The following is a 57328-nucleotide window of genomic DNA, read 5'->3' as shown; positions in this document are numbered from 1 at the left end:
ACCGGCCGTGACGGCTTCTGTCCGCCTTGGGTCCGCGACGGCGCGGTGGCGGCCGCGGCCGTGATGGCGCGGAGCACGGACTTCTGGGGGTCGACGCTCGGTGTCGGCGGGAACTTGGCCGCCAGACCCTTCAACAGCCGGATGTAGGCGGCTCGTTGGGGCGGACGGGGCTCCGCACGGCCCGCTTCCCACGCACTCACGGTCTCCCTGCGGACCCCCAGCGCGTGGGCCACGCTCTCCTGGCTGAGACTGCCGGCCTCGCGCAGCCGTTTGCGCTCGGCGGGCTCGGGCAGCCCGCCCGCCGGCGAAGCCTCTTTCAGCAGGGCGTCGACAGCGGAGAGCAACGCTTTCCCCTGATCCTCGGACACGCTGGTCACCTCCCGTTTTCGTTCCTGGGAGCGTACCGAACCGCACGCTGAAACGTGCATTGAAGCGCGCATGGAATCCCTCAGTTGGAACGCACATGTTCCGCACGTGGAACGCTCGCCATCGCTTTTCCGGGAGGCAGTCGATGCTGAAGCTGCGTGGATGCCGCTGACCTGGGGATCTGCTGGTCGGATTCGGTGATCGCTACCGTCCCGGCCCCTGAACTGACATCGGACGGTTCTGTCAGACAGGGATAGTTTTCCGGGCCGCAGATTGTCGCCTTCTGCAGAAGAGCTCTCATCGTGCTCAACGTTAACGTGAGCGTTGCGCGCACGTTCCTCACGGGTCGCGCACGCTCCCCGTCTGCGGGAATCGCCTGCCCTTCGGAACGGAACATGCCATGCCTTCGCACGCGCTGACCGAAGCCGCTGCCGCTGCCGCGCCCATGTATCTCACGGCCGCTGTCACGGCCTGCCTCGGGCTCCTCGCTCTGGCGGTCAAGCTCGTCCTGCGCAAGCTCAAGCAGCGCCGCCAGGACCTCGCCGGTCCGCTGCAGGCGCTGACCGCCCTGTTCGCACTGCTCAAAGTTCTGGACACCAGGCCCACGACCGCCAAGGACCTGGAACTCATCCAGGAGCACGTCGACGTCCTCGAGGGCGCGGTACTCAGGCGGAAGAGGCTCGGCAAGATCCTCGACGAGGTCGTCCGCCTCGCCGGTGCGTACCGGGCCATCGAGTTACCGGAGGTAGGCCATCGCCTCCCGGCCGGTCTGAGTGCCAGCGCCCTGTACGAGCGCTCGCGCAGGCAGGGCACCGTCGCGCGGGAGCTCCAGGCCGCCGTCGTCGCCGCGACGGAACGGATCGGGCGCATGCACCGCCGCTGATCATTTGCCGGCTCATGCCCGTGACCACTGCTCGCTCACGCCCGTGCCGTACGCGCCTCACGCACCAGCCGCATGTACCTGTCCCAGTCCCAGTGCCGCCCCGGGTCCGTGTGGTCCGTGCCCGGGACCTCCACGTGGCCGATGATGTGCTCGCGGTCGACGGGTATGTCGTAGCGCGCGCAGATCCGGGCCGTGAGCCGGGCCGAGGCCTCGTACATCTCGTCAGTGAAGTCCTGCGGGCGGTCCACGAAACCCGCGTGCTCGATGCCGACACTGCGCTCGTTGTAGGAGCGGTTGCCCGCGTGGTACGCCACGTCCAGCTCGCGGATCATCTGGGCGATGTGCCCGTCCTTGCGGACGATGTAGTGCGAGGCCGCCTTGTGTGCCGGGTCCTGGAAGGCCTTCACCGCGCTGTCGAAGCTGCCCTGGGTGACATGGACGACCACCATGTCTATGCCGTAGTCGTCCGGCCGGTCCGCGCGGCGCCAGTTCGCGTCCGACGCGGCCACCCAGCGCGCGCCCGCGTAGTCGACCTCGCCCTCCTTGCGCGGCTTCTCGACGCCCGGCACGCGCCACCACAGCCGGCCCAGCTCGTCCCGGGCCAGCACCGCGGAACCCGCGGCGGCCGCCACCCCGCCGACGATCAGGGCCCGCCGCCCGATGCGCCGGTCCGTGTCCTTGGATGCTCGTCTCGCCCCCATGTGATCGCCAACGGATACCCGGCGGTCTTGGTTCCCGCGCCCCCGTACCCTGGAAGGGTTATGACTGACACCCCGCAGCGCTCCCGTCCCCTCCGCGTCCTGGCCGCCATGTCCGGCGGAGTCGACTCCGCCGTCGCCGCCGCCCGCGCGGCCGAGGCGGGCCACGACGTGACCGGCGTCCACCTCGCGCTCTCCGCCAACCCTCAATCCTTCCGGACGGGCGCGCGGGGCTGCTGCACCATCGAGGACTCGCGCGACGCCCGCCGCGCCGCGGACGTCATCGGCATCCCCTTCTACGTGTGGGACCTCGCCGACCGCTTCCGTGAGGACGTCGTCGAGGACTTCGTCGCCGAGTACGAGGCCGGCCGCACCCCCAACCCCTGCCTGCGCTGCAACGAGAAGATCAAGTTCGCGGCGCTGCTGGACAAGGCGCTGGCGCTCGGCTTCGACGCGGTCTGCACGGGCCACTACGCGCAGGTCGTGACCCTGCCCGACGGCACCCGCGAGCTGCACCGCGCCTCCGACATGGCCAAGGACCAGTCGTACGTCCTCGGCGTCCTGGACGAGAAGCAGCTCGCCCACGCGATGTTCCCGCTCGGTGACACGGTCACCACCAAGGACGAGATCCGCGCGGAGGCCGAGCGCAGGGGCCTGGCGGTGGCCAAGAAGCCCGACTCGCACGACATCTGCTTCATCGCCGACGGCGACACCCAGGGTTTTCTGGCGGGCCGGCTCGGCAGGTCCGAGGGCGACATCGTCGACGAGTCCGGCAACCGGCTCGGCACGCACGAAGGCGCGTACGGCTTCACCATCGGTCAGCGCAAGGGCCTGCGCATCGGCACCCCGGCGCCCGACGGCAAGCCGCGCTACGTCCTCGACATCTCCCCGGTCACCAACACGGTCACGGTCGGCCCGGCCGACGCGCTCGACGTCAGCGCCCTGACCGCGATCAAGCCGCGCTGGTGCGGCGTCGCCCCCACCGGCCCGGGCACCTACACGGCCCAGCTCCGCGCCCACGGCGGCGAGACCGAGGTCACCGCCGAGCTGGTCGACGGCCACCTGGAGGTGTCGTTCGCGGAGCCGGTCCGCGGCGTCGCCCCCGGCCAGGCGATCGTCCTGTACGACGACACACGCGTGGTGGGGTCGGCGACGATCGCGTCGACGACTCGCGCTACGGCGGGCGTGGCCTGACCCTGCGGGCGTCCGGGGGCGGGCAGGCTCCACGCGCGCGTGCCCCCGTCCCTCTCGGCCCCGCGTGAAGAATTCAGCTCAGCCCCGCGTGAAGAAATCCACCAGCACCGGCGCCATCACGTTCGGCTCCACCATGTGCGTCTGCCCCTGGAGCGTCCGGTACGACCCGTCGGGGACGGAGTCCGCGATCGCCCGGGCCGCCTCGCGGAGCCAGGCAGGGCTCGCGTCGCCCGCGACCGCCAGGACCGGGACGCCGACCGAGCCCAGCCGGGCGCGCGGCACCCGGCCGTCGCGCATGACGGCGTCGTCGTAGGCGAGGCTCGGGGCGATCGACTCCATGGCGGCCCACATGGGGGACTGGCGGGCGCCCTGGATCACGCCCTCACCGAGGCCGGTCAGTCGCAGAAACAGCTCGACCGCGTCCCCGCGCCGCCCCTCACCGAGTGCCTCCGTCAGACGCTCGGTGTACTCCGCGCGTTCCCTGGCGCCCTCCTCGGACATCGCGAACGGCGTCTCGTAGACCGCGACGCGCCGCACCGGCAGGCCGCTCGCCGCCGCCTCCAGCGCCAGTGCCCCGCCCGACGAGATGCCGTACAGGAACGCCTCGCCGCCCACCGCCTCGATCACCGCCGCCAGGTCCTCGACCTCGCGCTCCACGGCGTACGGCGCCGTGTCCCCACTGGCACCGCGGCCCCGGCGGTCGTACACGACGGCCTGGAAACGCTCCGAGAGCGACACGGCGAGCGGCGCCAGGGTGCCGCCCGTCGACATCGCGCCGCTCACCAGGACGACCGCGGGGCCCCGGCCGGTGCTCTCGTAGGCGATGCGGGTGCCGTCACGCGAAAGGATCTTCTTGTCCATGCCAATGCAGACTGCCGCACGGCACGGTGTTCATCGATGAGGCGGGCCGCGCGTCAGCCGATCACATCACTTCCACCTCGTAGAAGCACAGGTGGTCCTTGATCTCCGCGACGTCCGGCTTGGGCTCCGGATACGCCCAGACGAGGTCCGCGGCGTCCGGCAGCGACCAGTAGGACGCGGTGCCCTTGAACGGGCAGTACGTGCGCGTGCCGGACGGCGTCAGCAGGTCGAGGCGTACGTCCTCGGCCGGGATGTAGTAGCGATCGGGACAGCCCGTCTCGCGCAGGACGAGCGGCCGGTCGCTCTCCGCCAGGACCTGCCCGGCGTACACCACGCGCACGGGCCGGTCACTCTTCTTGATGGTGATGCGATGCCCGGTGGTCACGAACGCCCTCCTCGGGGTAGCGGACTCCTCGGATACAGCGCACGTCGAAGCGGAGTTCTTCCCTCGCCGCAGGAGGCCACCCATGCAAGCCACGGAACCGGCCAGAAACCGCAGCGCCCTGGCCCACCAGGTCCGGTACGCCCTGCGCCACCCGGAGCGCGTGCCCGCGCACGCCCGGCGCGCGGCGCGGGACGCCTGGCTGCGGCTGCGGTACCGCGACGACCACATCGCGTACTACCGCGCCGTGATGGCCTCCGACGCGGCGCGCAGCGCGGAGGCGGCGGTGGGACACAACCCCTCGCGTGAGGCGTGGGTGCGGATCGGACGCATGCAGTTCGACTACATGGTGGGGCACGGCCTCCAGCCGCACCACCGCATGCTGGAGATCGGCTGCGGCAACCTGCGCGCCGGGCGGCTGTTCATCGACTACCTCGACGCCGGGCACTACTACGGCATCGACATCTCGCCACACATCCTGCTCGCCGCCCAGGACACCCTCGCGGCCGAGAAACTCCAGCCCAAACTGCCCTATCTGGCGCTCGCCGACGACCTCACCTTCGCTTTCCTGCCCGACGGGCACTTCGACGTCGTGCACGCGCACAGCGTCTTCTCGCACTCGCCGCTGCACGTCATCGAGGAGTGCTTCGCCCATGTCGGCCGGATCCTCGCCCCCGGCGGGTTCTTCGACTTCACGTTCGACCGCACCGAGGGCGAGGAGCACCAGGTGCTGCACGAGGACTTCTACTACCGGACGGCGACGCTGACCGAACTCGCCGCCAAGTACGGCCTGGACGCACGCTTCATGGACGACTGGGAACAACTCCCGCACCGGCAGTCCAAAATGCGCGTCGCCACGACGGTGGACCGGGCCCGTACGGTGGTCCCATGAACATCTGTGTCTTCCTCTCCGCCGCCGACCTCGACGAGCGCTACACCCGTCCCGCGCGGGAGTTCGCCAAGCTGCTGGGCAAGGGCGGCCACACCCTGGTGTGGGGCGGCTCCGACGTCGGCCTCATGAAGGTGGTCGCCGACGGCGTGCAGGAGGCGGGCGGCCGGCTCGTCGGCGTCTCCGTGCAGTTCCTGGCCGCCAAGGCCCGCCCCGGCGTCGACGAGATGGTCGTCGCCCGTGACCTCGCCGAGCGCAAGAAGCTGCTCCTGGAGAAGGCCGACGCCGTGGTGATCATGGTCGGCGGCACCGGCACGCTCGACGAGGCGACGGAGATCCTGGAACTGAAGAAGCACGGCCACACGGACAAGCCCGTGGTCCTGCTCAACACCGAGGGCTTCTACGACGGCCTGAAGGTGCAGTTCCGCCGTATGGAGGACGAGGGCTTCCTGCCCCGCCCGCTCACCGACCTGGTGTTCTTCGCGGAGGAGCCGGTGGGGGCGCTGGCGTACCTGGAGGAGAGCCGGGGCATCGAGTGACCGCGCGCTGATGCGAGCATGGCGGGCATGGCTACTCATGTGATCACCGGAGCCGGCTCCGGCATCGGCGCCGCCGTGGCCCGCCGTCTGCACGCGCGCGGGGACGACCTCGTGCTGCACGCGCGCGACGCGGGCCGCGCGAAGGAGCTGGCGGCCGAGTTCCCCGGAGCGAAGACCCTGGTCGGCGACCTGGCCGACCCCGACAAGCTCTCCTGGGCCTTCTCCCACCAGTCGCTGCCCGACCGCGTGGACTCGCTGCTGCACATCGCCGGGGTCGTCGACCTCGGCCCGGTCGGCGAGCTCACCCCGAAGACCTGGCGCCACCAGCTCAACGTCAACCTCGTCGCCCCGGCGGAGCTGACCCGCCACTTCCTGCCCCAGCTGCGCGCCGCCCGGGGGCACGTGGTCTTCGTCAACTCCGGCGCCGGGCTCAACGCCCACGCCGGCTGGTCCGCGTACGCCGCCTCCAAGCACGGTCTGAAGGCCCTCGCCGATTCCCTCCGCCACGAGGAGCACGCGGGCGGCGTCCGCGTCACCTCGGTCTATCCCGGCCGCACGGCCAGCCCCATGCAGGCCAAGGTCCACCAGCAGGAGGGCAAGGAGTACGACGCGTCGAAGTGGATCGACCCCGAGTCGGTCGCCACGACGATCGTCATGGCCCTGGACCTGCCGAGGGACGCCGAGGTCAACGACCTGACGGTACGTCCGGGGAACTGACCGGCCGGGCCGCTGCGTAGGCTGCTCCGGTGAGCGAAAACAGCCAGTTCAGGTTCGGTGCCGCCACAGGCGTCGGCTCCATGCCCGGGGGCGATGCCCGGGAAGCCGTCAGAACCGTCACCGGAACCTTCGAGGACTTCCCCTTCCTGCCCGAACTGCCCGCCCGCGGCCCCGGCGCGGACATGATCGGGCGGACCGCCGGCCTGCTCGTCGAGCTGTACGCGCGCGTGGAGCCCAGCGGCTGGCGGCTCGGCGACCGCCCGGGGCGGGACACCAGACGGGCCCGCTCCTGGCTCGGCGAGGACCTCGACGCGCTGGAGGAATTCACGCAGGAGTACGCGGGGCCGCTGAAGGTCCAGGCCGTGGGGCCCTGGACCCTCGCCGCCAACCTGGAGCTGCGGAACGGCGAGGCAGCCCTCTCCGACCCCGGCGCCTGCCGAGACCTCGCCGCCTCCCTCGCCGAGGGGCTCCGGCTGCACCTCGCCGAGGTCCGGCGGCGGGTCCCCGGCGCGCAGCTCGTCCTCCAGCTCGACGAGCCGTCCCTCACCGCCGTCCTGCGCGGCCAGGTGAAGACCGCCAGCGGCTACCGCACCCACCGGGCCGCCGACCGGCAGATCGTCGAGCAGACGCTGCGCGACCTCGTCGGGGTGCACACCGACGGGCCCGTCGTCGTCCATTCCTGCGCCCCCGACGTCCCGTTCGCCCTGCTGCGCCGGGTGGGTGCGGCGGCCCTCTCCTTCGACTTCTCCCTGCTCACCGAGCGTGACGACGAGGTGATCGGGGAGGCGGTGGAGGGCGGTACCCGGCTCTTCACCGGTGTCGTCCCGTCCGCGGAGGGCCCATTGTCAGACCCTGCCGGTAGCGTCATGAGTGTCAGGACGCTGTGGCGCAGGCTGGGGCTGTCACCGGGGCTTCTCGCGGAGGCGGTCACGGTCACACCGGCGTGCGGACTCGCGGGGGCCTCCCCGGGGTACGCGCGCACGGCTCTAGCCCACTGCGCCCGGGCGGCGAGATCCCTCGCGGACAACCCAGAGTAACGGGAGGACGACACGGTGGCCGGCGACAAGCAAGCGGAGACGACGACGGTGCCCGCCGAGGCACGGGAGAAGCACGCGCGCCTCGCGGAGCAGATCGAAGAGCACCGCTTCCGCTACTACGTGAAGGACGCTCCCGTCGTCAGCGACGCGGAGTTCGACCAGTTGCTTCGTTCCCTGGAGGCGCTGGAGGAGGAGTTCCCGGAGCTGCGCACGCCGGACTCGCCGACCCAGAAGGTCGCCGGCTCGTACGAGACGGAGTTCACGGCGGTCGAGCACCGCCAGCGCATGCTCTCCCTCGACAACACGTTCAACGACGAGGAGATGGCCGCCTGGTCGGAGCGCATCGCCAGGGAACTGGGCGAGCAGGACTACCACTTCCTGTGCGAGCTGAAGGTCGACGGCCTCGCCGTGAACCTCACCTACGAGCACGGCCGTCTCACCCGCGCCGCGACCCGCGGCGACGGCCGCACCGGCGAGGACATCACACCGAACGTCCGGACGATCGCGGAGATCCCCGAGCGCCTCAAGGGCGACTCCGTCCCCGACCTCGTGGAGATCCGCGGCGAGGTCTACTTCCCGATGGAGAAGTTCCAGGGGCTCAACGCCCGTCTGGTCGAGGCCGGTGACAAGCCCTTCGCCAACCCGCGCAACGCGGCGGCCGGTTCACTGCGCCAGAAGGACCCGCGCGTCACGGCCACCCGCCCCCTGCACATGGTCGTCCACGGCATCGGCGCTCTGGAGGGCTTCACCGGCCTGACCCGCCTATCCCAGGCCTACGACCTGCTGAAGACCTGGGGCCTGCCCACCTCCCGGCACAACAAGGTGGTCGACGGCCTCGACGGCGTACGGGAGTTCATCGCGTACTTCGGCGAGAACCGCCACTCCGTGGAGCACGAGATCGACGGCGTGGTCGTCAAGCTCGACGAGATCCCGCTCCAGGGCCGCCTCGGCTCCACCTCGCGCGCCCCGCGCTGGGCGATCGCGTACAAGTACGCGCCGGAGGAGGTCAACACCAAGCTCGTCGACATCCGCGTGGGCGTGGGCCGCACGGGCCGGGTCACGCCGTACGCCCAGGTCGAGCCGGTCACGGTCGCGGGCTCCGAGGTCGAGTTCGCCACGCTGCACAACCAGGACGTGGTCAAGGCCAAGGGCGTCCTCATCGGTGACACGGTGGTGCTGCGCAAGGCCGGTGACGTCATCCCGGAGATCCTCGGACCGGTCGCCGACCTGCGCGACGGCAGCGAGCGCGAGTTCGTGATGCCGAGCGAGTGCCCCGAGTGCGGTACGGCACTGCGGCCGATGAAGGAGGGCGACGTCGACCTGCGCTGCCCGAACGCCCGCACCTGCCCGGCCCAGTTGCGCGAGCGCCTGTTCTACCTCGCGGGCCGCAAGGCGCTGGACATCGAGCACTTCGGCTACGTCGCCGCCGCCGCCCTCACCAAGCCGCTGGAGCCCGAGGACCCGCCGCTGGTGGACGAGGGCGACCTGTTCGACCTCACCATCGACCAGCTGCTGCCCATCAAGGCGTACGTCCTCGACCCGGACAGTGGTCTGCCCAAGCGCGACCCGAAGACCGGCGAGGAGAAGGTCGCCACGATCTTCGCCAACCAGGAGGGCCAGCCCCGCAAGAACGCCCTCGCCATGCTGGAGAACATCGCGGCGGCCAAGCAGCGCCCCCTCGCCCGCATCCTCACCGGTCTGTCGATCCGTCACGTCGGCCCCGTCGCGGCCGAGGCGCTGGCCCGCGAGTTCCGCTCGATCGAGCGCATCGACCAGGCCACGGAGGAGGAACTGAAGAACACCGACGGGGTCGGCCCGATCGTCGCCGCCGCCGTCAAGGAGTGGTTCGCCGAGGACTGGCACCGCGAGATCATCCGAAAGTGGAAGGCCGCCGGCGTCCGCATGGAGGAGGAGAGCACCGGCGAGGACGAAGGGCCGCGCCCGCTCGAAGGGCTCACGGTCGTCGTCACGGGCACGCTCGAACACTTCACGCGGGACGGCGCCAAGGAGGCGTTGCAGAGCCGCGGAGCGAAGGTGACCGGCTCGGTTTCGAAGAAGACTTCATTCGTCGTTGTGGGTGACAGCCCGGGATCGAAATACGACAAGGCGATGCAGCTGAAGGTCCCGGTCCTGAACGAGGAGGGTTTCGGAGTCCTGCTCGAACAAGGGCCGGACGCCGCGGCCGAAGTCGCCCTTTCGGCTGAGGAGTAGCGGTTGAAGGCCACCCGTTCGGCGCATACCAGATGCATACGGGTGGCTGGGGCGCATTCGGGCAACCGTCGGCGACCGCTGCCCGTGGAAGCCTTCTGCGGCCTACTGTTGAGATGTGCGCCTGCCGTGCCCAGCTGCGGTCGGGGCATCTTCGTGCTCGCGGAGCACGGGGAAGGGTTTTCCAACGCGGGCCGCCCAAGGGTTGTCGGGCACCGGGCCGCGGGGCGTGGGCACCGCCGGCTGTGAGAGGGACGGGAATGGAACCGACCGAGAGCGCCGCGCCGGGCTCACGGCTGCGCCTGCGCCGCATGGCGGTCGTATGGCGTGCAGTCCGTGGGACGGGGCGTCCGGGCGTGGAAGTGCGCCCCGTCGGACAGTACACCGCGGACGGGCGCACCTCCGGGGGGCGCGCCGCGGCGGACGGCCGCGGCGCCGCACAGCCGGTCACCGAGCACACGTCCGGCCTGACCGGCGCGGACGCGGAACGGCACCTGTCCTGGCCCGCGCTTCCCGCGGCGGTCGTCGCGGCGGCCGGATTCGTCCTGGGTGCCGGGTTCTACCGCGCCTTCACCGGCGGCCACGCGCTCTTCCCCTCCGGCACGGCCGGCTGGGCGCTGGCCGTGCTGACCGGCATCATCGTCGGCCACCTCGTCATGCTCGGCCGCTCCCGCTGGTGGGGCGGCACCGGCTCGGGCGCCGCCCTCACGCTCGCCGTGCTGCTGCTGTACGGCTGGCTGCCGGCCGGCATGGTCAGCCTCACGGTCGTCGTGCTGGTCGGCATAGCCCGCCGCAACCGCTGGCGCCAGGGCATCCTGCACGGGGCGGTCGACCTCCTCGGCATCGGCGCCGGCGCCCTGGTGCTGGGCGTCTTCGGATCCGTACCGTCCGTCGAGTCCCCCTCGGATCCGGACAGCTGGACGCTCTACACCGCGCCCGAGGTGGTCATGGTCGCCGTCTCCTACCTGGCGGTCACCCGCGTCCTGCTCTGGTACCTGCACGCCCCGCGCCCCGGCCTGCCCACCGTCGCCCGCACCGCCCTGGTCAGACAGGGCCTGGTCGCGGTCGCGCTGCTGGGGATCGCGCCGCTGGTCTGCGTCGTGGCCGTGGCCAAGCCGATCCTGCTGCCGCTGTTCTCCATCCCCCTCATCGCCCTGGACTCCACGCTCTGGATAGCCCGGGCCAGGGCCGAGGAGCAGCTGCGCGACCCGCTGACCGGGCTGCCCAACCGTCAGTGGCTGCTGGAGCGCATCTGGACCGCGCTGGACGACGCCGAGCGGATCGACGCGCGCGCCGCCCTGATGCTGATCGACCTCGACCGCTTCCGGTCGGTCAACGACACGCTCGGTCATCTGGCCGGTGACCGGCTGCTCCTCCAGATCGCCGACCGGCTGCGGGTGGCGCTGCCGCGCGGGGCGGAGGCCGCGCGGCTCGGCGGGGACGAGTTCGCCGTCTTACTGCCGGTCGCCGACTCCACGACGTCCGCGACCCGAATCGCCCGCAACCTGGTCTCCGCGCTCAGCTCCCCGCTCGACCTCGACGGCCTCACCCTCGTCCTGGAGGCCAGCGCCGGGGTCGCCGTCTTCCCCGACCACGCCCTGGACGCCGAAGGTCTGCTGCGGCGGGCGGACGTGGCGATGTACCAGGCGAAGCGGGACCGTACGGGCGTGGAGGTCTACGAGTCCAAGCGCGACTCGAACACCCCGGACCGGCTCGGTCTGCTGGGAGACCTCCGAAGGGCGCTGGACGCCCACGAGGTCGAGCTGCACTACCAGCCCAAGGTCCGCTTCGACGGACAGGTCGCGGGTCTGGAGGCCCTGGTCCGCTGGGTGCACCCCGAGCGGGGCAAGGTGCCGCCGGACGAGTTCATAGCGATCGCCGAGTCCTCCGGCCTGATGCCCCATCTCACCGAGTACGTCCTGGAGACCGCGCTCGCCCAGGTCGCACGGTGGCGGGCCCAGGGACTGTTCGTCCCGGTCGCGGTCAACGTGTCCCCGCGTGACGTCCACACCCCCGGCTTCGCCGGCTCGGTCGCCGCCCGGCTGGCCCGGCACGGAGTCCCGGCGGGAGCGCTCCAACTGGAGATAACGGAACACGTCCTGCTGGAGGATCCGGGGCGTGCAGCCGACACGCTCAACGCGCTGACCGGGCACGGCGTGAAGATGTCCCTGGACGACTTCGGCACGGGCTACTCGTCGCTGGTGCACCTGCGCCGGCTCCCGGTCAGCGAACTGAAGATCGACCGCTCGTTCGTCGCCCGGCTCGCCGTCGACACCGAGGACGCGGAGATCGTGCGCTGCACGGTCGACCTCGCGCACTCCCTCGGCCTGCTCGTCGTCGCCGAGGGCGTCGAGGACGACGAGACCTGGGAGCGCCTGCGGGACCTCGGCTGCGACGCCGTACAGGGATGGCTCGTAGCGGCGGCGATGCCTCCGGAGGAGACCACGGCGTGGCTGCGGGCGCGGGGTCCCCGGGGGTGGCAGCGGCCGCGCGCTGCGCTGCCCGCGGCGACGGCCGACGAGTAGGCCCCCGCTGTTGCGCTCGCCCGTGGCGCACTCCCCGGGGTGAGCGCTCAGTCCGTGCCCTGCGGCACGAAGCGGCCGATGAACAGCGCCAGCCGTCGCTCGTGCGCCTCCTCGGGCAGCCGGCCGCTGCGCATCAGGGTCACCAGCCCGTGCAGCCCGGCCCAGTACGTCTCCGTCAGCGCTCCCATGTCCTCGCCCTCGGCCGCGATCGGCCGGACGGCCTGCATCAGCTCGCCGAAGGCGTCCTGGAGAGCCGCCGGCGCCTCGGGGGTGGCGAAGGGCAGGTCCACGGCGAGCGTGAAGATCACGTCGTAGAGCGCGGGCCGCCGCCGGGCGAAGGCGGTGTACGCCGCGCCCACCGCCGCCAGTGCCTCGCGGGTGCTCCCGGTCGCCGTGCGCGCCGCCCGGAGCTCGTCGGCCAGGTCCGCGCAGCCCTGCACCGCCACCGCCGCCATGATCGCGCCCTTGCCCTTGAAGTGGCTGTAGAGGACCGGCTGGCTGTACTCGATCTCATCGGCGAGCCGACGGGTGGTGACCGCGTCCCAGCCCTCCGCCTCCGCCAGTTCCCGTGCGGCCGTCACGATCAGTCGCTCGCGTTCGGCTCGTTCGCGCTCCCGGCGCGTCTGGATCGTCATGCGAGAAATTCTAGCACCGCTAGCATTCCTGTCGATGCTCTGCTAGCTTCGCTCTCATCGCTAGCACCGCTAGAAACGAGGAGAAGACGTGACCGTCGCCGCATACACCCTGGCTGTCGTGCTCAACCTGTTCTGCCTGTTCCTCGGCTACCGGTTCCTGTTCCAGCCCGCCCCCTCCGCTGCCGGTTACGGCGTCCCGGCAGATCCCGGCGGCGACGCCGGCGCCTACCTGACGATCAAGGGCCTGCGAGACGGAACCTTCGGGCTGGTCGGGCTGGCACTGCTCGCCTTCGCGGGGGCCCGGGCCGAGGCCTGGTTCATGCTCGGCGTGGCACTCGTGCCGCTCGGCGACATGCTGATCGTGCTGCGCCACGGCGGTACGAAGGCGGTGGCCTTCGGGATCCACTTCGCCACCGCGGTCGTCGTCCTGATCACTGCCGGACTGCTCTTCGCGGTCTGAGCGCGCTCCCTGAGCCTCCGGGGCGGCAAACCGTTTCACGGGCACGGCCCCCCGCCCCATAGGATTAGGCCACACCACATTCACTCACCCCAGAGGATCGCTGCATGCCTGGCATCACGCGCGAGGAGGTCGCCCACCTCGCCCGGCTGGCGCGTCTGGAGCTGAAGCCCGAAGAGCTTGACCACTTCGCGGGACAGCTGGACGACATCATCGGCGCGGTGGCCCGCGTCAGCGAGGTCGCCGACCAAGACGTACCGCCGACCTCGCACCCGCTCCCGCTGACGAACGTCATGCGCCCGGACGAGGTCCGTCCCTCGCTCACCCCCGAGCAGACGCTCTCCGGAGCCCCGGCCCAGGAGCAGCAGCGTTTCAAGGTGCCGCAGATCCTGGGGGAGGAGTAACCCGCCATGACGGACAGCCCCATCATCAAGCTCACGGCTGCCGAGACCGCCGCGAAGATCGCCTCCGGCGAGCTCACGGCCGTCGAGGTCACCGAGGCCCATCTGGCCCGGATCGAGGCCGTCGACGAGAAGGTGCACGCCTTCCTGCACGTGGACCGCGAGGGCGCGCTCGCCCAGGCCCGCGCCGTCGACGAGAAGCGGGCCAAGGGGGAGAAGCTCGGTCCGCTGGCCGGCGTTCCCCTGGCGCTCAAGGACATCTTCACCACCGAGGGGATCCCGACCACCGTCGGTTCGAAGATCCTCGAGGGCTGGATCCCGCCGTACGACGCGACCGTCACCAAGCGGCTCAAGGCCGCCGACGTGGTCATCCTCGGCAAGACCAACATGGATGAGTTCGCCATGGGGTCCTCCACCGAGAACAGCGCCTACGGGCCGACCGGCAACCCCTGGGACCTGACCAAGATCCCCGGCGGCTCCGGCGGCGGTTCGTCCGCCGCGCTCGCCTCCTTCCAGGCGCCCCTCGCCATCGGTACCGACACCGGCGGCTCCATCCGCCAGCCCGCCGCCGTCACCGGCACGGTCGGCGTGAAGCCGACGTACGGCGGGGTGTCCCGCTACGGCATGGTCGCCTTCTCCTCCTCCCTCGACCAGGGCGGCCCCTGCGCCCGCACGGTCCTGGACGCGGCCCTGCTGCACGAGGTGATCGCCGGCCACGACCCGATGGACTCCACCTCGATCGACGCCCCGGTCCCGCCGGTCGTCGAGGCCGCCCGCAACGGCAGCGTCGAGGGCATGCGCGTCGGCGTCGTCAAGCAGTTCCGCGGCGAGGGCTACCAGGCCGGCGTCATCCAGCGGTTCGACGAGTCCGTCGCGCTGCTGAAGGAACTGGGCGCCGAGATCGTCGAGCTGGACTGCCCGTCCTTCGACCTGGCGCTGTCGGCGTACTACCTGATCGCGCCGTCCGAGTGCTCCTCCAACCTCGCCCGCTTCGACGGCCTGCGCTACGGGCTGCGGACCGGCGACGACGGCACGCACTCCGCCGAGGAGGTCACCTCCCTGACCCGCGAGGCCGGCTTCGGCCCCGAGGTCAAGCGCCGCATCATGCTCGGCACGTATGCCCTGTCGAGCGGCTACTACGACGCCTACTACGGCAGCGCCCAGAAGGTCCGCACGCTCATCAAGCAGGACTTCGACAAGGCGTTCGAGCAGGTCGACGTCATCGTCTCGCCGACGACCCCGACCACCGCCTTCCCGATCGGCGAGCGCGCCGACGACCCGATGGCGATGTACCTCGCCGACCTGTGCACCATCCCGACCAACCTGGCGGGCAACGCGGCCATGTCGCTGCCGTGCGGCCTCGCCCCGGAGGACAACCTCCCGGTCGGCCTGCAGATCATCGCCCCCGTCATGAAGGACGACCGCCTTTACAAGGTGGGCGCCGCCGTCGAGGCCGCCTTCGTGGAAAAGTGGGGCCACACGCTGATCGAGGAGGCTCCGTCGCTGTGAGCGCACTGTCCAAGGCCAAGGGCTTCAAGAAGTCCAAGTCCGGTCTGTACGTGTCGATGGCCACGTCGGCCTTCGGCGCCGTCGGTGTCTACAAGCAGATCAAGAAGGCCCGCGGAGACAACGACACGCTGCGGCTGCTCGACGCCGTCGTGACCGGTGCCGCGGTCGTCACCAACCTGGCCATTCTGTATCGCGAGCTGAAGCAGCTGGGCGATGACGACGTTCTGCTGGGCTGAGAGGGAAGTTTCACCGTGACCATCACGACCGACCTGGTGTCGTACGAGGAAGCACTCGCGTCGTACGACCCCGTCATGGGCCTCGAGGTCCATGTCGAACTCGGCACCAAGACCAAGATGTTCTGCGGCTGTTCGACCGCCCTCGGCCAGGACGCCAACGCGCAGACCTGCCCCGTCTGCCTCGGCCTGCCCGGCGCGCTCCCGGTCGTCAACGCGACCGGCGTCGAGTCCGCGATCAAGATCGGCCTCGCGCTGAACTGCGAGATCGCCGAGTGGTGCCGCTTCGCCCGGAAGAACTACTTCTATCCGGACATGCCGAAGAACTTCCAGACCTCCCAGTACGACGAGCCGATCGCCTTCAACGGCTACCTCGACGTGCAACTGGAGGACGGCGAGACCTTCCGCGTGGAGATCGAGCGCGCCCACATGGAGGAGGACACCGGCAAGTCCACGCACGTGGGCGGTGCGACGGGCCGTATCCACGGCGCCTCGCACTCGCTCCTGGACTACAACCGCGCCGGCATCCCGCTCATCGAGATCGTCACCAAGCCGATCGTCGGCGCGGGCGACCGTGCCCCCGAGGTGGCGAAGGCGTACGTCCGTGAGCTGCGCGAGGTCATCAGGGCGCTCGGCGTCTCCGAGGCCCGTATGGAGATGGGCCAGATGCGCTGCGACGTGAACCTGTCGCTGCGCCCGAACGGCACCGAGAAGTTCGGCACGCGTTCCGAGACGAAGAACGTCAACTCGCTGCGGTCCGTGGAGCGCGCGGCCCGCTTCGAGATCCAGCGGCACGCGGCCGTGCTGAGCAGTGGCGGGACGATCGTCCAGGAGACCCGGCACTTCCACGAGGACACGGGGTCGACGACCTCGGGCCGCGTGAAGGAGGAGGCCGAGGACTACCGGTACTTCCCGGAGCCCGACCTCGTCCCGGTGGCCCCGTCCCGCGAGTGGGTCGAGGAGATCCGGGCCGCGCTGCCCGAGCTGCCGCTGGTCCGCCGCAGCCGGCTCCGTGAGGAGTGGGGTGTCTCGGCCACCGACATGCAGGCGATCCTCAACGCCGGTGCGCTGGAGCCCATCGTCGCGACCATCGAGGCCGGGGCCGACGCCGCCTCCGCCCGCAAGTGGTGGATGGGCGAGCTGGCCCGCAGCGCCAACGAGTCGGGCAAGGCGCTGGACGAGCTGGCGATCACGCCGCAGCAGGTGGCCCGGGTCACCGAGCTGGTCGCGAAGGGCGACCTGAACGACAAGCTGGCCCGTCAGGTCATCGAAGGCGTCCTCGCGGGCGAAGGCACCCCGGACGAGGTCGTCGACAAGCGCGGTCTGAAGGTCGTCTCCGACGAGGGCGCGCTGGGCACGGCCGTCGACGAGGCCATCGCCGACAACCCGGCCATCGCGGACAAGATCCGCGGCGGCAAGGTGGCGGCGGCCGGCGCCCTGGTCGGGGCGGTCATGAAGGCGACCCGGGGGCAGGCCGACGCGGCTCGCGTCAAGGAGCTGATCCTTCAGAAGCTGGGCGTCAGCGAGGGCTGACCTCAGCGGACCCCACAGGGGGGATGCACCGATCCGGTGCATCCCCCCTGTGCGTTTGTCCTGCGTCGTACTGCGCTCGTACCTACAGGCGACGGCCGACGACCCGGACGAAGCCCAGCGTGCCGCCCTGGTCGTGGCGCAGCATCTCGGCGCACCGGCCGGCCATCCGGATGTGGAACTCGTCCGTGTGCTCCTCGGCCACGACCTCGCACCACCGCAGCCAGTCGCGCCAGCCGTCTTCCAGCCAGTCGGCCGTCTCGACCTCCACGGCCCCGCTGCGGGTCCAGTGGCGCCGCCACCAGGCGGCCGTGTGGAAGCACCAGAAATCCGGCTCCCAGTACGGCTTGAGGTGCTCCGGCGGCTCGACGCCGTCGATCTCCTCGCGCAGCGCCGGTACGACGACCCCGATCCGCCCGCCCGGCTTCAACAGCCGGGTCAGCGCGGGAAGGTACAGGTCGTCGGTGCCGAAGTACTGGTACGCGTCGACGGAGACGATCGCGTCGAAGCCGCCCTCGCCGAACGGCAGGTCGTGCGCCTCGGCGAACACGGGCAGGACGCGGTCCGCGACGCCGGCCTCGGCGATACGGGCCGCGTTCTCGTCGGGCTTGACCCACAGGTCGGCGGCGGTGACCTGGGCGTCGTACTCCTTGGCGAGGAAGATCGACGTCATGGCGCGGCCGCAGCCCAGGTCGAGCACGCGGGAGCCGGGGCTCAGGGTGTCGAGCCCCAGAGCCGGGGCCAGCCACTCCAGCAGCCACAGCGCGTGCGGGCCCATCTGGTTCTCGATGGTCCAGCGGGCGTCGTAGCGGTTGCTGCGCGGGTAGCGGGGGTGGCTGACGCGGTCAGTGAGGGGGTCGTTCGGGGTCCGGGAAGTGATGTCCGACATCGGTGAACGGGCTCCTTGAGTCCTTGAGGAAGAAGGGGGATGCGTCGGAGCTCGGTCGGACCGTCAAACAATGCACCTGCTTCGGCCGGGCGGCGGGGTGCCGCGGGCGTACCTCGGACCAGCGGACGCTAACAGCAGGCCCGTCGGCCCCGCACCCGGTTTTCCCGCCCGACGCGCTACCGTCTCGGCCATGAGTGGACGCGCTGATTCCGACACCGGTCCTGAGATAACGGACCCGGGGGCAGCCGCCGCGCAGGACACCGAGCCGGATGCCGTGCCGGACGAGCCGGACGACGAGCCGTACGAGCGGGACGACGAGCCGTACGACGCCGACGATCCGGAGGAGGGCGCGCGGCGGGCCCGCTGGACGGCCGCCGGCACCGGCGCCGTCCTGGCCTTCGCGGGGCTCGCCGCGGCACTGCTCCGCCTCACCCGCTCCGCACCGGCACTCGTCCCGGCGGCGTACGCCTCCGGAGCGGCCGTCTGCGCGGGCGCCGCCGTGCTGGGCTCCCGGGGACGCACCCGGCGGGCGCTGTGGCTGCTGATCGCGGGCGTGATGGTGATGGCGCTGGGGGACCAGTTCGACTGAGGGCGACAGAGTTCATCCGACTGTCCTGTGAGCTGTCTTTCGCCGTTGTGAATAAGCCCACGAACCCGACAAATGATCTCGTGCGCCTGTAAGAGTGGCTTTGCATTGCTCATGCGTTCTTTGCGGGCTGTTCAGTTCATGGACGACTACTCCCGGCCAAAGATCCACAAAAGTCACTCTGGGAGCACGATTCGTGGCAGCCCTCGCACGCTGGTGTGTCCAACGCCGTCTGGTCACCGTTCTGCTGTGGCTCGCCGCCTTCGCGGGGGTCGCCGCGGGCGCCGCCGTCGCCGGCTCCGCGTACTCGAACGACTACCAGGTCCCCGGCACCGAATCGGGCCGCGCCACCCAGCTGCTGCACGAGGGCTTCCCGCGGCTCGGCGGCGACAGCGACACCGTCGTCTGGCACACCACGTCCGGCAGCGTCCGCGCCGCCGACGTCGAGCAGACGATGGCCCGCGCCCTGGAACGCGTCGAGAACCTGCCCGGCGTGGCCTCCGTGAGCAGCCCCTACGGCGGGCCGGGCGCGGGACGCGTCAGCGCGGACGGCCGTACGGCGTACGCCACCGTCACCTTCGACGACCAGGCGCAGGACGTCAGCCGGTCCGAGGCGCAGGCCGTCGTCGACACCGCGAAGAGCGCGGAGACCGACGGGCTCCAGGTGGAGCTGGGCGGCAGCGCCGTCGCGCTCACCGAGTCCTCCGGCGGGCACGTCGCCGAGGTCGTCGGGGTGGTCGTCGCCGCGGTCGTGCTGTTCCTCGCCTTCGGCTCGCTGGCCGCCTCACTGCTGCCCATCGCCACCGCCCTGGTCGGCGTCGGCACCGCCTACGCCGGGATCGTGCTCCTCGGGCACGTGATGACCGTCGCCGACTTCGCCCCCATGCTCGGCATGCTGATCGGGCTCGGCGTCGGCATCGACTACGCGCTGTTCATCGTGACGAGACACCGGCGCGGGCTGAAACGCGGGCTGTCCGTCACCGAGGCGGCCACCAACGCCGTCGCGACCACGGGACGGGCGGTCGTCTTCGCGGGTGCCACCGTTTGCATCGCCCTGCTGGGCATGCTGATCCTGCGGCTGAGCTTCCTCAACGGCGTCGCCATCGCCGCCAGCCTGACCGTGATCCTCACCGTCGCGGCCTCCGTGACGCTGCTGCCCGCCCTGCTGTCCCTCATCGGCATGCGGGCGCTCAGCCGCCGCGAGCGCCGCCGCCTGGCGGAGCACGGGCCCGAACCCGAGCTGCCCACGGGCTTCGCCGCCCGCTGGTCGGCGTTCGTGGAGCGCCACCCCAAGGTGCTCGGTGCGGTAGCGCTGGTGGTCATGGCCGTCCTCGCGCTGCCCACGTTCTCCCTGCACCTGGGCACCTCCGACCAGGGCAACGACCCGAAGACGTCCACCACCCGCCAGGCCTACGACCTCCTCGCCGACGGCTTCGGCCCCGGCGTGAACGGCCCGCTCACCCTCGTCACGAAGGTCGACGGAGCCGACGACAAGCTCGCCCTGGACAACCTCGACGGAACGCTCCGGGCCACCGAGGGCGTCGCGTCGGTGACGCCGGTGACGTTCGACTCCGGCGGCCACACCGCGTACCTGACCGTCGTACCGGAGTCCTCGCCGCAGTCGAAGCAGACCAGCGACCTCGTCGACCGGCTGCGCGAGAAGGTGCTGCCCCGCGCCGAGGCGGGCACCTCGCTCGACACGCAGGTCGGCGGCATGACGGCCGGCTACGACGACTTCGCCGACGTCATCGTCTCCAAGCTGCCCGTCTTCATCGGGGTCGTGATCGGCCTGGGCTGTCTGCTGCTCCTGCTCGCCTTCCGTTCGATCGGCATACCGCTGAAGGCCGCCGCGATGAACGTCGCCGCCGTGGCCTCTGCCTTCGGGGTGGTCGTCGCGATGTTCCAGTGGGGCTGGGGCAGCGAACTGCTCGGCCTCGGCAGCGCGGGGCCCATCGAGCCCTTCCTGCCCGTGATCATGGTGTCGGTGCTCTTCGGCCTGTCCATGGACTACCAGGTCTTCCTGGTGAGCCGGATGTACGAGGAGTGGCTGGAGACCGGCGACAACCGGCGTGCCGTCCGGGTCGGCCTCGCCGAGACCAGCCGGGTGATCAACTCGGCGGCGGTCATCATGATCTCCGTCTTCCTCGCCTTCGTCCTCAGCGGCGACCGCGTGATCGCCATGTTCGGCATCGCCCTGGCCGCCGCCGTCGCCCTGGACGCCTTCGTCCTGCGGACGCTCCTCGTCCCCGCCCTGATGCACCTGCTCGGCGGCGCCAACTGGTGGCTGCCCCGCTGGCTCGACAAGGGCCTGCCGCGGATCAGCATCGAACCGCCCGAGGCCCGGGCCGCCCATGAGAGGCTGGCCGGCGCGACGGACGCCGAGGTGGCGGACGTCCTGGCGGAGGAGGAGCGGCAGCGGGATGTACGCGATATCCCTGGGTGACGACGGCGCTGAACTGCGGCCCCTGGAGCCCTGGCACGCGGAGGAGTTCTTCGCGCACCTGGAGCGGGGCAGGGAGTTCATCGGGCAGTTCATCAACTTCGGGTCGCAGGAGACGGACGTGGAGTCCGCGCGGGTCATGCTCCAGCGGTACGCCGACATGCGCGCCGCCGACACCCGCTCACTGCACGGCCTGTGGCTGAACGGCAAGCTCGTGGGCGGCGTGCTGTTCCTGAACTTCGACGCCGCGAGCGGCAACTGCGAGGTCGGCTGCTGGCTGGAGCCCGCCGGGACCGGGCGTGGTCTGGTCACCCGGGCGATGCGCGTCCTCATCGACTGGGCGGTCGAGGAGCGCGGCATTCACCGGATCGAGTGGGTCGCCGCCTCGGGCAACCGGCCGAGCCTGAACGTGGCCCGACGCCTCGGCATGACCCGCGACGGTGTGCGGCGCGAGGCGCACCCCTATGGTGGCGTACGGCACGATCTCGAAGTCTGGTCGGTGCTGGCCCCCGAGTGGCGCGCCGCACGCGCGCGTGCCGCTCACAACGATCATTAAGAGACTTCTCAGACAGCGACCCTACGGTGCGAGACATGGCAACGAACGCAGTGGACGAGACCGAGGCCACCGAGGCCACGACCGACGAGAAGGCGGTGGACACCACCAAGTCCGACGAGGTGACCAAGACCGAGGTCCCGGCCGAGGCCGCCGAGACCAAGGAGGAGGGACCCTCCGGCGTCGGCCAGGGCGCTGCCGCCGTGGTCTCCGCCGCGCTGGGCGTCGTCTCGCTCACCGGCAGCTGGCTCGGCACGGTGGCTGCCGCACGCCAGAACCTCATCGGTCAGCTGGAGACCGCGCAGAACGCGGACGTGGCCAAGCAGATCCAGGCGGTCTACGGCGACGCCTGGCAGACCACCGCCCTGTGGGGCGGCCTGTTCGCGCTGATCGCGCTGGTCGTCGGCGTCGTGACGCTCGCCCGGCCGGCGTTCGGCACGCCCGGCAGGATCCAGGCCCCCTGGATCAAGTCGGTTGCCTGGGCGGGTGTCGCGCTCGGCGTGATCGGCCTGTTCCTGGCCGTCCTCAAGTACACCGGCATCCTGCTCGGACTGCCGTCAGCGGGCTGAGTCACCGCAGGTCCTGAGGGGTCTTAGGGCATCCGTGAGTACCTTACGGAGGCCCTGAGGCCCCTCAGCCGCGTCTAAGGCTCCGACCGCCACCGAAGATGCGGAACTCTCCCGATGTGGCCGCCCCGCCTGGGAGACGAAGGTGGAGGCATCGCAGAAAGCGAAGCCCTCTCACCGACCTCTCACCAAGGACACGCCATGTACGAGTACGAGTTCCAGCAGCTGCGCGCCGCCGACCTCATCCGCCGCGCCGACCACGAGCGCCAGGTCCGCGAGGCCGCCCGGGCCCACCGCGCCGCCCGTCGCAAAGCCGCCGAAAGCTCCGCCGAGCACGAGAGCCATAGCCGCTTCCGCAGGCCCCGGTCCGCCCGGACCGCGTGAACAAGGGGGCGGGGCCGGCCGGCGCCGTGATCGTCCGGACGGAAGCGGCTGCTGACGCGGTGGCCGTCCGTGCGCAAGCGGCCGTCGGTCCCGTGGCCCGCGGTGGCAAAACCGGTGCCGCGCTGCCGGACCCGCATGCGATGCTCGGGTCCGTGGAGACCAGGTCCGTCAGCCCCGTGTTCGTCGGCCGTGCCGAGGAGTTGGGCACGCTTCTCGACGCACTCGCACGCGCCCGCGGGGGAGAGCCGCAGGCGCTGCTCATCGGCGGGGAGGCCGGAGTCGGCAAGACCCGCCTGGTGGAGGAGTTCGCCGCCGCCGCCCGCCGCCGGGGGGCGGTGGTCGCACTGGGCGGCTGCGTGGAGATCGGCGCCGACGAACTGCCCTTCGCGGCGTTCTCCACCGCGCTGCGCGCCCTGCGCTCCGAACTTCCCGGCGAGCTGGCCGCCGCGGCCGCCGGACAGGAGGAGGAACTGGCCCGGCTGCTGCCCGAGCTGGGCGAGTCGGGTACCGGGCGGCACGACGAGGACGGCATGGCCCGCCTCTTCGAACTCACCGCGCGCCTGCTGGAGCGCGTCACCGCCGAGCACACCGTCGTCCTCGCCCTGGAGGACCTGCACTGGGCCGACGCCTCCACCCGGCACCTGCTCTCCTACCTCTTCCGCACCCTGCGCACCGGCCGCCTCGTGGTCCTCGCCACCTACCGCTCCGACGACATCCACCGCCGCCACCCGCTCAGGCCCTTGCTCGCCGAACTCGACCGGCTCCGCACCATCCGTCGCCTCGAACTCGCCCGCTTCAACCGCGAGGAGGTGTGCCGCCAGGTCGCCGGCATCCTCGCCCAGGACCCCGACCCGGACGAGGTCGACGCGATCTTCGAACGCTCCGACGGCAATGCCTTCTTCGTCGAGGAACTCGCCGTCGCCGCCCACGAGGGCTGCCGCACGGGACTGACCCACACCCTGCGCGACCTGCTGCTCGTCCGGGTGGAAGGGCTGCCGGAGACCGCCCAGCAGGTCGCCCGGATCGTCGCCGAGGGCGGCTCCACCGTCGAGTACCGGCTGCTGGCCGCCGTCGCCCGGCTCGCCGAGGACGACCTCATCGAGGCGCTGCGGGCCGCCGTGAACGCCAGCATCCTCACCCCCGCGCCCGGCGGCGACGGCTACCGCTTCCGCCACTCCCTGGTCCGCGAGGCGGTCAGCGACGACCTGCTTCCCGGCGAGCGCTCCCGCCTCAACCGCCGCTACGCCGAAGCCCTGGAGACCGACCCGACCCTCGTCCCGGCAGACCAGCGCGCGACCCGCCTGGCCAGCTACTGGTATCACGCCCACGATCCGGCCAAGGCCCTGCCCGCCGTCCTCGAAGCCTCCGTCGAGGCCCGCCGCCGGCACGCCTACGCCGAACAACTGCGGCTGCTGGAGAGGGCGATGGAGCTGTGGGACGCCGCCCCCGACGCCGTACGCCGGACCCTGCGCCCCGTCGACTACGCCGAGGCCTACCCGCCCTGCGGCTGCGACCCCGCCACCACCGCGCTGCGCCACCTCGACCTGCTCGCCGAGGCGGCCGTGGCCGGACGGCTGTGCGGGGAGCGTGAACGCGCCCTGAAGATCACCAAGCGGGCCCTGCGCCTGCTGGAAGACGAGGACGATCCGGCCCCGAGCTCTCAACCGCGTTCGGGCGGGGGAGACCCCCATCGCGCCGCCTGGTTCTGGATCCAGCGCTCCCGGCTGGTGCAGCGGCTCGCCCGGGGCGACGGCTGGAAGGAGATCGCCACCGCACGGGAGCTGGTCCGCGGCCTGCCGCCCTCCGAGGTGCACGCCGAGGTGCTGGCCACGGTCGCCCACTGGTCGATGCTCCGCGAGCCCGGCCCGGAGGCCCTGACGGCCGCCGAGCGGGCCGTCGAGTACGCGCGCATGGTGGGCGCCGACGACATCGAGTCCAACGCCCGGCTCACCCTCGGCGGGCTGATGGTCGAGGCCGGGCAGATCGAGGCCGGGCTGGCCCACATGTACGAGGTCAGGGACGCAGTGGTGGCCCGGAGCCTCGCGGCGGTCGTGGGCCGCAGCCATGTGAACCTGCCCTCCACCCTGGAAGGCATCGGGCGCTCGGAGGAGGCCGTGGGCATCCTGCGCGAGGGACTGCGGCTCACCGGCAGGATGGGGCTCACGGAGCCCGAGGGCTGGGTCTGGGGCAACCTCGCCGAGTCGCTCATCTCCCTGGGCCGCTGGGACGAGGCCGCCGAGGCGGCCGTCAGCGCCCAGCGGCACGGGCGGACGGCCGCGCCGTACGGGTCCGGCGCCAACAGCCTGGCGTTCCTCGCACTCGCCCGCGGCCGGGTGCCCGAGGCCGCCCGCCACCTCGCCGAGGCCCGCGCTTCCTACGGCCCGCACGACCCCATGCCGCAGCACGACCTCCCGATCTCCTGCCTCACCATCGCGGTCGCCGTCGCCGAGGGCCGCCTCCCCGACGCCCGCGCGGAACTGGCCCGCTCCCTGGAGTCCGGTTTCCCGCCCGGCACCCAGCGCTACGCCTGGCCGCTGCTGCTCGAAGCCGCCACGGCCGAGGCCGACGCCCGGGCGCTGCCGACCGCGCGGGACGGCCGCGCGCAGGTCCTGGAGAGGATCTTCGAAGCCGTCAAACGCCTCACCACGAACGCCCCCGTCTGGCTCGCGCACGAGAAGTGGGTCCGCGCCGAGCTCCACCGCGCCGAGAGCCGGAGCACCCCGGACACCTGGTCGGAGGTGGTCACCGCCTTCGAACCCCTGGAGCGGCCCTACGACCTCGCCCGCGTCCGGTACCGCCTGGCCGAGTCGCTGCTGACGGGCGGCGGCGAGGCCGACGAGCGCGACCGTGCCACGCAACTGCTCCGCCTCGTCCATGCCGTCGCCCGCCACCTCGGGGCCCGGCCGCTCGCCGGCGCCGCCACCGCGCTCGCCCAGCGCGCCCGCCTGCCGCTCACACCGGCCACGGAACCGGCCCCCGCCCCCACGGACCCCGCCGAGGCCCTCGGCCTCACCAGCAGGGAACGGGACGTGCTGCGCCTGGTCGCCGCCGGCCGCACCAACCGCCGGATAGCCGAGGAACTGTTCATCTCCCCGAAGACCGCGAGCGTCCACGTCTCCAACATCCTGGCGAAGCTCGGCGTCTCCGGGCGAGGCGAGGCGGCGGCGGTGGCTCACCGGCTGGGGCTGTTCCCGGCCGAATCCGTCCTGCCCGGCTCGACGGGCTGAGACATACGCTGTAAGGGACGTCGCGGATGTCGCGGCGGAGGGAGGCGCTCCGTTGTTCAACATGTTCGAGGAATTGTTCTCACCCGGCCGCAAACACACCCGTGACGAGCAGAACCGCCTGGAGCTGACGCGGCAGGACACCGGGGACGGCGATCCCGGACGCGGGCCGATAGACCTGTCGTCCGGGAAGGTCGTCGTACGCCCGTCGCGGGAGCCGGAGGCCGAAGACCCCGAGGAGTGAGCCCGGGCTACTTCACCCGCAGTTCCAGGATCCGGTCGTCCCCGTCCTCGGGACTGCCCCGGCCGTCCGTGTTGCTGGTCACGAGCCACAGCCGGTCGCCGCCCGCCGGGACCACCGTGCGCAGCCGGCCGTACTCGCTCTCCAGGAACGCCTGCGGTTCGGCCGACGCCTTCGTGCCGTCCAGCGGGATGCGCCACAGCCGCTTGCCGCGCAGGCCCGCCATCCAGATCGAACCCTCGGCGTAGGCGATGCCGCTGGGCGAGGCCTCGGCCGTGGTCCACTGGTCGATCGGGTTGTGGAACCCGGAGTCGTCGGACCTGCCCTCGGCCTCCGGCCAGCCGTAGTTGTCGCCCGGCTTGATCGCGTTGAGCTCGTCCCAGGTGTCCTGGCCGAACTCCGAGGCGAACAGGCGTTGCTTGCCGTCCCAGGCGAGGCCCTGCACATTGCGGTGGCCGTACGAGTACACCGGCGAGTTCGGGAACGGGTTGCCCGGCGCCGGCTCGCCCTCCGGGGTCAGCCGAAGGATCTTGCCGCCGACGGAGTCCTTGTCCTGGGACAGGCCCGTGTCACCGCTCTCGCCCGTGCCGACGTACAGCATCTTGTCCGGGCCGAACTCGATCCGGCCGCCGTTGTGGACGAAGCCCTTGGGGATGCCCCTGAAGACCGTGTCGGGAGCGCCGAGCTGTTCGCCGGAGGGCTTCTTCTCGTCGTACAGCATGCGGACGATGCGGTTGTCGGAGGCCGAGGTGAAGTACGCGTAGACCATGTGGTCCGAGGCGTAGTCGGGGGACAGGGCGATGCCGAGCAGGCCGCCCTCGCCGGCGGCCGATACGCCCGGAACCTCGCCCAGCTCGGTCTTCTTTCCGGTCTTCTCGTCGACCCGGGCGATCGTGCCGTCGTCCCGGGAGGAGACGAGCAGGCCGCCGCCGGGCAGCGGGGCGAGGCCCCAGGGCGAGTCCAGGCCCTCGGCGACAGTACGCACCACCTTCACCGAACCCTCGGCGGGCGGTGCCTCCTCGGCCTGCCCCGCCGGTGCGGACGACCCCGGCGCCGTACGGCTCGGGGAAGCGCTCCCGTCCGTGCCGGCTGCTCCTCCGCCGTCGGAGGAGCAGCCGGCCGTCAGCAGGAGCGCGGCGGCGGCCAACACGGTCGGCACGGCTCGACGTTGCACGATCATGGTCCCTTCGAGCGGCGGCGGGTTCTTCCTGTCATACACCTCCGGCGCCTGTGAAGTTCCCGATCACCAAAGCCGAACCGCGAACGCGGCACCCTCAAGGCTTCTGCCCGTATCCCTCCGCACCACGGGGGCACCTCCCCGCCCCACCTCCTCCGCGGACCGCCGCCGGCCGACGGTGCGAGCTTCCGGAAGCCGGGACGCCCGCCGCGTGTGACCGCGGCCCGGCCCCGGATCAGTCCCACGACCCCAGTGCGGGCGGTAGTTCCGCCACCTCTCGCAGGTCCTCGGTCGTCAGACGCAGCGTCGCCGCCGCCGCGTTCTCCGTGACCCAGCGCTCCTGCTTCGTGCCGGGGACCGGGACCACGTGCCGGCCCTGGGCCAGGACCCAGGCGAGGGCGACCTGCGCGGGGGTGACGTGCTCGCCGTGGCGGCGGGCCACCCGGCGCAGGCCCGCGACGATCGGCTGGTTCGCGGCCATCATCTCGGCCGTGAAGCGAGGGTGCCGGGCCCGGACGTCGTCCGCCTCGAAGCCCGCGCCGGGCCGCAGCCTGCCGGTCAGGAACCCGTTGCCGAGCGGCATCGCGGCCAGGAAGCCGACGCCCCGCGTCTCGCACCACGGCAGCAGCGTCTCCAGCGCCTCCGGCGACCACACCGACAGCTCCGCCTCCACCGTGCTCACGGGGAACACCTGCTGCATCCGTTCCAGCTGCCGGATCGTCGCGTCGTGCAGCCGGGCCCCGGAGCGGCGGCCGGCCCGCGCCCCCACCGCGCACAGGCCCAACGCCCTCACCTTTCCGGCCTGCACGAGTTCCGCCATCGCGCCCCACGTCTCCTCGACGGGGACTTCCGGGTCGGCCCGGTGCAGCTGGTAGAGGTCTATGACGTCCGTCTGGAGGCGCCGCAGCGACGCGTCACAGGCCCGCTTCACATACCCCGGGCGGCCGTTGGCGACGATGTGCTGGTCGCCCACGAGCAGTCCGACCTTCGTCGAGACGAACGCGTCGGACCGCCGCTCCTTCAACGCCCGCCCCACCAGCAGTTCGTTGGTGAAGGGGCCGTACATGTCGGCCGTGTCCAGCAGGGACGCGCCCAGGTCGAGCGCCCGGTGCACCGCCCTGAGCGACTCGTCGCCACGCTGCCGCGACGCGCTGTACGCCCAGCTCATCGGCATGCACCCGAGTCCGACGGCCCCCACCGCGAGCGCCGCCGCGCCGATCGTCCTGCGCTCCACCTGGTCGTGACCCTCCCTGTTCCGGCCACCCCAACCTAACCTCTGCCGTCACACCCTCCTGACATAGCCTCCAGAGCATGACTGCTGACGTGTGGCTGCCCATCCCGCCGGACGAGATCGAGGGACTCCCCGAGGGCCCCGCCTACCGCTTCTGGAACGGTGAGGAGGACTTCCCCGCGGACCCGGCGGACTGCGCCTTCTACGTCGTCCCCTACATGAAGCCCAGCCCGCTGTGCGTGCGTCCCATGCCGGGGATGAGCCACCTACAGGTCGTGCAGACGCTCTCCGCCGGCATCGACCACGTGGAGCCGGGCCTGCGGCAGCTGCGTCCGGGCGTGCGGCTGTGCAACGCGCGCGGGGTGCACGAGGCCAGCACCGCGGAGCTCACCCTGACGCTGATCCTGGCCTCGCTGCGCGGGGTCCCGGACTTCGTCCGCGCGCAGGACCGGGGGGAGTGGCTCGCCGGGTTCCGGCCCGCGCTCGCCGACAAGAACGTCCTCATCGTCGGGTACGGGTCGATCGGCGAGGCCATCGAGGACCGGCTCGTTCCGTTCGAGGTGGCGCGGGTGGCGCGCGTCGCGCGCTCCGAGCGCACTACGGCGCGCGGGCCGGTGCATCCGCTCACCGAACTTCCCGCGCTGCTCCCGGAAGCGGACGTCGTCATCCTGTCCACGCCGCTCACAGGAACCACCCGTGGCCTGGCCGGGGCCGACTTCCTGTCCCGGATGAAGGACGGCGCGCTCCTCGTCAACGTCGCCCGCGGCCCCGTCGTCGACACCAAGGCGCTGCTCGCCGAACTGGAGAGCGGCCGCATCACCGCCGCCCTCGACGTCACCGATCCCGAGCCCCTGCCGCGCGAACATCCCCTGTGGCGTGCGCCGGGGGTACTCATCAGCCCGCACGTCGGCGGACCCACCTCCGCGTTCCTGCCGCGCGCCAAGCGGCTCCTGGCGGACCAGTTGAACCGTTATGTGAACCGGGAGCCGCTGCGCAACGTGATCCTTACGACGGGTGCACCAACCGGCTGATCCGAACTTCGGGTACCGTCCGCAATCCCTCGGGCGCGGTGGGTACTCATATATCTGTTGATCGTCACGGAGCGTAGAGAACCTATGTCCCTGAGTGACGATACTGGTGTATCGTCCCGACAGGGGCTGCGCCGGGGACAGTTCGGCGCCGGGGACGGACATCTTCAGGACTGTGAGGGGGGCGACAGGCGATGCACGGCCTATGGACGAGCGATCCGACGGGGCGGGGCTGCCGGCGGCGACCCTGGCGGACGGCCGCGAGCAGACGCGGTCACCACGCCGATCACGTCGGGCAGCACACCCATCACAGCGACCACCACACCGACCACAGCCATCACCGCAGGCCCGGCAGCCGCAGAAGGCAGGCCCAGCCGGCGCACGGGGGTCCAGGGGACCCGGGAGCGGCACGGACCGGGAGGGTCCGGTGAGCGCGCCGCCGACCCCCACACCCACGCTCGACGGAGCGCTGCGGGCGCAGGCTCCGTCCCCCGGGGCGCTGCTGCCCCGCACGCCGGCTCCCGGCCCCTGGCCGGGCCCGGCCCTCCAACTCGTCCTCGCCCTGGTATGCGCGGGATACGCCGTCGGTTCCGCGTTCGGCTGGGGTTCGTACCAAGTGGCCCTGATCATGGGTGACTTCGGGTTGAGTGCCGCGGCGGCCACCGCCGCGATGTCCTGCTTCCTCTACGCCCGCAGCCGCCACACCCGCTTTCGACCCGCCTGGCTGCTCTTCGGCCTCTCCTCGGTCATGGCTTCCCTGGGAAACCTGGTCTGGGGGTGGTACGAGGTCGTCCTCGGACAGCCCGTGCCCAGTCCCAGCTACGCCGACCTGTTCTTCCTCTGCTTCGCGCCGCCCGCGATCGTCGGGCTGCTCGTGCTCGCCAAGCGCCCGGTCACCAAGGCCGGCTGGGTCTGCCTCGGTCTTGACGCCTGGCTGATCGGCGGCTCGCTGCTCACCCTGGCCTGGAGCCTCGCCCTCGCTCAGGCCGCGAAGTCCGAAGGGCCGAGCGTGGCGCACACCGCGCTGTCGCTTGCCTATCCGCTGCTCGACATCGCGCTGGTCAGCATGGTGCTCGCGCTGCACTTCAGGCGGTCCGCGGTGAACCGCTCCGCGGTCAACACCGCCATCGGCGCCCTCGCGCTGACCGTGATGTGCGACGCCCTGTTCACCTCACCGCTGATGCACCACGACTACCGCTCCGGCCAGCTGCTCGACGCGGGCTGGTTCGCCGGTTCGCTGCTCCTGGCCTACGCCCCGTGGGCCGGGTCCCGCACGGACACCGACCGGCTCGGCCCGGACCGGCAGAGCACGGCAGGGCACACGCGCGTGGTGCGCGAGCACGTGCCCGGCCAGCGCGGCGGCCCGCACCACCATCCGCCCCTGCCCGGGGGCGAGCTCGGCCGGTACCCGGCCTCCCGGCCCATCGCCGGCTCTCTCGCCGCCCTCACGCCGTACCTCGCGGCGGCCGTCTGCACCCTGGGGATCCTCTACAACGTCCTCAACGGCCGCAGCGTCGACCGCGTCGTCCTGCTCACCGGTGGCACGGTCGTGCTCGCGCTCGTGGTGCGCCAGGGCATCATGCTGCTCGACAACATCACCCTCACCCAGGAACTGGCGCAGAAGGAGAACCACTTCCGCTCCCTGGTGCAGGGCTCCAGCGACGTCATCATGATCGCCGCACCCAGCGGCGTCCTGAGGTATGTCTCCCCGGCCGCCGCCGGTGTGTACGGGCGCCCGGCGGAGGAGCTGGTGGGTACGGAACTGGCCGGTCTCATCCACCCGGAGGATCTGGGCTGCGTCGTGCACGAGGTGCGGCGTTTCCTCGCCGCCAACCCGGTCGAGGAACCCACTACGCGCATCGAGTGCCGTTTCCGCTCGGGTGACGGAGGCTGGCTGAATGTCGAGTCGACCGTCAACCGCCATCACGGCGGCCTCATCTTCAACAGCAGGGACGTGACCGAAAGGGTCCGGCTCCAGGCCCAGCTGCAGCACAACGCCGAGCACGACCCGCTCACGGACCTGCCCAACCGCGCCCTGTTCACCAAGCGCGTCCAGCACGCCCTGTCGGGCCGCCGCGCCTCCGACCGGGGCGTGGCCCTGCGGAACACGGCCGTGCTGTTCATCGACCTCGACGGCTTCAAGGCCGTCAACGACACGATCGGGCACCAGGCCGGGGACGAGCTGCTCGTCCAGGCCGGCCGCCGGCTCCAGGACTCGGTCCGGCAGGGCGACACCGCCTCCCGGCTGGGCGGAGACGAGTTCGCGGCCCTGATCGTCGGAGACAACACCCGCGACCGCGAGGCCAGGCAGCGGCACATACTGGAGCTCGCCGACCGGCTCAGGACGACGCTGTCCCAGCCGTACGTCATCGACGGCAACGATGTCCGTGTCAACGCCTCCATCGGCGTGGCCTTCGCGGAAGCGGGCCTCGGCGCGGGAGAGCTGCTGCGCAACGCCGACCTGGCGATGTACCGGGCCAAGGCCGGCGGCAAGGGCCGCGTCGAGCTGTACAAGCCGCAGATGCAGCAGGACGTCGTACGGAAGGCGGGGCTCGCCACGCGACTGCGGGCCGCGCTGCACGACGGCGAGTTCGCCCTGCTGCACCAGCCGGTGGTGTGCCTGGAGGACGGCCGGATCACTTCGGTGTCCGCGCAGGCGCGCTGGCGCTCCTCCCAGGGGGTGCTGTTCACCCCCGCGGAGTTCCTGCGCGTGGCCGAGGACAGCGACAAGACCGCCGAGCTGGGCCGGTGGATGATCGAGGAGGCCGTCGAGCAGGCCGCCGAGCGGCACGCGACCGGGCTGTCCGCGCCGGTCGTGGTCCGGATGAGCGCCCGCCGGCTGCTGGACCGGTCGATGCCGCTCGGCACCATCGAGGCACTGCTCACACGGCACGGGCTGCCGTCCGGGTCGCTGATCATCGAGCTGTCCGACGCCGACCCCAAGGCCGGCCTGGACGAGCTGGAGCGGCGGCTGGGCGCCCTCAGGCGGGTCGGTGTCCGGATCGCGCTCGACGGGTTCGGCAGTGGCTACGGGGCGATCACGGCCCTCAGGCGGCTGCCCCTCGACGTCCTCAAGCTCGACCGCAGTCTGGTCGAGGGCGTCGTCGAGTCCGCCCGCCTGCACAAGATCACCAGTGGGCTGCTGCGCATCGCCACCGATCTCGGCTTGAAGTCCGTGGCCGACGGGGTGGACCTGCCCGAGCAGGTCGTCGCCCTGCGCGCGATGGGCTGCACCCACGGACAGGGCATGGCGTTCTCCGGGCCGCTCGACGAGTACCGGCTGCGCCGGGCGCTCGCTTCCGGCCACTATCCGCTGCCGCACGGACCGGCCGAACCGGCGTTCGCGGGCGGTGCCCCGCGGGTGTACAGCTCGGGTGTGTCCGCCGTCATCGGGGGCGGTACGGCCCTCCGCTCACATAATGAGACTCCCGTCCCACCCACTTGACAGTGAGTGCGTGCCGGGGAGAGGGTCTGTGCCATGCGCACCCGAATTCTCGTACTTGGAAAGCGCGTCGGCTGACGCTGAGCCTCGACCGCTCAGCGACCCCACCCGGCGCGCTCCCCTCGCTTGCCTTATGGCACGAGGGGTTTTTTGTTGCACGGGCGCCTTCCGTGCAGCAGCCGAAAACCGCACAAACTTCGCAAAAAACCCTCAGCATCTGAGAAGAGAATGCCGATGACCGAGCAGGCCACCGGGGCCCACCACCCGCAGCCCCGGCCCCGATCCGGAGGACACCACTCCGCCCCCGAGCAGGTGACGGGCGCGCAGTCCCTCATCCGCTCTCTCGAGGAGGTCGGCGCCGACACGGTATTCGGCATTCCCGGTGGTTGCATCCTCCCGGCGTACGACCCGCTGATGGACTCCACCCGCGTGCGTCACGTCCTGGTGCGCCACGAGCAGGGCGCCGGTCACGCGGCCGAGGGGTATGCGCTGGCCACCGGCAAGGTCGGCGTCTGCATGGCGACCTCGGGCCCCGGCGCGACCAACCTGGTCACGCCGATCGCCGACGCGCACATGGACTCGGTGCCGATGGTCGCGATCACCGGACAGGTGGCCTCCAAGGCGATCGGCACGGACGCCTTCCAGGAGGCGGACATCGTCGGCATCACCATGCCGATCACCAAGCACAACTTCCTCGTCACCAAGGCCGATGACATCCCGCGGGTCATCGCCCAGGCCTTCCACATCGCCTCCACCGGCCGTCCCGGCCCGGTCCTGGTCGACATCGCCAAGGACGCCCTCCAGGCGAAGACGACCTTCTCCTGGCCGCCGGCCATGGACCTGCCCGGCTACCGCCCGGTGACCAAGCCGCACGCCAAGCAGATCCGCGAGGCCGCCAAGCTGATCACCCAGGCCCGCCGGCCCGTGCTGTACGTCGGCGGCGGCGTGCTCAAGGCTCAGGCCACCGCCGAGCTGAAGGTCCTCGCCGAGCTCACCGGCGCGCCCGTCACCACCACCCTGATGGCGCTCGGGGCGTTCCCCGACAACCACCCGCAGCACCTGGGCATGCCCGGCATGCACGGCTCGGTGGCTGCCGTCACCGCCCTGCAGAAGGCCGACCTGATCGTCGCCCTCGGCGCCCGCTTCGACGACCGCGTCACAGGCAAGCTGGACAGCTTCGCCCCGCACGCCAAGATCGTCCACGCTGACATCGACCCGGCCGAGATCGGCAAGAACCGCGCCGCCGACGTGCCGATCGTCGGTGACGCCCGCGAGGTCATCGCCGACCTGGTCCAGGCCGTGCAGAAGGAGCACAGCGAGGGCCACCGGGGCGACTACACCGCCTGGTGGAACGACCTGAACCGCTGGCGCGAGACCTACCCGCTCGGTTACGATCAGCCCGGCGACGGCTCGCTCTCCCCGCAGCAGGTCATCGAGCGCATCGGACAGCTCGCGCCCGAGGGCACGATCTTCACGGCGGGCGTCGGCCAGCACCAGATGTGGGCCGCGCACTACATCGAGTACGACAAGCCGGGCACCTGGCTGAACTCCGGCGGCGCCGGAACCATGGGCTACGCCGTCCCGGCCGCCATGGGCGCCAAGGCCGGCGCACCGGACAAGGCGGTCTGGGCGATCGACGGCGACGGCTGCTTCCAGATGACCAACCAGGAGCTCGCCACCTGCGCCCTGAACAACATCCCGATCAAGGTCGCCGTCATCAACAACGGCGCCCTCGGGATGGTCCGCCAGTGGCAGACCCTCTTCTACAACCAGCGGTACTCCAACACCGTCCTGCACTCCGGCCCGGACGACGTCAACCCGCAGGCCCGTGGCACCCGCGTCCCCGACTTCGTGAAGCTGTCGGAGGCCATGGGCTGCTACGCCATCCGCTGCGAGAACCCGGACGACCTCGACAAGGTCATCGAAGAGGCGAACTCCGTCAACGACCGCCCGGTCGTCGTCGACTTCATCGTCCACGAGGACGCGATGGTCTGGCCGATGGTCGCCGCCGGTACCTCCAACGACGAGATCATGGCCGCACGGGACGTCCGCCCCGACTTCGGCGACAACGAAGACGACTGAGCGAGAGAGACCCAGAGATCATGTCCAAGCACACGCTCTCCGTCCTGGTGGAGAACACCCCCGGCATCCTCGCCCGGATCGCCGCGCTGTTCTCCCGCCGCGGCTTCAACATCGACTCGCTCGCCGTCGGTGTCACCGAGCACCCCGACATCTCCCGGATCACCATCGTCGTGGGGGTGGAGGACCTGCCGCTGGAGCAGGTGACCAAGCAGCTCAACAAGCTCGTCAACGTGCTCAAGATCGTCGAGCTGGAGCCGTCGCAGGCGGTGCAGCGCGAACTCGTTCTGGTGAAGGTGCGCGCCGACAACGAGACGCGCTCCCAGATCGTCGAGATCGTCCAGCTGTTCCGCGCCAAGACCGTCGACGTCTCCCCGGAGGCCGTGACCATCGAGGCCACCGGATCCGGCGAGAAGCTGTCCGCCATGCTCAAGATGCTGGAACCGTACGGCATCAAGGAGCTCGTCCAGTCCGGCACGATCGCGATCGGCCGCGGTGCCCGTTCCATCACGGACCGGTCGCTGCGCGCCCTGGACCGGTCGGCATAAGACGGAGAACGGGCGGTCGGCGCGCCGTCGGCCGCCCGTATTCCGAGACCCTCAGACTTCCCTTCCGCCCCCCGTCATACGGTGGGACGCAACACCTGCACTCCCGAGGAGAGAACCCAAAGTGGCCGAGCTGTTCTACGACGCCGACGCCGACCTGTCCATCATCCAGGGCCGCAAGGTCGCGGTCATCGGTTACGGCAGCCAGGGCCACGCCCACGCGCTGTCGCTCCGTGACTCGGGTGTCGACGTCCGCGTCGGTCTGCACGAGGGCTCCAAGTCCAAGGCCAAGGCCGAGGAGCAGGGCCTGCGCGTGGTGAGCCCCTCGGAGGCCGCCGCCGAGGCCGACGTCATCATGATCCTCGTCCCGGACCCGATCCAGGCTCAGGTCTACGAGGAGCACATCGCCCCCAACCTGAAGGACGGCGACGCGCTGTTCTTCGGCCACGGCCTGAACATCCGCTACGGCTTCATCAAGCCCCCGGCCGGTGTCGACGTCTGCATGGTCGCCCCCAAGGGCCCGGGCCACCTGGTCCGCCGCCAGTACGAGGAGGGCCGCGGCGTTCCGTGCATCGCCGCAGTCGAGCAGGACGCCACGGGCAACGGCTTCGCGCTGGCCCTGTCGTACGCCAAGGGCATCGGCGGCACCCGCGCCGGCGTCATCAAGACGACCTTCACCGAGGAGACCGAGACCGACCTGTTCGGTGAGCAGGCCGTTCTCTGCGGTGGTACGGCCGCGCTGGTGAAGGCGGGCTTCGAGACGCTGACCGAGGCCGGCTACCAGCCGGAGATCGCGTACTTCGAGTGCCTGCACGAGCTGAAGCTGATCGTGGACCTCATGTACGAGGGCGGCCTGGAGAAGATGCGCTGGTCGATCTCCGAGACCGCCGAGTGGGGCGACTACGTCACCGGCCCGCGCATCATCACCGAGGCCACCAAGGCCGAGATGAAGAAGGTCCTCGCCGAGATCCAGGACGGCACGTTCGCCCAGGCCTGGATGGACGAGTACCACGGCGGTCTGAAGAAGTACAACGAGTACAAGACCCAGGACTCCGAGCACCTGCTGGAGACCACCGGCAAGGAGCTGCGCAAGCTGATGAGCTGGGTCGACGAGGAGGCGTAAGCCTCAGGGCCCGGGGGGCCGGAGCGAGCTGCTCCGGCCCCTTCGGCCAACCCGGGGTAACGTCGGTGGTACGGCGTTGTCCATCCCGTCCGGCCACGGACGGGTGATCCTTCCGCAGCGGCGTAAGACGACGCCCACGGCGCCACTAGACTGCTGCACAACATACGCGTCAGGCCCACAGCGTCGTGCGTCTTCCACGCGGCCAAGCGACACCGGAGAAGTGCAGGCACGCCCCCGCGCCGCCCGGCACGCACTCTCGCCGCACCGGCCGAAGGTCCTGGTAGCTCCGCTACGAGGACCTCAGCCGACACGCCGAGAGCACGCACCGGACGACGCGGGAAACGCACCCGAATTTTCTCCGGCGCCGCTCCACCCCTCCACCGCCTGCGGCCGTCGGGACGGCCGTCCGCAGCACTGGACTTGTGAGGACTCACGTGAGCTCGAAACCCGTCGTACTCATCGCCGAAGAGCTGTCGCCCGCCACCGTCGACGCGCTTGGCCCGGACTTCGAGATCCGCCACTGCAACGGAGCGGACCGAGCCGAGCTGCTCCCGGCCATCGCCGATGTGGACGCGATCCTGGTCCGCTCCGCCACCAAGGTCGACGCCGAGGCGATCGCCGCCGCGAAGAAGCTCAAGGTCGTCGCGCGAGCCGGCGTCGGCCTGGACAACGTGGACGTCTCCGCCGCCACCAAGGCCGGCGTGATGGTCGTCAACGCCCCCACCTCGAACATCGTGACCGCGGCCGAACTCGCCTGCGGTCTCCTCGTCGCCACCGCCCGCAACATCCCGCAGGCCAACGCCGCGCTGAAGAACGGCGAGTGGAAGCGCAGCAAGTACACGGGCGTGGAGCTGGCCGAGAAGACCCTCGGTGTCGTCGGCCTCGGCCGCATCGGCGCGCTCGTCGCGCAGCGGATGTCCGCCTTCGGCATGAAGGTCGTCGCCTACGACCCCTACGTGCAGCCCGCGCGCGCCGCGCAGATGGGCGTCAAGGTGCTGTCGCTGGACGAGCTGCTCGAGGTCTCCGACTTCATCACCGTCCACCTGCCCAAGACCCCCGAGACCCTCGGCCTGATCGGCGACGAGGCGCTGCGCAAGGTCAAGCCGAGCGTGCGCATCGTCAACGCCGCGCGCGGCGGGATCGTCGACGAGGAGGCGCTGTACTCCGCCCTCAAGGAGGGCCGGGTCGCCGGTGCCGGTCTCGACGTGTACGCCAAGGAGCCGTGCACCGACTCGCCGCTCTTCGAGTTCGACCAGGTCGTGTGCACCCCGCACCTCGGTGCCTCCACCGACGAGGCGCAGGAGAAGGCCGGTATCGCCGTCGCCCGCTCCGTGCGTCTCGCGCTCGCCGGTGAGCTCGTGCCGGACGCGGTGAACGTGCAGGGCGGGGTCATCGCCGAGGACGTCAAGCCGGGCCTGCCGCTCGCCGAGCGCCTGGGCCGGATCTTCACCGCGCTCGCCGGTGAGGTCGCGGTCCGCCTCGACGTCGAGGTGTACGGCGAGATCACCCAGCACGACGTGAAGGTGCTGGAGCTGTCCGCCCTCAAGGGCGTCTTCGAGGACGTCGTCGACGAGACGGTGTCCTACGTCAACGCCCCGCTGTTCGCCCAGGAGCGCGGCGTCGAGGTGCGGCTGACCACCAGCTCGGAGGCGACCGAGCACCGCAACGTCGTCACCGTGCGCGGCACCCTCGCCGACGGCGAGGAGGTGTCGGTCTCCGGCACGCTGGCCGGCCCCAAGCACCTCCAGAAGATCGTCGCCGTCGGTGACTACGACGTCGACCTCGCGCTCGCCGAGCACATGGTCGTCCTGAAGTACGAGGACCGGCCGGGTGTCGTCGGCACGGTGGGCCGCATCCTCGGCGAGGCGGGCATCAACATCGCCGGTATGCAGGTGTCGCGGGCCGTGGCCGGCGGCGAGGCGCTGGCGGTGCTGACCGTGGACGACACGGTGACCTCCGGTGTGCTGGCCGAAGTCGCTGCGGAGATCGGTGCGACATCGGCTCGTTCGGTGAACCTGGTCTGAGGCTGCCGTCGCCCCTGGGGGCTCCGCCCCCAGGCCCCCGTTCGCCCTGAACGGGCTCGTCCTCAAACGCCGGACGGGCTGAGTTGATCAGCTCGTCCGGCGTTTTCCTGTACGTGGACCCGCCGCAGGGTCACCACCGCACCTGCCGCCGCCCCGGCCAGCAGCACCGCGCCCGTGAACGCCGCCGCGTGCATGCCGCTGGTGAAGGCCTCGCGTGCCGCCGCCAGGGCGTCCCCCGTGCGCCCCGGCACCTGGTCGGCGACGGCCAGGGCGCCGCCCAGTGTCTCGCGGGCCGGAGCGGGTGCCGAGGCCGGGACCTCGTGGCGGTAGACGGCCGTACCGATGGAGCCGAGGAACGCCATGCTCAGCGCGCCGCCGAACTCCGTGCCGGTCTCCAGCAGGGACGAGGCCGCGCCGGCCTTCTCCACCGGAGCGGCGCTGAGGGCCAGGTCGGCCACCTGGGACATGACGGCGACGATGCCGCAGGCCAGGAGGGCTCATGGCGCAGTGGACCTTCGATCCCGAAAGCGCGCCGGAGGCCGACCGGCTCACCGCGGGGCTCCGCCAGCTGATCGAGGCCGCCGGCGGGAAGTGACGCGCCCCTCGCGCATCTCCATCACCCGGTCCGCGAAGTGTCGTACGACCGCCCGGTCATGGCAGATGAACAGGTAGCCGAGGCCCAGGTCGTCCTGGATGTCGGCGAGCAGGTTCAGCACGCCCGCGCGTACCGACGGGTCGAGTGACGACACCGGCTCGTCGAGCACCAGCAGCCGCGGGTCGGACGCCAGGGCGCGGGCGATGCCGGCGCGCTGGCACTGGCCGCCGGAGAGCTCGTGCGGGTGGCGGTCGCCGTAAGCGGGGTCCAGGCCGACCCGGTCGAGGAGTTCGGCGACCCGGGACGGGCCGTCGGTGGGATGCCAGCGGCCCTGGACCTTCAGGGGTTCGGCGATGGCGTCGCTGATGCGGTGGCGGGGGCTCAGCGAGCCGTACGGGTCCTGGAAGACGGGCTGCATGCGGGGGCGCAGCGGGCGTAGCTCGCGTTCGGTGAGGGACGTCAACTCCCGCCCTTCGAAGTGGACTTCACCGCCGGCCGGGCGGCGCAGCTGGAGCACCGCCAGGGCCGTGGAGGACTTGCCGCAGCCGGACGGGCCGCTCAGGGCGAGGGTCTCGCCGGCGGCCAGGGCGAAGGAGACGCCGTCCACGGCGGTGACCGGGCCGTAGCGGACGACCAGGTCGCGGACGTCGAGCAGGACATCACTCATGCGGGGCGGCGCTCCTGTAGGAACAAGTCGGTGGCCGGGTGGGGGAGTTCCTCCCAGCGGTGGCAGGCGACCAGGCGTCCGGCCGTCCGCCGGGGCTCCGGCTCCGCCGTGTGGCAGGCGTCCGCCGCGAGCGGGCAGCGCGGGGCGAAGGCGCAGCCCGACGACAGCGTGCCCGGGGCGGGCGGGGTGCCGCGCAGGGCCGGGAGACGGCGGCCCGTCGCGTTCTGCGGGAGGGACGCCAGCAGACCGGCCGTGTAGGGGGCGCGGGGGCGGGCCAGCACCTCGTCCGCCGGGCCGAGTTCGGTCAGGCGCCCGGCGTACATGACCAGCACCCGGTCGGCGTGCCCGTGTACGGCGTCCATGTCGTGCGTGACCAGGACGAGCGCGGCGCCGACCGCCTCCCGCTGCTCGGCGAGCAGCCGCAGCACCTGGTCGCGGCGCTCCTCGTCGAGGGCGGTGGTGGGTTCGTCGGCGACCACGACGTCCGGTTCGTTGATGGTGGCCATGGCGATCACCGCGCGCTGCCGCATGCCGCCGGAGTACTCGTGCGGGTACGCCCGCGCCTTGCGAGCCGCGTCCGGGATGCCGACGCGGTCCAGGGCCGCCACCGCCCGGGCCAGGGCCTCCTTGCGGGAGACGCCGGTCACCGACCGTACGGCGGCGGCGAGTTGGTCACCCACCCGGTGCACGGGGGACAGGGCCGACAGGGCGTCCTGCGGGACGAGGGCGATGCGGCGGCCGCGGTGGGCCGAGAGGTCCGGGTGGATCGTCCCGCTCGTGGTCGCGCCGCGCGGCAGCATGCCGAGGAGCGCGCGGGCCGTGAGGGACTTGCCCGCTCCCGACTCGCCGACGATCGCCAGCACTTCGCGGGGCCGGACGTCGAAGGACAGGCCGCGCACGGCCTCGACCCCGTCGAAGGCGATCCGCAGCTCGCGCACCGACAGCAGTGGCTCAGACTCCAACGGGGGCCTCCTTCTTGACCTGAGCCGGGGTGACGCGCCGCCGTACCCTCCGGCCCTGTGTGAGTGCCGCGCCCGACACCGCAAGTCCCGCCAGCAGGGCCAGCGCCACCGCCGGGGCGAGGGCCGCCCACGGGGCGCGTTCCACATAGGCGCGGGACTCGTCGAGCAGCAGACCCCACTCGGGGGCGGGCGGCTGGGCGCCCAGACCCAGGAAGCCCAGCGAGGCCAGGGCCAGGGCGATGCCCGGCAGGCGCAGCAGGGCGTGGCGGGCGACCGGGGCGGCCACGGACGGCAGGACGTGCCGGGTGAGGATCCAGAACGGGCTCGCCCCGATGGCCCGTTGGGCGGTCAGGAACGCCGACGCGCGCACCTCCTGCACCAGCGCCGCCGCGTGTGCTGACAAGGCAGGCCAGGAGATCAGCGCGACCGCGAGGGCCGCGCCGCCGGTGCCGGGACCGGCGGCCGCCGCGACCAGGATGCCGACGATCACCGGGGGCAGGGCGTTGGCGATGTCCGCCGCGCCCTCCGCGATCCGGGGCAGAAAGCCCAGGGCGAGCGCGATCAGCAGGCTCAGCAGGCAGACGGCCGCCGCCGTGCCGACCGTGGAGGCGGCGCCGTGGCCCAGCCGGGCGAGCACGTCACGGCCGAGACCATCGGTGCCCAGCGGATGCGCCCAGGAGGGCGCGGCCAGCCGGTCGGTGGTGTTCACGGCATACGGGTCGCGCGCCAGGCCCCAGCCGATCGTCACGGCGAGGACGGTGAACAGCGACAACGGGACCGCGGGATGTGCGCGTACCGGCCGTGCCGGAGGCAGCGACAGCGAGGCGTCACGCAGGGCCGGGCCCAGCAGCCGCCGCCGGGCGAGCGCCGCCAGCGCGCCCGTGACCAGGCCCAGCGCGAGCAGCGCGAGGACCGACCCCTGGAGCAGCGGCAGGTCCTGTGACTTGGCCGCGCCGAGCGCGGTACGGCCGATGCCCGGCACGGCGAAGACCGTCTCCACGGCGACCGCGCCGCCGGTGAGCCCCACGGCGACCATCCCGAACTGCGGGACCAGCGGCGGCAGGACGCGCCGCAGGGCCGCCCCGGCGATCCGCACCCGGCTCACCCCGGCGCCCCGCCACAGCTCCACCCACCGCTCGTCGAGCACGGCGGGCAGCGCGTCCGCGACCAGACGGCCGAGCAGCCCGCCGCCGGGGACACCGAGGGCCACGGCGGGCAGGACCATGTTCTCCGGCCCCACCCAGCCCGACGTCGGCAGCCACCCGAGCCACACCCCGAACACCAGCAGCGCGACCGTGGCCAGCAGGAACTCGGGTACGGCGGCCAGCATCGCGGCCCATGCCCCGGCCGAGGCCCGGCCCCGCACCAGCACGGGTGCTACCAGCGCGCACGCCAGCAGCAGTGCCACGCCGAGCGAGGCGCCCATCAGCGCCAGCGACACCTGGACCCCGGAGACCACGGAGGGCAGGACCTCCGTGCCCGAGACCCAGGACGTGCCGAGGTCGCCGCGCAGCAGGTCCGAGGCCCAGCCGCTCAGCAGGGACAGGGGACCGGCGTCGAGACCGAGATCCCGTCGTACGGAGTCCAGGGCTTCCTCGGTCGGGTCCTGCTCCGCGGAGCGGGCCCGCAGCACGGCCAGGGCCGGGTCCCTGCCGGAGAGCCAGGGCAGCAGGCCGACGGCGGCCAGGACGGCGATGAGGCACAGGAGGCGGGTGAGCGTGGCGGCGTCCGCCAACCGCCTTATGCGGACCTTCACTTGACGTAGGTGTCCGCCGTGACCAGCTCCCGCTCGCGCGGGTCGTGGGCGGCGTCGGTCACGCCGGCGGCGTCGCCCTGGATCACACGCTCGTGCAGCATGGGCACGGCCGCGTCGGTGCCGAGCACGGCGGCCTCGGCGGCCATGACCGCCTTGCGCCGGGCGTCGCCGGCCGGCGTCTCGCCGGCCTTCTTCAGGGCCTTGTCCACGGCCGTGTCCGCGAGCTGGGGGATGTTGAAGGAGCCGTCGGAGGCGAAGTCGCTGTAGAGGTAGGCGGCCGGGTCGCCGGAGTCGAGCACGGTGGCGCGGGAGAGGATGAAGGCGTCGAACCGGCCCGCCAGCGCGTCGGACTCGATGTTGGCGTACTCGCGGACGTCGAGCTTCACCTTGAACCCGGCCTTCTGGAGCTGCTGTTGCAGCGCGGCGGCGACCTCGGGCAGCTCGGCGCGGTCGGTGAAGGTGCCGATGGTGATCGTCTTGCCGGCCGGGTCGCCGGCCTTGGCCCGCTTCACCGGCTTCCGCAGCTCGGCCGCCCACGGCAGGGCGGGGCCGAGCAGCCCCTCGGCGACGTCGGCGCGCCCCTCGTACACGCCCTTCACGATCGACTCGGCGTCGATCGCCTCACGGGCCGCCGCCCGTACCGTGGCGTCCTTGAAGGGGCCCTTCTCGGTGTTGAGGTACAGGGTGTTGGTGCGCGGCATCGGGACCTCGTTGATCAGGTCCTGGTCGAGGACCGCGGCCTGCGACACCGGTACCGCCTCGACGATGTCGGCCTCGCCGCTGCGCAGGGCGGCTGCGCGGGCGGTGCCGTCCGGCACGAAGCGCACGTCGATGCCGGGTGCCTTGGCCTTCTTCCCCCAGTAGCCGTCGTAGCGGTCGAGGGCGGCGGAAGAGGTGCCGTTGACCTTCGTCAGCTCGAAGGGGCCGGTGCCCGTGCCGACGGGGCTGACGGTCTTCCCCTTGTAGGCCTTGGCGGCCAGGATCGACAGCTGCGGGGAGCTGAGCCGCTGCGGGACCAGGGGGTCCTCGGTTGCGGTGGTGACGGTGACCTTGTCGCCGTCGGCCTTCACGGTCAGGTCCACGCCGTCGAGAATGCGGGGCTTGGGGGAGGCGGCGGCGGCCTTGGTGAGGGAGTTGACGACGGCTTCGGCGGTGAGCTTCGTGCCGTCGTGGAAGGTGACGCCGTCGCGCAGGGTGAAGGTCCATTTCCGGCCGGACTGGGCCCATTCGGTGGCCAGCGCCGGCTCGGCGTCACCGTCCGCGTCCAGTTTCACCAGGGTCTCCGCCGTGGACCAGCGCGACAGCTTGAAGGCGTCGTCCGACAGCGGGGACAGCCCCGAGCGGGGTGGCTGCATCATCGCGACGCGTACGCGCTTGCCCCCTGCCCCGGAGTCGTCCGTGGCCGACTGCCCACCGGAGAAACAGCCGGTGAGCAGGGCGGAGGCCGCGGTGACGGCGGCAAGGGGGATGAGTCGAGCGGGGACGCGCACGGGGACACCTCGGTCAAGGCCTGGTAAATGGTTGAACGCGCCATGACCGTAGCATGATGACAATCGTTTTCAGAAGTGGTCCGGTGTGGCGGGTGCTCAGGGAACCGGACGGAAGTACTTCCGCAGCGCCCAGGCGGCGAGTTGGCGACCGGTGGCGTTGCCCACCTCGTCGGCCGTCCGGGTGTGGATGCCGCCCCAGGCCCGGGCGTCGACGACGTCCTGCTCTTACTTGTGGGCGTAGCGGTAGTGGCGGGAGGCACCGGTGGTGGTCGACCGGATGTGCAGGTCGACGCGGGAGGTGCCGAGGATTCCGGTCAGCGTGCGCATCAGCGGCCTCTAGCGCCGGTCCGCCCGGGTCGCCGGGTTGCCGTCGGTGTCCGCTTCCCGGATGGCGGTGACGGCCCCCGGGAAGTGATGGCGCGGTACCTGGTGCGCCGCCGACGCGGCAGCCGCCGCGGACGAGGACGTACGAGGCGCCCGCTCGTGCCGTCTGTACGGGGTGAAGCGGCCCTCGATGCCGACGACAGCGTTGTAGGCGGCGGTGGAGACGTACGCCTCCCAGATGAACATCTCGGGCGGGGCCGGGCGGACCTCGGCCTCGGTGGTGGCCTCCGCCGTGCGCGAACTCCTTCCAGCCGATGGCGCATCAGGAGAACCGTGACCAGGCGCGGCGTCAGACGGTGCGTGGGTCCGTCCCGGAACCGCCCGTTCGGGCGACGGACTCACCCGGACGGTCCGATGTCCTGACCCTGTGCGAGCCGGGCCCCCTTCAACGCCATGTGCAGGAGCAGACGGTCCTCGCCGTCGTCCAGGTCCAGGCCGGTGAGCTTCTCGATCCGGGACAGGCGGTAGTACAGGGTCTGGCGGTGGATGCCCAGCTCGGCGGCGGCCCGGGCGGCCTGGCCGGCGCAGTCGAGGTAGACCTCGGCGGTACGGGCGAGCTCCTGGTGGGCAGGGAAGAGCAGGGCGTGCACCGCCGGGTCGCGGGCCACCTCCGGCGGCAGCGCGGTGAGCAGCCGGAACGGCCCGATCGATGCCCACTCGGCGACGGGCCCGAGCCGGGGCTCGGCCGACGCGGCACGTGCCGCCGCCGAGGCCTCCCACCAGGCCGTTCCCAGCTCGGCGAGGCCGGAGCGGGGCGTTGCGATGCCGGCGGCGGGGCTGCCCGCTCCGCGTGGGGCGCTGTCGGCCGGGCCCGACGGAGCGGTACCGGTCGGCCCGTGGGAGGAGGCTCCGGGTTGTCCGGCCCGGGCACCGGCGGCGGCGCCGCGCGGGCTGCCGGCCGGGCCCTGAGGGGGCGAGCCGCCCACTCCGGAAGACGGAGCACCGGTGGCCGGCCTGCCCGAAGCGTTGCCCGGCGCTCCGCCTGAGGCGCTGCCGGTTGCTTTGCCGGGGGTGTTGCTCGGTGCTCCGCCCGAGGCGGTGCCGGTTGCTTTGCCGGGGGTGTTGCCTGGTGTTCCGCCTGAGGTGCTGCCGGGGCCGTTGTCCGGTGTTCCGCGCGAGGCGGCGCCGGTCGCTCCGCCTGAAGCGGGGCCGGTCGCTCCGCGCGAAACCGTGCCGGTCGCGGGTCGCGCGGCGCCGCCGCCCGGCCCGCTTCCCCCGCCCGCCCGCTCCAGCAGGCGGGCTGCCGCTGTCGTCGCCGGAGTCAGCACGTCCGCCGAGCGCAGGCGGATCAGGACGGCCACGCACTGGGACGAAGCCCCCCACGGCAGCGTGCACAGGGCCGTCGCGCCCGGCATCGCGCGGGCCGAGGGGGCGTCGTCGGGGTCGGCCGTGGGCCAGGGGGCGACACAGAGCACCGTGTGGAGGCCGTCGGCGCGGGGGCCGAGGGCGGTGCGGAGCTCCGCGATGGCCATGTCGCGCTGCCAGTCGCGGTCGGCGGTGAGGACGGCCCGCAGTTCGCGGCTGAGGTCGGCACCGTGCTGGGCCTCGTCCGCCAGCAGCGCGCCGATCCGGGCCGTGACCTGCATGGCGTCGGACAGCTGGCGTTCGCTCGGGCCGGGATCGTCGTCGAGCAGCCAGACGTAGCCGTGGACCACGCCCCGGTGGCGGACGGGCAGGCAGATCCGGCCCCGGTACACCCCGGCCTCCGGCGTCGGCGGGATGCGGACCGGGCCGGTCGCCCGCGTGATGCCGAAGCCCTCGAACCACGCCCGGACGGCCGCCGTCGAGCGGCGGGTGAGGATCGAGCGGGTGCGCACCGGGTCCAGGGCCGACGGATCGAGGTCGCCCTCACTGTCGTACGCGCCGAAGGCGATCAGCTCGAAGTCCCGGTTCTCCAGCGTCGCGGGCGCCCCGAGCAGCTCCGAGATCTCGTCGACCAGCTCCTCGTAGTCACCCCTGTGTTCCGACGTCATCCGTGCATTGTCCCGCACCCCATGGGACCTTTCATACATCTGTCTGAGATCTGCGGCACGGATGCGTGACAGCTGTCGATGGCCCACGATCGGAGGGATCCTTAGGTTTCACGGTGGTTCTCCGCGCCGTACCCGAAGCGTCATCCGCCCGGGGTCCGGCCATCCGTTGGTTGTGCTCTGGAGGTGCCCCGTGATGGGTCCCGTGATTCTCGCCGCGTCGCGCAGCGACCGGATGCGACGCCTGATCTCGGCGGCCCCGGTGACCAAGCAGGTCGTCGACCGTTTCATCCCCGGAGAGGACGTCGACGACATCGTTCCGGTCATTCGGGATCTCACCGGGCGGGGCCTGGAGCTGACGATGGACGTCGTCGGCGAGGACATCACCAACCCCGTCCAGGCCGCCGCCGCACGGGACGCCTACCTGGAGCTGATCGACCGCCTGAAGCCCCTGGACCTCGGCACCCGCGCCGAGATGTCGGTGAAGCTGTCGATGTTCGGGCAGGCGCTGGACGGCGGCCACGAACTGGCCCTCGCCAACGTCCGCCCGGTCGTCGAGGCCGCCGCCGAGATCGGCACCACGGTCACTCTGGACGCCGAGGACCACACCACCCTCGACTCGATGTTCGCCATCCACGAGGAGCTGCGGAAGGACTTCCCGCAGACCGGCTGCGTCATCCAGGCGTACCTCTTCCGCACCGAGGCCGACGCCCGCCGCCTCGCTGCGAACGGCAGCCGGGTGCGCCTGGTCAAGGGTGCGTACAAGGAGCCGGCCTCGGTCGCGTATCTGGAAAAACACGAGATCGACCGGGCATACGTTCGGGTTCTGAGGACGTTGATGGAAGGGGAGGGGTACCCGATGATCGGGTCCCACGACCCGCGCCTGATCGCCATCGGCCAGGAGCTCGCCCACCGCGCCGGGCGAAAGCTCGACGAGTACGAGTTCCAGATGCTCTACGGCATCCGCACCGAGGAGCACCTGCGGCTGGCCGCCGAGGGCCACCGGATGCGCGTGTACACGGCCTACGGCACCGACTGGTACGGCTATTTCATGCGCCGCCTCGCGGAGAAGCCGGCCAACCTGCGCTTCTTCGCCCGCTCGATGCTGACCAAGAGCTGAGAGCTCATCAAGGGCCGATGCTCGTCAAGGGCTGAGGCTCGTCAAGGGCTGAGACCGAAACACCGCTCAGTAAGGAGTTACGGAAAATATGGACGCTGTGACCCAGGTCCCCACCCCCGTCAACGAGCCGGTGCACGGCTATGCCCCCGGCTCGCCCGAGCGTGCCCGGCTGGAGGCCAGGCTGAAGGAGCTGGCCGACAACCCCGTCGACCTGCCCTGCACCATCGGCGGCGAGAAGCGGATGGGCGGCGGTGAGGCCTTCAAGGTCGTCCAGCCGCACAATCACCAGGCCGTGCTGGGCACGTACCGCAACGCCACGCAGGCGGACGCCCAGGACGCCATCGACGCTGCCCTGGCCGCCGCGCCCGCCTGGCGTGCGATGTCCTTCGACGACCGCGCGGCGATCATCCTGCGCGCCGCCGAGCTGCTGTCCGGCCCCTGGCGCGAGACGCTCGCCGCCTCCACCATGCTCGGCCAGTCCAAGACCGCCCAGCAGGCCGAGATCGACACGCCCTGCGAGCTGATCGACTTCTGGCGGTTCAACGTCTCCTACGCCCGCAAGCTCCTGGCCGAGCAGCCGCCGGCCAACTCCCCGGGTGTCTGGAACCGTCTGGACCACCGCCCGCTGGAGGGCTTCGTCTACGCGATCACGCCCTTCAACTTCACCGCGATCGCGGGCAACCTGCCGACGGCCCCGGCCCTGATGGGCAACGTCGTCGTCTGGAAGCCGTCCCCGACGCAGACCCACGCCGCCGTGCTGCTCATGCAGCTGCTGGAGGAGGCCGGCCTGCCCAAGGGCGTCATCAACCTCGTCACCGGCGACGGCATCGAGGTCTCCGAGGTCGCCCTGGAACACCGCGACCTCGCGGGCATCCACTTCACCGGCTCGACCCCCACCTTCCAGTACCTGTGGAAGACGGTCGGCAACAACATCGAGAAGTACCGCACCTACCCGCGTCTGGTCGGCGAGACCGGCGGCAAGGACTTCCTCGTCGCCCACCCGTCGGCCGACCCGGCGATCCTGAAGACGGCGTTCACCCGGGGTGCCTTCGAGTTCCAGGGCCAGAAGTGCAGCGCCACCTCCAGGGCGTACATCCCCTCCTCGATCTGGAACTCCGGCTTCAAGGAGGAGCTCGCCGCCGAGGTCGACGGCATCAAGATGGGTGACGTCACCGACCTGTCGAACTTCATCGGCGCCGTCATCGACGAGCGTGCCTTCGCCAAGAACAAGGCCGCCATCGACCGCGCCAAGGAGGACCCCACCTGCACGATCGTCGCGGGCGGCACCTACGACGACTCCGAGGGCTGGTTCGTCCGCCCGACCGTCATCGAGTGCACCGACCCGGAGAACGAGGTCTTCCGTACCGAGTACTTCGGCCCGATCATCGCCGTGCACGTCTACGAGGACGACAAGTACGACGAGATGCTGACGCAGATGGAGTCCGTCTCCGACTACGCCCTGACCGGCTCGGTCATCGCGAACGACCGCGCCGCGGCCGCCTACACGGCGGACAAGCTCCGCTACGCGGCCGGCAACTTCTACATCAACGACAAGTCGACCGGCGCCGTCGTCGGCCAGCAGCCCTTCGGCGGCGGCCGTGCCTCCGGCACCAACGACAAGGCCGGCGCCCCGCAGAACCTGATGCGCTGGACCCTGACCCGCGCCATCAAGGAGACCCTGGTCCCGCCGACCGACTACACCTACCCGCACATGGGCTGATCCCTCGCGGCACCGACGGGCCGGGTCGTGCGACCCGGCCCGTCGGCGTGTCCCGTCCGGCAGACTCCCGGGCATGGACACGCGAACGGAGACGGTGACGGCCGACGACGGCGTACGGCTGTGGGCGGCGAGGTCGGGCCGGGGCACGCCGCTGGTGCTGTGCCACGGCGGGCCCGGCCTGTGGGACATGTTCGAGGACGTGACCGGCCCGCTCGGCGACGTGGCCACGGTCATCCGCTGGGACCAGCGCGGCTGCGGGCGGTCACAGCCGTGCGACGGGCCGTGGACCGTCGAGCGCTTCGTGGCGGATCTCGACGCCGTCCGCCGGCACTTCGGGCTGGACCGGATGGCCCTGCTGGGCCACTCCTGGGGCGCGCAGTTGGCGTTGAGCTACGCCCTGGCGTACCCGGAGCGGGTGAGCGCGCTGGTCTACGTGGCGGGGACGGGCATCGGACCGGAAGCGGACTGGCGTGCCGAGTTCGAGGAGAACCTCCTTGCCCGGATCGGCGAGCACCCCGAACGGCTCGCCCGATGGAGAGAGTTGACGGGCGGCCCGCGGCGGCCCGCCGAGGAGGAACGCGAGGGCGCGGTCCTTCAGTGGTCGAGCGAGTTCGAGGACCGCGAGCGGGCGCTGGAGCACGCCGAGCGAATGGCCACCCCCTGGTTCGGCATCAACTTCGAGTGCAACAGGGTGCTCAACGCCGAGGCGAGGAGCGTGTGTGGCACCCCGGCCCTGGACGCCGCCTGCCGGGCCCTGGACGTGCCCGTGCTCATCGTCGACGGTGCCCGGGACATCCGGCCGCGCTCGGCGGTGGACTCACTGGAGCGGGCGCTGCCGCGCGTGACACGGGTGGTGCTGCCGGAGGCCGGTCATCTGCCGTGGGTGGAGGACCCGCGGGGCTTCCGGGAGGCGGTCGCGGCGGGTCTCGCGCCCGGGGTGTGACCTGCCCGGGGAGCGCGGGGCCACCGCACCCGCACAACCGGTCGAGAGCGACCCGGCCCGTTCGCATACTGGGCGGATGACCACCCGAATGACCATCCGCGCGCGCACCGCCCACACCGCCGACCTCACCCCCGCCGAACTCGACGCCGTACGCGCCCTGCTGGACGCCGCCTTCGACGGCGACTTCGGCGACGAGGACTGGGACCACGGCCTCGGAGGCATGCACGCCCTCGTGCACGACGGCTCCGGGCTCGCCGCGCACGGGGCGGTCGTGATGCGCCGGGTGCGGCACCGCGGCCGGTGGCTGCGCGCCGGGTACGTCGAGAACGTCGCCGTACGCGCCGACGCCCGCCGCACCGGCCTCGGCGGGCAGGTCATGGCGGAGCTGGAACGCGTCATCGACCGCGCCTACGACGTCGGCGCCCTCTCCGCCGGCGACGACGGCGCCCGGCTCTACACCTCCCGCGGCTGGCGGCTGTGGCGCGGCCAGGTGCATGCCCTCAGCCCGCGGGACGGTGTCGTCCGCCTGCCGGAGGAAGAGGACAGCACCTACGTCCGGCCCGCCCTCGCGGGCCCGCTCGACCCCGCGTACGAACTGCTCTTCGACTGGCGCGACGGAGACGTGCTCTAGGAATCATCGCAGGTCAGCACGGTGTGACGTAGTCCACCGTCTCAGATAGTAGGAAGTCCGAGTAATTGTGGAGACAGACGCTCCGGCCTCCCTTAGTTTTGTAGGAGCCGAACGTCTCGCTCGACCAAGCGAATGGCGGTCGTGAGCCGGGCCCTGTGCAGGCAACCCCTGCGGCACCGCTCCCCGCCCCATCCGGCGTCTCGTATCCCTTTCCCGCACTCCATGCTGTCGAAGGAGTCGATTTCCCATGGCCGAGACGACCGTCCGCCGCCGAGTCCGTCACGTCTCCCGTACGAGCGAGTCCGACCGCAAGAACGCCGCCGCCGCGCTCCAGCGCGCCCTCGACCGCAGGGACAACGGCGGATCCACCGGTCACTGAGCCGATCCACGGCCACTGAGCCGTAACACCCTGGTCCGGGAGCCGCACCCGACGAGGCGCGGTGCGGGGCTCACGCCCCGCGCCGCACCTCGAAATGATCGATCCGCTCACCGCTCGACGCCAGCGCCGACACCTTCAGCCTCGGCGTCGCGCCGCTCTCCGCCTCCACCGAGAGGAACGAGAACCCCCGGTAGCGCACCCGCGACCACTGCACCGACTCCGCCTTGGTGTCCCGGGACTTCGTCCACCGGAACGTGTCGACCGAATCCCGGTCGGCGGTGTTCCCCTCGTAGCTCTCCTTCACGCCGTCGGGGAAGCCGTACAACTCCTTCCCGCCGCCGCCCGCCGTGACGTACACGATCCCGTCCCGCCGTGGGTCCGTCGTCCCGCCGACCGGCACCGGCCTGCCCACCTCGCCGTTGCGGATGGCGTCGGTCCGCTCGTAGACGTGGTTGTGCCCGTTGATCACCAGGTCCACCTGGTGCTGGGCGAACAGCGGCAGCCACTCGGCGCGCACCCCGCCGTCGGAGGCGTGCGTGGACGTCGAGTAAGCGCAGTGGTGGAAGAAGACGACGATGAAGTCGACCGAGGCGTCGTCCCGCAGTTCGCCGAGCTTCCTGTCCAGCCACTTCGTCTGCCGCCCCTCCGTGTAGCCGAAGTTGGCGGGGATCTCGTACGACACGTCGTTCGCGTCCAGCGCGACCACGCCGACGTTGCCGTACGTGAAGGCGTACACCCCCGGTGCCGTGCGCGCGTCGAAGCCGCTGTCCGGCAGGGAGAAACGGGCGAGTTGGCCTCCGTAGCCGTCCGGCGAGTACCAGGCCTCCATGTCGTGGTTGCCGGTCGTCACCATCCACGGCACCGACTTGGCCACCGGCTCGGTCTGCTTCAGGAACCGGTCCCACTGCCCGGCGTCGAAGACGTCCGACTCCTTGCCCTTACCGGTCGGGTCGGCATAGCAGATGTCGCCGGCGTGAAGGTGGAACGCCGGGCTCCGGCGCAGCAGCAGACGGTCGTTGAGGGCCGCCTCCTCGCCGACGCCCTGGTCGCCGAACGCGGTGAACACGAACCGCTCGGGCGGGCTCGCGGGGGCCGTGCGGAAGGACGTGACGGCCGGACGGTGTCGCGGGGACGCCGGGTCGAAGCCCTCGTGGCCGACGCCGTAGTAGTACGTCGTGTCCGGGCGCAGACCGTCCAGCGCCGCGTGCAGGTAGTACTGCTCGACCGCCGCCCGTACGCCCTTCAGCTCCGGGGTGTGCAGGTCGCGCAGCTCCGCCTCGACCTTGCGGCCGAGGTCGTCGGGGCGCAGGCCGACCCGGACGTACGGCTTGCGCACCGCCAGCGGCACCTGCCAGGAGATCCGCATCTGCGTCTTCGGGTCGGCGCCGAAGGCGAGATGGCGGCCGAAGGGCGTGATGAAGGAGCCCGGCGCCTTGGACGTGCTCGGCGACGGGTTCCTGGTCGCCGTACCGTTCCCCGGCCCGGAGCCGGAACAGCCGGTCAGCAGACCGCCCGCCACCGCGCCGGCCGTCACCAGCGTGCGGCGCCGCGACAGCCGTGTGCGCAGGTACTCGTGCTGTTCCGCCATGCTCATCCGGCGCGCGAGCTCGGGCGGGATGCCGAAGTGGGGGATCTCCATGTCGGATCAACTTCCCAGCGAACGCCAACATCCGCCCCACGTACGGGTGAACGGAAACCGTCGGCCGAGTGCGCTCTCCACTCGGGCGGGTGCCGTATCGTCTGTCCGCATCACGGACACCCTGTGTCATCCCATGGGACGAGGAGTAGGGTGCCCGCATGTCTCGCAGCATCAATCTCGCAGTGATTCCCGGTGACGGCATCGGCCAGGAAGTCGTGGCCGAAGGCCTGAAGGTCCTCTCCGCCGTCCTTCCGCAGGATGTGAAGCTGGAGACCAAGGAGTACGACTTCGGCGCCAAGCGTTACCACGCCACCGGTGAGACCCTCACCGACGCCGACCTCGACGCCCTGAAGAAGCACGACGCCATCCTGCTCGGCGCGATCGGCGACCCGGGCGTGCCGTCCGGCGTCCTGGAGCGCGGCTTCCTGCTGAAGCTCCGCTTCGCCTTCGACCACCACGTCAACCTGCGTCCCTCGAAGCTGCTGCCGGGTGTCGCCACCCCGCTGGCCGGCGAGCCGCAGATCGACTTCGTCGTGGTACGCGAGGGCACCGAGGGCCCGTACACCGGCAACGGCGGCACGATCCGCAAGGGCACCGAGCACGAGGTCGCCACCGAGGTGTCCGTGAACACGGCCTACGGTGTCGAGCGCGTGGTCCGTGACGCCTTCGCGCGTGCGCAGGCCCGCCCGCGCAAGAAGCTGGCGCTGATCCACAAGAACAACGTGCTGACCTTCGCGGGTCACCTGTGGACCAACATCTTCAACAAGGTGGCCGAGGAGTTCCCCGAGGTCACCACCGAGTACATGCACGTCGACGCGGCCACGATCTACCTGGTCACCCAGCCCGAGCGCTTCGACGTGATCGTCACCGACAACCTCTTCGGCGACATCATCACCGACCTCGCCGCGGCCGTCTCCGGCGGCATCGGCGTGGCGGCCTCCGGCAACATCAACCCGTCCGGAGAGTTCCCCTCGATGTTCGAGCCCGTGCACGGCTCGGCCCCGGACATCGCCGGCCAGGGCAAGGCCGACCCGACGGCCACGGTGCTGTCCGTCGCCCTGCTCCTGCGCCACCTCGGCTACGAGGCCGAGGCCGCCCGTATCGACGAGGCGGTCTCCGCCGACCTGTCGGAGCGCACCGGCAAGCCCGCCCGCTCCACCTCGGAGATCGGCGACGCGCTCGCCGTACGAGTAGCCGGCTGACCCGCCGCTGCTTTCCGCAAGCCGCCGGGTCGCATCCGCGCCCGGCGGCTTCCGCATGTTCCCGCCGGGTGTCACCATCGACCACCGGGCCGCATTCACCCCGTTCCTTCCTCCGCAGCCCGCGGGCGATAATCGAACGCGAGGCCGCGGAACGAAGAAATGCTCGGACGTCCTAGCACTGGTCACCGTCAGAGCTGTACCGAGCGCGGCCCGTCACTACAACCGGTGAAGGACTTCAACCCATGACGACGCCCACGATCGAGCTCAAGCCCTCCGCCAACCCGCTCTCCGCCGCAGAACGCGAGGCGATCCTGGCCAACCCCGGGTTCGGCCGCCACTTCACCGACCACATGGTGACGATCAAGTGGACGGAGGGCCGTGGCTGGCACGACGGCCAGCTCGTGCCGTACGCGCCGATCTCCCTCGACCCCGCCACCACGGTCCTGCACTACGCGCAGGAGATCTTCGAGGGGCTGAAGGCCTACCGGCGCCCCGACGGCTCGGTCGCCACGTTCCGCCCGGAGAAGAACGCCGAACGCTTCCAGCGTTCCGCGCGCCGGCTGGCGATGCCGGAGCTGCCGGCCGAGACGTTCATCGAGGCGTGCGACGCCCTGGTGAGGCAGGACAACGCGTGGGTGCCGGCGCACGGTGGTGAGGAGTCCCTCTACCTGCGCCCGTTCATGATCGCGACCGAGGTCGGGCTGGGCGTGAAGCCGGCCAACGAATACCTGTTCCTGGTGATCGCCTCTCCGGCCGGGGCGTACTTCCCCGGTGGTGTGAAGCCGGTGTCCATCTGGGTCTCAGAGGACCGCGTCCGCGCCGTCCCCGGCGGCATGGGCGACGCGAAGACGGGCGGCAACTACGCCGCGTCCCTGCTGGCGCAGGCCGAGGCCGCGACGAAGGGCTGCGACCAGGTCTGCTACCTCGACGCCGTGGAGCACACGTGGGTCGAGGAGCTGGGCGGCATGAACCTGTACTTCGTGTACGGCAACAAGATCGTCACGCCGTCGCTCACCGGGTCGATCCTGGAGGGTGTCACCCGGGATTCGCTGCTCGCCGTCGCCCGTGACCTCGGTTACGAGGCCGAGGAGGGCCGGGTCTCGGTCGACCAGTGGCAGCGGGACTCGGAGAACGGGAGCCTCACGGAGGTGTTCGCCTGCGGCACGGCCGCTGTGATCACGCCGGTCGGTACGGTGAAGCGGGCCGGGACGGAGTGGCAGCAGAGTGGTGGAGAGCCGGGCGAGGTCACGCTGAAGCTGCGGCAGGCCCTGCTCGACATTCAGCGCGGTACGGCGGAGGACAAGCACGGCTGGATGCACCAGCTGGGATAAGGCAGCACTCGGCGTCGGTGCCGGACTCGCCGGGGGGGCTCCGCCCTCGGACCCCCGGGCCTGTGCCCACCCACCGCCCCGAATCGGTCGGACAAGAAGCCGGAGCAACGGCGTCGGCCCCGGACCCCGTCGATACGACGCCCGGGGCCGACAGCGCATACGCCACCCCGCCCACCAGCCCCGACAGCAGGAAGCTGCAGTCCACCCCGCCGGTGAGTGCCGGCAGCGAGCCCTCGTACGACGGCAGGGACACCGCCAGGGCCCCGACGAGCGCGCCGGCCGCCCAGGAGAGGCCCGCCGGGATGTTCCAGCCGGCGCGGTACCAGTAGACGCCGCCCTGCGCGGCGGTTGAAGACGTGGAGGGCGTCCGCGTCGTACACCTCGCCGCAGCGGGCGAAGCCGATGAGCAGCCTCCTCGCGGACACCTGAACGCCTGCCCGGGTTGTACTCAAAACGACGGATTGACCCTGTGGTCCGTGGTGCTGTTGGCTCTGGGGGAGCCCTCGGCGCGGGGCCGGGGGAGAAGCGTCAACGGGGACACAGGGGGAACAGCACATGACCAGCACCAGGAGGGCCACGTCCGTCGCGCTCGGCGTGGCCCTGGCCGTCACGCTCGGCACCGCCGCCGCGCTGCCCGCGACCGCCGCTCCGGCGGTGCCGCGGACCGAGAAGGCGAGCATCGCGCCGGACGGCACCGACGGCAACGCCGCCTCCGGCGGGCCGAGCCTGAGCGCAGACGGCCGCCATCTGGCCTTCGTCTCCAGCGCCGACAACCTCGTCGCGGGCGACACCGACGGCACCGCCGACGCCTTCGTACGCGATCTGAAGCACGGCACGACTCGCCTGGCCAGTACCGCGGCGGACGGCGGCTCGGTCGACGACGTCGCCCTCAGCGGCAACGGCCGGTACCTCGCCTTCGGCGCCACCGACGGCGACGGCCGCAGCCACATCTGGGTCAAGGACCTGAAGTCCGGCGCCCTCCAGCGCATCGAGGACACCGTCGACACGGGCTACGACACCGGCCGGCAGCCCGCCATCAGCGCCGACGGCCGCTACGTCGCCTTCGTCGCCCAGCAGTCCCGACTCGCGGAGGGCGAGGACCGCTGGGGACGCGTCTACCGCGTCGACCGCACCGGCGGCGAGGCCGTCCGCATCAGCCAGGTGCCCGCCGCCGGCGATCGGAAGACCGCCGCCACCCATCCGTCCATCAGCGCCGACGGCAGCCGGGTCGGCTTCCAGTTCTTCGTCCCGCACCCCGCCTCGGGCGACTGGAGCGACGCCTGTGTCCGTGACGTGCCGAGCGGCGAGCTGTTCCACGCCGACCGGGCGCCGAACGGTCTGAAGTCCGACGGGCAGACCGAGTTCCCGCAGGTCAGCGCCGATGGCCGGTACGCCGTCTTCAACTCGCTCGACTCGCAGCTGACCCCGGGCGACACCAACAAGGGACACAACGTCTTCGCGCGCGACCTGAAGACGGGCGAGCTGCGCCGGATCGACGCCGCCGACCCGGCCGCGTTCACCGCGTATCCGCGGCTCAGCGCCGACAACCGGTATCTGGCCTTCGTCTCGGCCGACCCGGGCGACACGGACCGTACGACGCGCGCGTACGTACGTGACCTGCGCACCGGTCGCACGGTCCTGGCCAGCCCGGACGCCGAGGGCGGCCCGAACGACCAGAGCGTGTCCGCCCCGGTGATCGACCGGCACGGCCGCCGGGTCGCCTTCGGCAGCTCCTCACCCGACCTCGTCCCCGGCGACACGTACGACACCTCGCACGTCTACGTCCGTCACATGAGGTGACTGACCGCATCCTGAGACAACCGTGAGCCAGGCACGGGGGTTGTGCCAAACTGCCCCCGTGCTCTCATTCGCCATGATTATTGGCAGCAGGCGCGCCGGTCCGCAGTGACCACCACGTACGACCAGGTACGGGTGGACACCGT

Annotated in this window: 49 protein-coding genes and 2 pseudogenes (1 of these 51 only partly in view); 34 read left to right on the top strand and 17 right to left on the bottom strand. The window is 71.5% G+C overall.

Annotated features, from left to right (window positions below; genetic code table 11):
• Positions 1-368 carry the 5' portion of a helix-turn-helix transcriptional regulator gene (locus ACZ6TU_RS23240; RefSeq protein WP_469550707.1) on the bottom strand. Its footprint begins 10 nt before the window's first position, so 368 of the gene's 378 nt are visible here — the first part of the coding sequence; it begins with the start codon at positions 366-368; its stop codon lies beyond the left edge, outside the window.
• A 398-nt stretch (positions 369-766) separates the two neighbouring features.
• Between ACZ6TU_RS23240 and ACZ6TU_RS23235 the strand changes: the two genes are divergently transcribed.
• Positions 767-1249 carry a hypothetical protein gene (locus tag ACZ6TU_RS23235; RefSeq protein WP_467676802.1) on the top strand — a complete coding sequence of 161 codons (483 nt, stop codon included), beginning with the start codon at positions 767-769 and terminating at the stop codon, positions 1247-1249.
• 35 nt (positions 1250-1284) lie between these two features.
• Here ACZ6TU_RS23235 and ACZ6TU_RS23230 read toward each other — a convergent pair whose 3' ends face one another.
• Entirely contained in the window at positions 1285-1950 is a 666-nt protein-coding gene (locus ACZ6TU_RS23230; protein ID WP_467676804.1) for an N-acetylmuramoyl-L-alanine amidase, read from the bottom strand.
• 60 nt (positions 1951-2010) lie between these two features.
• On the opposite strand from ACZ6TU_RS23230, the gene mnmA reads away from it, so the two are divergent.
• Positions 2011-3141, top strand: coding sequence for a tRNA 2-thiouridine(34) synthase MnmA (mnmA, locus tag ACZ6TU_RS23225; RefSeq protein WP_467676806.1), 1131 nt, complete (start codon positions 2011-2013; stop codon positions 3139-3141).
• A gap of 78 nt (positions 3142-3219) precedes the next feature.
• Here the strand turns inward: mnmA and ACZ6TU_RS23220 are convergent, their stop codons facing one another.
• Both ACZ6TU_RS23220 and ACZ6TU_RS23215 read right to left on the bottom strand, forming a co-directional pair.
• Positions 3220-4002 (bottom strand): alpha/beta fold hydrolase, encoded by a 783-nt coding sequence (locus ACZ6TU_RS23220; RefSeq protein ID WP_467676808.1) that lies wholly within the window; start codon positions 4000-4002, stop codon positions 3220-3222.
• Between the two features lie 61 nt (positions 4003-4063).
• Positions 4064-4387 carry a DUF427 domain-containing protein gene (locus ACZ6TU_RS23215; RefSeq protein ID WP_184988450.1) on the bottom strand — a complete coding sequence of 108 codons (324 nt, stop codon included), beginning with the start codon at positions 4385-4387 and terminating at the stop codon, positions 4064-4066.
• Positions 4388-4469: 82 nt separating this feature from the next.
• Between ACZ6TU_RS23215 and ACZ6TU_RS23210 the strand changes: the two genes are divergently transcribed.
• From ACZ6TU_RS23210 to ACZ6TU_RS23185, 6 genes are all read left to right on the top strand, one after another.
• Entirely contained in the window at positions 4470-5276 is an 807-nt protein-coding gene (locus ACZ6TU_RS23210; RefSeq protein WP_467676810.1) for a class I SAM-dependent methyltransferase, read from the top strand.
• Entirely contained in the window at positions 5273-5812 is a 540-nt protein-coding gene (locus tag ACZ6TU_RS23205) for an LOG family protein (RefSeq protein WP_469550701.1), read from the top strand. Before ACZ6TU_RS23210 ends, ACZ6TU_RS23205 begins: the two co-directional genes overlap by 4 nt.
• An 18-nt stretch (positions 5813-5830) precedes the next feature.
• Entirely contained in the window at positions 5831-6529 is a 699-nt protein-coding gene (locus tag ACZ6TU_RS23200) for an SDR family oxidoreductase (RefSeq protein WP_467676814.1), read from the top strand.
• Between the two features lie 29 nt (positions 6530-6558).
• The gene (locus ACZ6TU_RS23195) at positions 6559-7566 is read left to right on the top strand and encodes a methionine synthase (RefSeq protein WP_469550697.1); all 1008 of its coding nucleotides are present in this window, start codon (positions 6559-6561) and stop codon (positions 7564-7566) included.
• Between the two features lie 15 nt (positions 7567-7581).
• Positions 7582-9777 (top strand): NAD-dependent DNA ligase LigA, encoded by a 2196-nt coding sequence (gene ligA / locus ACZ6TU_RS23190; protein ID WP_467676818.1) that lies wholly within the window; start codon positions 7582-7584, stop codon positions 9775-9777.
• A gap of 257 nt (positions 9778-10034) precedes the next feature.
• Positions 10035-12299: a putative bifunctional diguanylate cyclase/phosphodiesterase gene (locus tag ACZ6TU_RS23185; RefSeq protein WP_467676820.1), complete on the top strand. Its 2265-nt coding sequence runs from the start codon at positions 10035-10037 to the stop codon at positions 12297-12299.
• A 47-nt stretch (positions 12300-12346) separates the two neighbouring features.
• On the opposite strand, the gene ACZ6TU_RS23180 is transcribed toward ACZ6TU_RS23185, so the two are convergent.
• The gene (locus ACZ6TU_RS23180; protein WP_467676822.1) at positions 12347-12934 is read right to left on the bottom strand and encodes a TetR/AcrR family transcriptional regulator; all 588 of its coding nucleotides are present in this window, start codon (positions 12932-12934) and stop codon (positions 12347-12349) included.
• A gap of 88 nt (positions 12935-13022) precedes the next feature.
• On the opposite strand from ACZ6TU_RS23180, the gene ACZ6TU_RS23175 reads away from it, so the two are divergent.
• From ACZ6TU_RS23175 to gatB, 5 genes are all read left to right on the top strand, one after another.
• Positions 13023-13394, top strand: coding sequence for a DUF4267 domain-containing protein (locus ACZ6TU_RS23175; RefSeq protein WP_467676824.1), 372 nt, complete (start codon positions 13023-13025; stop codon positions 13392-13394).
• A 104-nt stretch (positions 13395-13498) separates the two neighbouring features.
• Complete coding sequence (gatC, locus tag ACZ6TU_RS23170; protein WP_467676826.1) at positions 13499-13795, top strand: Asp-tRNA(Asn)/Glu-tRNA(Gln) amidotransferase subunit GatC; 297 nt, start codon at positions 13499-13501, stop codon at positions 13793-13795.
• 6 nt (positions 13796-13801) lie between these two features.
• Complete coding sequence (gene gatA, locus ACZ6TU_RS23165; RefSeq protein WP_467676828.1) at positions 13802-15301, top strand: Asp-tRNA(Asn)/Glu-tRNA(Gln) amidotransferase subunit GatA; 1500 nt, start codon at positions 13802-13804, stop codon at positions 15299-15301.
• Positions 15298-15537 carry a hypothetical protein gene (locus tag ACZ6TU_RS23160; RefSeq protein WP_248507288.1) on the top strand — a complete coding sequence of 80 codons (240 nt, stop codon included), beginning with the start codon at positions 15298-15300 and terminating at the stop codon, positions 15535-15537. Before gatA ends, ACZ6TU_RS23160 begins: the two co-directional genes overlap by 4 nt.
• Positions 15538-15552: 15 nt before the next feature.
• Complete coding sequence (gene gatB / locus ACZ6TU_RS23155) at positions 15553-17067, top strand: Asp-tRNA(Asn)/Glu-tRNA(Gln) amidotransferase subunit GatB (protein WP_467676830.1); 1515 nt, start codon at positions 15553-15555, stop codon at positions 17065-17067.
• A gap of 82 nt (positions 17068-17149) precedes the next feature.
• On the opposite strand, the gene ACZ6TU_RS23150 is transcribed toward gatB, so the two are convergent.
• Positions 17150-17953: an SAM-dependent methyltransferase gene (locus tag ACZ6TU_RS23150; RefSeq protein ID WP_467676832.1), complete on the bottom strand. Its 804-nt coding sequence runs from the start codon at positions 17951-17953 to the stop codon at positions 17150-17152.
• A gap of 190 nt (positions 17954-18143) precedes the next feature.
• On the opposite strand from ACZ6TU_RS23150, the gene ACZ6TU_RS23145 reads away from it, so the two are divergent.
• The 7 genes from ACZ6TU_RS23145 to ACZ6TU_RS23115 all read left to right on the top strand — a co-directional run bounded on the left by ACZ6TU_RS23145 (position 18144) and on the right by ACZ6TU_RS23115 (position 25950).
• Positions 18144-18542 (top strand): hypothetical protein, encoded by a 399-nt coding sequence (locus ACZ6TU_RS23145; protein ID WP_467676834.1) that lies wholly within the window; start codon positions 18144-18146, stop codon positions 18540-18542.
• Positions 18543-18735: 193 nt separating this feature from the next.
• Positions 18736-20982 (top strand): MMPL family transporter, encoded by a 2247-nt coding sequence (locus ACZ6TU_RS23140; protein ID WP_467676836.1) that lies wholly within the window; start codon positions 18736-18738, stop codon positions 20980-20982.
• On the top strand, positions 20960-21535 hold the full coding sequence (locus tag ACZ6TU_RS23135; protein WP_469550687.1) for a GNAT family N-acetyltransferase: 576 nt from the start codon (positions 20960-20962) through the stop codon (positions 21533-21535). The genes ACZ6TU_RS23140 and ACZ6TU_RS23135 overlap by 23 nt, the downstream gene beginning before the upstream one ends.
• Positions 21536-21570: 35 nt before the next feature.
• Complete coding sequence (locus tag ACZ6TU_RS23130) at positions 21571-22101, top strand: hypothetical protein (protein ID WP_469550684.1); 531 nt, start codon at positions 21571-21573, stop codon at positions 22099-22101.
• A gap of 198 nt (positions 22102-22299) precedes the next feature.
• Entirely contained in the window at positions 22300-22482 is a 183-nt protein-coding gene (locus tag ACZ6TU_RS23125) for a hypothetical protein (RefSeq protein ID WP_467676842.1), read from the top strand.
• A gap of 140 nt (positions 22483-22622) precedes the next feature.
• Entirely contained in the window at positions 22623-25709 is a 3087-nt protein-coding gene (locus ACZ6TU_RS23120) for a helix-turn-helix transcriptional regulator (protein ID WP_469550681.1), read from the top strand.
• A 52-nt stretch (positions 25710-25761) separates the two neighbouring features.
• Positions 25762-25950, top strand: a complete 189-nt coding sequence (locus ACZ6TU_RS23115) for a DUF6191 domain-containing protein (RefSeq protein ID WP_467676846.1) — start codon at positions 25762-25764, stop codon at positions 25948-25950.
• A 7-nt stretch (positions 25951-25957) separates the two neighbouring features.
• Here ACZ6TU_RS23115 and ACZ6TU_RS23110 read toward each other — a convergent pair whose 3' ends face one another.
• Positions 25958-27127, bottom strand: a complete 1170-nt coding sequence (locus tag ACZ6TU_RS23110; RefSeq protein ID WP_469550677.1) for a PQQ-dependent sugar dehydrogenase — start codon at positions 27125-27127, stop codon at positions 25958-25960.
• Between the two features lie 232 nt (positions 27128-27359).
• Positions 27360-28358, bottom strand: a complete 999-nt coding sequence (locus ACZ6TU_RS23105; protein ID WP_469550676.1) for an aldo/keto reductase — start codon at positions 28356-28358, stop codon at positions 27360-27362.
• 77 nt (positions 28359-28435) lie between these two features.
• Here ACZ6TU_RS23105 and ACZ6TU_RS23100 point away from each other — a divergent pair, with 77 nt between their 5' ends.
• The 6 genes from ACZ6TU_RS23100 (at position 28436) to serA (ending at position 38596) form a co-directional block, all read left to right on the top strand.
• A complete protein-coding gene (locus ACZ6TU_RS23100; protein WP_467676852.1) occupies positions 28436-29386 on the top strand; it encodes a 2-hydroxyacid dehydrogenase in 951 nt (316 codons plus the stop codon).
• Between the two features lie 424 nt (positions 29387-29810).
• Positions 29811-32828, top strand: a complete 3018-nt coding sequence (locus ACZ6TU_RS23095) for a putative bifunctional diguanylate cyclase/phosphodiesterase (protein ID WP_467676854.1) — start codon at positions 29811-29813, stop codon at positions 32826-32828.
• A 231-nt stretch (positions 32829-33059) separates the two neighbouring features.
• Positions 33060-34907, top strand: coding sequence for an acetolactate synthase large subunit (locus ACZ6TU_RS23090; protein WP_467676856.1), 1848 nt, complete (start codon positions 33060-33062; stop codon positions 34905-34907).
• Positions 34908-34927: 20 nt separating this feature from the next.
• The gene (gene ilvN / locus ACZ6TU_RS23085; protein ID WP_010048631.1) at positions 34928-35452 is read left to right on the top strand and encodes an acetolactate synthase small subunit; all 525 of its coding nucleotides are present in this window, start codon (positions 34928-34930) and stop codon (positions 35450-35452) included.
• 121 nt (positions 35453-35573) lie between these two features.
• Entirely contained in the window at positions 35574-36572 is a 999-nt protein-coding gene (gene ilvC, locus ACZ6TU_RS23080; RefSeq protein ID WP_467676858.1) for a ketol-acid reductoisomerase, read from the top strand.
• A 434-nt stretch (positions 36573-37006) separates the two neighbouring features.
• Positions 37007-38596 (top strand): phosphoglycerate dehydrogenase, encoded by a 1590-nt coding sequence (gene serA, locus ACZ6TU_RS23075; protein WP_467676859.1) that lies wholly within the window; start codon positions 37007-37009, stop codon positions 38594-38596.
• A 62-nt stretch (positions 38597-38658) separates the two neighbouring features.
• Here serA and ACZ6TU_RS23070 read toward each other — a convergent pair.
• The 7 genes and pseudogenes from ACZ6TU_RS23070 to ACZ6TU_RS23040 form a co-directional block, all read right to left on the bottom strand.
• A pseudogene (locus ACZ6TU_RS23070) lies at positions 38659-39090 on the bottom strand (MFS transporter); the annotation flags it as partial.
• Positions 39091-39144: 54 nt separating this feature from the next.
• Positions 39145-39858 carry an ATP-binding cassette domain-containing protein gene (locus ACZ6TU_RS23065; protein ID WP_469550669.1) on the bottom strand — a complete coding sequence of 238 codons (714 nt, stop codon included), beginning with the start codon at positions 39856-39858 and terminating at the stop codon, positions 39145-39147.
• Positions 39855-40820, bottom strand: a complete 966-nt coding sequence (locus tag ACZ6TU_RS23060; protein ID WP_469550667.1) for an ABC transporter ATP-binding protein — start codon at positions 40818-40820, stop codon at positions 39855-39857. Before ACZ6TU_RS23060 ends, ACZ6TU_RS23065 begins: the two co-directional genes overlap by 4 nt.
• Positions 40810-42576 (bottom strand): ABC transporter permease subunit, encoded by a 1767-nt coding sequence (locus tag ACZ6TU_RS23055; RefSeq protein ID WP_467676865.1) that lies wholly within the window; start codon positions 42574-42576, stop codon positions 40810-40812. The genes ACZ6TU_RS23060 and ACZ6TU_RS23055 overlap by 11 nt, the downstream gene beginning before the upstream one ends.
• Positions 42573-44066 carry an ABC transporter substrate-binding protein gene (locus tag ACZ6TU_RS23050; protein ID WP_467676867.1) on the bottom strand — a complete coding sequence of 498 codons (1494 nt, stop codon included), beginning with the start codon at positions 44064-44066 and terminating at the stop codon, positions 42573-42575. The genes ACZ6TU_RS23055 and ACZ6TU_RS23050 overlap by 4 nt, the downstream gene beginning before the upstream one ends.
• 336 nt (positions 44067-44402) lie before the next feature.
• A complete protein-coding gene (locus tag ACZ6TU_RS23045; RefSeq protein ID WP_469550665.1) occupies positions 44403-44636 on the bottom strand; it encodes a hypothetical protein in 234 nt (77 codons plus the stop codon).
• Between the two features lie 152 nt (positions 44637-44788).
• Entirely contained in the window at positions 44789-46423 is a 1635-nt protein-coding gene (locus ACZ6TU_RS23040; RefSeq protein ID WP_469550663.1) for a PucR family transcriptional regulator, read from the bottom strand.
• 190 nt (positions 46424-46613) lie between these two features.
• Here ACZ6TU_RS23040 and ACZ6TU_RS23035 point away from each other — a divergent pair, with 190 nt between their 5' ends.
• From ACZ6TU_RS23035 to ACZ6TU_RS23015, 5 genes are all read left to right on the top strand, one after another.
• Positions 46614-47540, top strand: a complete 927-nt coding sequence (locus ACZ6TU_RS23035; RefSeq protein WP_467676873.1) for a proline dehydrogenase family protein — start codon at positions 46614-46616, stop codon at positions 47538-47540.
• Positions 47541-47628: 88 nt separating this feature from the next.
• Complete coding sequence (gene pruA / locus ACZ6TU_RS23030) at positions 47629-49260, top strand: L-glutamate gamma-semialdehyde dehydrogenase (RefSeq protein WP_467676875.1); 1632 nt, start codon at positions 47629-47631, stop codon at positions 49258-49260.
• A 73-nt stretch (positions 49261-49333) separates the two neighbouring features.
• A complete protein-coding gene (locus ACZ6TU_RS23025; protein ID WP_469550658.1) occupies positions 49334-50203 on the top strand; it encodes an alpha/beta fold hydrolase in 870 nt (289 codons plus the stop codon).
• An 88-nt stretch (positions 50204-50291) separates the two neighbouring features.
• Positions 50292-50834, top strand: a complete 543-nt coding sequence (locus tag ACZ6TU_RS23020; protein WP_467677195.1) for a GNAT family N-acetyltransferase — start codon at positions 50292-50294, stop codon at positions 50832-50834.
• A gap of 247 nt (positions 50835-51081) precedes the next feature.
• A complete protein-coding gene (locus tag ACZ6TU_RS23015) occupies positions 51082-51213 on the top strand; it encodes a hypothetical protein (protein WP_010048656.1) in 132 nt (43 codons plus the stop codon).
• 70 nt (positions 51214-51283) lie between these two features.
• On the opposite strand, the gene ACZ6TU_RS23010 is transcribed toward ACZ6TU_RS23015, so the two are convergent.
• Complete coding sequence (locus ACZ6TU_RS23010; RefSeq protein WP_467676879.1) at positions 51284-52852, bottom strand: purple acid phosphatase family protein; 1569 nt, start codon at positions 52850-52852, stop codon at positions 51284-51286.
• A 158-nt stretch (positions 52853-53010) separates the two neighbouring features.
• Here ACZ6TU_RS23010 and ACZ6TU_RS23005 point away from each other — a divergent pair, with 158 nt between their 5' ends.
• Both ACZ6TU_RS23005 and ACZ6TU_RS23000 read left to right on the top strand, forming a co-directional pair.
• On the top strand, positions 53011-54054 hold the full coding sequence (locus ACZ6TU_RS23005; protein ID WP_467676881.1) for a 3-isopropylmalate dehydrogenase: 1044 nt from the start codon (positions 53011-53013) through the stop codon (positions 54052-54054).
• A gap of 242 nt (positions 54055-54296) precedes the next feature.
• On the top strand, positions 54297-55385 hold the full coding sequence (locus ACZ6TU_RS23000; RefSeq protein ID WP_467676883.1) for a branched-chain amino acid aminotransferase: 1089 nt from the start codon (positions 54297-54299) through the stop codon (positions 55383-55385).
• A gap of 151 nt (positions 55386-55536) precedes the next feature.
• Here ACZ6TU_RS23000 and ACZ6TU_RS22995 read toward each other — a convergent pair.
• Positions 55537-55792, bottom strand: a pseudogene (locus ACZ6TU_RS22995) (cytosine permease); the annotation flags it as partial.
• Positions 55793-55940: 148 nt separating this feature from the next.
• On the opposite strand from ACZ6TU_RS22995, the gene ACZ6TU_RS22990 reads away from it, so the two are divergent.
• Complete coding sequence (locus ACZ6TU_RS22990; RefSeq protein ID WP_469550653.1) at positions 55941-57185, top strand: TolB family protein; 1245 nt, start codon at positions 55941-55943, stop codon at positions 57183-57185.
• The last annotated feature ends 143 nt before the right edge of the window (positions 57186-57328 follow it).

Source organism: Streptomyces sp. NPDC052064, assembly GCF_055585925.1.
The sequence above is the reverse complement of the archived record's forward strand: the minus strand, read 5'-3'. Positions and strand labels throughout refer to the sequence as shown.

Coding starts and splice junctions, on each gene's coding strand:
- ACZ6TU_RS23200 (WP_467676814.1), top strand. CDS start 5,831: ATGGCGGGCATGGCTACTCATGTGATCACCGGAGCCGGCTCCGGCATC.
- ACZ6TU_RS23135 (WP_469550687.1), top strand. CDS start 20,960: ATGTACGCGATATCCCTGGGTGACGACGGCGCTGAACTGCGGCCCCTG.
- ilvN (WP_010048631.1), top strand. CDS start 34,928: ATGTCCAAGCACACGCTCTCCGTCCTGGTGGAGAACACCCCCGGCATC.
- mnmA (WP_467676806.1), top strand. CDS start 2,011: ATGACTGACACCCCGCAGCGCTCCCGTCCCCTCCGCGTCCTGGCCGCC.
- gatA (WP_467676828.1), top strand. CDS start 13,802: ATGACGGACAGCCCCATCATCAAGCTCACGGCTGCCGAGACCGCCGCG.
- ACZ6TU_RS23150 (WP_467676832.1), bottom strand. CDS start 17,953: ATGTCGGACATCACTTCCCGGACCCCGAACGACCCCCTCACTGACCGC.
- ACZ6TU_RS23100 (WP_467676852.1), top strand. CDS start 28,436: ATGACTGCTGACGTGTGGCTGCCCATCCCGCCGGACGAGATCGAGGGA.
- ACZ6TU_RS23090 (WP_467676856.1), top strand. CDS start 33,060: ATGACCGAGCAGGCCACCGGGGCCCACCACCCGCAGCCCCGGCCCCGA.
- ACZ6TU_RS23010 (WP_467676879.1), bottom strand. CDS start 52,852: ATGGAGATCCCCCACTTCGGCATCCCGCCCGAGCTCGCGCGCCGGATG.
- pruA (WP_467676875.1), top strand. CDS start 47,629: ATGGACGCTGTGACCCAGGTCCCCACCCCCGTCAACGAGCCGGTGCAC.
- ACZ6TU_RS23040 (WP_469550663.1), bottom strand. CDS start 46,423: ATGACGTCGGAACACAGGGGTGACTACGAGGAGCTGGTCGACGAGATC.
- ACZ6TU_RS23065 (WP_469550669.1), bottom strand. CDS start 39,858: ATGAGTGATGTCCTGCTCGACGTCCGCGACCTGGTCGTCCGCTACGGC.
- ACZ6TU_RS23180 (WP_467676822.1), bottom strand. CDS start 12,934: ATGACGATCCAGACGCGCCGGGAGCGCGAACGAGCCGAACGCGAGCGA.
- ACZ6TU_RS23185 (WP_467676820.1), top strand. CDS start 10,035: ATGGAACCGACCGAGAGCGCCGCGCCGGGCTCACGGCTGCGCCTGCGC.
- ACZ6TU_RS23230 (WP_467676804.1), bottom strand. CDS start 1,950: ATGGGGGCGAGACGAGCATCCAAGGACACGGACCGGCGCATCGGGCGG.
- ACZ6TU_RS23210 (WP_467676810.1), top strand. CDS start 4,470: ATGCAAGCCACGGAACCGGCCAGAAACCGCAGCGCCCTGGCCCACCAG.
- ACZ6TU_RS23125 (WP_467676842.1), top strand. CDS start 22,300: ATGTACGAGTACGAGTTCCAGCAGCTGCGCGCCGCCGACCTCATCCGC.
- ACZ6TU_RS23015 (WP_010048656.1), top strand. CDS start 51,082: ATGGCCGAGACGACCGTCCGCCGCCGAGTCCGTCACGTCTCCCGTACG.
- ACZ6TU_RS23130 (WP_469550684.1), top strand. CDS start 21,571: ATGGCAACGAACGCAGTGGACGAGACCGAGGCCACCGAGGCCACGACC.
- ACZ6TU_RS23120 (WP_469550681.1), top strand. CDS start 22,623: ATGCTCGGGTCCGTGGAGACCAGGTCCGTCAGCCCCGTGTTCGTCGGC.
- ACZ6TU_RS23000 (WP_467676883.1), top strand. CDS start 54,297: ATGACGACGCCCACGATCGAGCTCAAGCCCTCCGCCAACCCGCTCTCC.
- ACZ6TU_RS23205 (WP_469550701.1), top strand. CDS start 5,273: ATGAACATCTGTGTCTTCCTCTCCGCCGCCGACCTCGACGAGCGCTAC.
- ACZ6TU_RS23220 (WP_467676808.1), bottom strand. CDS start 4,002: ATGGACAAGAAGATCCTTTCGCGTGACGGCACCCGCATCGCCTACGAG.
- ACZ6TU_RS23005 (WP_467676881.1), top strand. CDS start 53,011: ATGTCTCGCAGCATCAATCTCGCAGTGATTCCCGGTGACGGCATCGGC.
- ACZ6TU_RS23025 (WP_469550658.1), top strand. CDS start 49,334: ATGGACACGCGAACGGAGACGGTGACGGCCGACGACGGCGTACGGCTG.
- gatC (WP_467676826.1), top strand. CDS start 13,499: ATGCCTGGCATCACGCGCGAGGAGGTCGCCCACCTCGCCCGGCTGGCG.
- ACZ6TU_RS23145 (WP_467676834.1), top strand. CDS start 18,144: ATGAGTGGACGCGCTGATTCCGACACCGGTCCTGAGATAACGGACCCG.
- ACZ6TU_RS23020 (WP_467677195.1), top strand. CDS start 50,292: ATGACCATCCGCGCGCGCACCGCCCACACCGCCGACCTCACCCCCGCC.
- ACZ6TU_RS23045 (WP_469550665.1), bottom strand. CDS start 44,636: ATGTTCATCTGGGAGGCGTACGTCTCCACCGCCGCCTACAACGCTGTC.
- ACZ6TU_RS23235 (WP_467676802.1), top strand. CDS start 767: ATGCCTTCGCACGCGCTGACCGAAGCCGCTGCCGCTGCCGCGCCCATG.
- ACZ6TU_RS22990 (WP_469550653.1), top strand. CDS start 55,941: ATGACCAGCACCAGGAGGGCCACGTCCGTCGCGCTCGGCGTGGCCCTG.
- ACZ6TU_RS23110 (WP_469550677.1), bottom strand. CDS start 27,127: ATGATCGTGCAACGTCGAGCCGTGCCGACCGTGTTGGCCGCCGCCGCG.